General features: G+C 64.1%; 38 protein-coding genes and 2 tRNA genes. 17 read left to right on the forward strand and 23 right to left on the reverse strand.

The features are described 5' to 3' along the window. Positions 1-937 precede the first annotated feature (937 nt). Positions 938-1013, forward strand: a tRNA-Gly gene (locus D3260_RS16140). A gap of 24 nt (positions 1014-1037) precedes the next feature. Here D3260_RS16140 and D3260_RS16145 read toward each other — a convergent pair. The 7 genes from D3260_RS16145 to D3260_RS16175 form a co-directional block, all read right to left on the reverse strand. Next, positions 1038-1583 (reverse strand): hypothetical protein, encoded by a 546-nt coding sequence (locus D3260_RS16145; RefSeq protein WP_147418241.1) that lies wholly within the window; start codon positions 1581-1583, stop codon positions 1038-1040. Then, positions 1580-2557: an ArsA family ATPase gene (locus D3260_RS16150; RefSeq protein ID WP_120099676.1), complete on the reverse strand. Its 978-nt coding sequence runs from the start codon at positions 2555-2557 to the stop codon at positions 1580-1582. Before D3260_RS16150 ends, D3260_RS16145 begins: the two co-directional genes overlap by 4 nt. Then, positions 2557-2829: a cory-CC-star protein gene (locus D3260_RS16155; protein WP_120099646.1), complete on the reverse strand. Its 273-nt coding sequence runs from the start codon at positions 2827-2829 to the stop codon at positions 2557-2559. Before D3260_RS16155 ends, D3260_RS16150 begins: the two co-directional genes overlap by 1 nt. Continuing rightward, positions 2826-3323 (reverse strand): hypothetical protein, encoded by a 498-nt coding sequence (locus tag D3260_RS16160; RefSeq protein WP_120099647.1) that lies wholly within the window; start codon positions 3321-3323, stop codon positions 2826-2828. The genes D3260_RS16155 and D3260_RS16160 overlap by 4 nt, the downstream gene beginning before the upstream one ends. Then, a complete protein-coding gene (locus D3260_RS16165; protein WP_120099648.1) occupies positions 3323-5020 on the reverse strand; it encodes a carbon starvation protein A in 1698 nt (565 codons plus the stop codon). Before D3260_RS16165 ends, D3260_RS16160 begins: the two co-directional genes overlap by 1 nt. Positions 5021-5293: 273 nt before the next feature. After that, complete coding sequence (gene moeB, locus D3260_RS16170) at positions 5294-6406, reverse strand: molybdopterin-synthase adenylyltransferase MoeB (RefSeq protein WP_120099649.1); 1113 nt, start codon at positions 6404-6406, stop codon at positions 5294-5296. Continuing rightward, a complete protein-coding gene (locus D3260_RS16175; protein ID WP_120099650.1) occupies positions 6403-7785 on the reverse strand; it encodes a DNA recombination protein RmuC in 1383 nt (460 codons plus the stop codon). The genes moeB and D3260_RS16175 overlap by 4 nt, the downstream gene beginning before the upstream one ends. A gap of 96 nt (positions 7786-7881) precedes the next feature. Here D3260_RS16175 and D3260_RS16180 point away from each other — a divergent pair, with 96 nt between their 5' ends. The 3 genes from D3260_RS16180 to D3260_RS16190 all read left to right on the forward strand — a co-directional run bounded on the left by D3260_RS16180 (position 7882) and on the right by D3260_RS16190 (position 12573). After that, a complete protein-coding gene (locus D3260_RS16180) occupies positions 7882-9774 on the forward strand; it encodes an ATP-binding cassette domain-containing protein (protein ID WP_199671557.1) in 1893 nt (630 codons plus the stop codon). 210 nt (positions 9775-9984) lie between these two features. Further along, positions 9985-11865, forward strand: coding sequence for a GGDEF domain-containing protein (locus tag D3260_RS16185; protein ID WP_199671558.1), 1881 nt, complete (start codon positions 9985-9987; stop codon positions 11863-11865). 123 nt (positions 11866-11988) lie between these two features. Beyond that, the gene (locus D3260_RS16190) at positions 11989-12573 is read left to right on the forward strand and encodes an isochorismatase family cysteine hydrolase (protein WP_120099652.1); all 585 of its coding nucleotides are present in this window, start codon (positions 11989-11991) and stop codon (positions 12571-12573) included. A 158-nt stretch (positions 12574-12731) separates the two neighbouring features. On the opposite strand, the gene D3260_RS16195 is transcribed toward D3260_RS16190, so the two are convergent. Continuing rightward, a complete protein-coding gene (locus D3260_RS16195; RefSeq protein ID WP_120099653.1) occupies positions 12732-13358 on the reverse strand; it encodes a YceI family protein in 627 nt (208 codons plus the stop codon). 140 nt (positions 13359-13498) lie between these two features. On the opposite strand from D3260_RS16195, the gene nei reads away from it, so the two are divergent. Continuing rightward, positions 13499-14347, forward strand: a complete 849-nt coding sequence (gene nei, locus D3260_RS16200; protein WP_120099654.1) for an endonuclease VIII — start codon at positions 13499-13501, stop codon at positions 14345-14347. Between the two features lie 181 nt (positions 14348-14528). Here the strand turns inward: nei and adhP are convergent, their stop codons facing one another. Continuing rightward, positions 14529-15542, reverse strand: coding sequence for an alcohol dehydrogenase AdhP (gene adhP / locus D3260_RS16205; RefSeq protein WP_120099678.1), 1014 nt, complete (start codon positions 15540-15542; stop codon positions 14529-14531). A gap of 59 nt (positions 15543-15601) precedes the next feature. Next, entirely contained in the window at positions 15602-17122 is a 1521-nt protein-coding gene (locus D3260_RS16210) for an aldehyde dehydrogenase family protein (protein ID WP_120099655.1), read from the reverse strand. A 154-nt stretch (positions 17123-17276) separates the two neighbouring features. Here D3260_RS16210 and D3260_RS16215 point away from each other — a divergent pair, with 154 nt between their 5' ends. Further along, on the forward strand, positions 17277-18191 hold the full coding sequence (locus D3260_RS16215; protein WP_120099656.1) for an AraC family transcriptional regulator: 915 nt from the start codon (positions 17277-17279) through the stop codon (positions 18189-18191). Between the two features lie 18 nt (positions 18192-18209). Here D3260_RS16215 and D3260_RS16220 read toward each other — a convergent pair whose 3' ends face one another. Continuing rightward, positions 18210-18788, reverse strand: coding sequence for an exopolysaccharide biosynthesis protein (locus D3260_RS16220; protein ID WP_158583579.1), 579 nt, complete (start codon positions 18786-18788; stop codon positions 18210-18212). A 123-nt stretch (positions 18789-18911) separates the two neighbouring features. Here D3260_RS16220 and D3260_RS16225 point away from each other — a divergent pair, with 123 nt between their 5' ends. Beyond that, positions 18912-19895, forward strand: coding sequence for an aldo/keto reductase (locus tag D3260_RS16225; protein WP_120099658.1), 984 nt, complete (start codon positions 18912-18914; stop codon positions 19893-19895). A 379-nt stretch (positions 19896-20274) separates the two neighbouring features. On the opposite strand, the gene D3260_RS16230 is transcribed toward D3260_RS16225, so the two are convergent. Both D3260_RS16230 and D3260_RS16235 read right to left on the reverse strand, forming a co-directional pair. After that, on the reverse strand, positions 20275-21606 hold the full coding sequence (locus D3260_RS16230; protein WP_233544115.1) for a lytic murein transglycosylase: 1332 nt from the start codon (positions 21604-21606) through the stop codon (positions 20275-20277). A gap of 34 nt (positions 21607-21640) precedes the next feature. Continuing rightward, positions 21641-22867, reverse strand: a complete 1227-nt coding sequence (locus tag D3260_RS16235) for an NAD(P)/FAD-dependent oxidoreductase (protein WP_233544116.1) — start codon at positions 22865-22867, stop codon at positions 21641-21643. Positions 22868-23172: 305 nt separating this feature from the next. On the opposite strand from D3260_RS16235, the gene D3260_RS16240 reads away from it, so the two are divergent. From D3260_RS16240 to D3260_RS16255, 4 genes are all read left to right on the forward strand, one after another. After that, positions 23173-25323, forward strand: a complete 2151-nt coding sequence (locus D3260_RS16240; protein ID WP_120099660.1) for a TRAP transporter large permease subunit — start codon at positions 23173-23175, stop codon at positions 25321-25323. A gap of 164 nt (positions 25324-25487) precedes the next feature. Beyond that, a complete protein-coding gene (locus tag D3260_RS16245) occupies positions 25488-26948 on the forward strand; it encodes a sodium:alanine symporter family protein (protein WP_120099661.1) in 1461 nt (486 codons plus the stop codon). Positions 26949-27061: 113 nt separating this feature from the next. Then, on the forward strand, positions 27062-27616 hold the full coding sequence (locus D3260_RS16250) for a lipocalin family protein (protein WP_120099662.1): 555 nt from the start codon (positions 27062-27064) through the stop codon (positions 27614-27616). Between the two features lie 213 nt (positions 27617-27829). Beyond that, complete coding sequence (locus D3260_RS16255; protein WP_120099663.1) at positions 27830-29620, forward strand: ABC transporter ATP-binding protein/permease; 1791 nt, start codon at positions 27830-27832, stop codon at positions 29618-29620. 180 nt (positions 29621-29800) lie between these two features. On the opposite strand, the gene D3260_RS16260 is transcribed toward D3260_RS16255, so the two are convergent. The 4 genes from D3260_RS16260 to proV all read right to left on the reverse strand — a co-directional run bounded on the left by D3260_RS16260 (position 29801) and on the right by proV (position 34231). After that, positions 29801-31003 (reverse strand): MFS transporter, encoded by a 1203-nt coding sequence (locus D3260_RS16260; RefSeq protein ID WP_199671560.1) that lies wholly within the window; start codon positions 31001-31003, stop codon positions 29801-29803. Between the two features lie 125 nt (positions 31004-31128). Beyond that, entirely contained in the window at positions 31129-32016 is an 888-nt protein-coding gene (locus D3260_RS16265; RefSeq protein WP_199671561.1) for a glycine betaine ABC transporter substrate-binding protein, read from the reverse strand. Positions 32017-32069: 53 nt separating this feature from the next. Continuing rightward, positions 32070-32963, reverse strand: coding sequence for an ABC transporter permease (locus D3260_RS16270; RefSeq protein WP_370456330.1), 894 nt, complete (start codon positions 32961-32963; stop codon positions 32070-32072). Positions 32964-33016: 53 nt separating this feature from the next. Then, positions 33017-34231 carry a glycine betaine/L-proline ABC transporter ATP-binding protein ProV gene (gene proV, locus D3260_RS16275; RefSeq protein WP_199671563.1) on the reverse strand — a complete coding sequence of 405 codons (1215 nt, stop codon included), beginning with the start codon at positions 34229-34231 and terminating at the stop codon, positions 33017-33019. A gap of 221 nt (positions 34232-34452) precedes the next feature. Between proV and D3260_RS16280 the strand changes: the two genes are divergently transcribed. Next, on the forward strand, positions 34453-35292 hold the full coding sequence (locus D3260_RS16280) for a hypothetical protein (protein WP_120099665.1): 840 nt from the start codon (positions 34453-34455) through the stop codon (positions 35290-35292). A 272-nt stretch (positions 35293-35564) separates the two neighbouring features. On the opposite strand, the gene D3260_RS16285 is transcribed toward D3260_RS16280, so the two are convergent. The 5 genes from D3260_RS16285 to D3260_RS16305 all read right to left on the reverse strand — a co-directional run bounded on the left by D3260_RS16285 (position 35565) and on the right by D3260_RS16305 (position 39782). Next, a tRNA-Phe gene (locus D3260_RS16285) sits at positions 35565-35640 on the reverse strand. Between the two features lie 67 nt (positions 35641-35707). Next, the gene (locus tag D3260_RS16290; RefSeq protein ID WP_120099666.1) at positions 35708-35980 is read right to left on the reverse strand and encodes an oxidative damage protection protein; all 273 of its coding nucleotides are present in this window, start codon (positions 35978-35980) and stop codon (positions 35708-35710) included. Beyond that, positions 35977-37047, reverse strand: a complete 1071-nt coding sequence (gene mutY / locus D3260_RS16295; RefSeq protein ID WP_120099667.1) for an A/G-specific adenine glycosylase — start codon at positions 37045-37047, stop codon at positions 35977-35979. Before mutY ends, D3260_RS16290 begins: the two co-directional genes overlap by 4 nt. Continuing rightward, entirely contained in the window at positions 37037-37663 is a 627-nt protein-coding gene (locus tag D3260_RS16300) for a hypothetical protein (RefSeq protein WP_120099668.1), read from the reverse strand. The genes mutY and D3260_RS16300 overlap by 11 nt, the downstream gene beginning before the upstream one ends. Continuing rightward, entirely contained in the window at positions 37644-39782 is a 2139-nt protein-coding gene (locus D3260_RS16305; RefSeq protein ID WP_158583580.1) for an AsmA family protein, read from the reverse strand. The genes D3260_RS16300 and D3260_RS16305 overlap by 20 nt, the downstream gene beginning before the upstream one ends. A 124-nt stretch (positions 39783-39906) precedes the next feature. On the opposite strand from D3260_RS16305, the gene thiS reads away from it, so the two are divergent. The 4 genes from thiS (at position 39907) to D3260_RS16325 (ending at position 43732) form a co-directional block, all read left to right on the forward strand. Continuing rightward, positions 39907-40905: a sulfur carrier protein ThiS gene (thiS, locus tag D3260_RS16310; RefSeq protein WP_120099670.1), complete on the forward strand. Its 999-nt coding sequence runs from the start codon at positions 39907-39909 to the stop codon at positions 40903-40905. A 21-nt stretch (positions 40906-40926) separates the two neighbouring features. Next, positions 40927-41625: a tRNA (guanosine(46)-N7)-methyltransferase TrmB gene (trmB, locus tag D3260_RS16315; RefSeq protein WP_120099671.1), complete on the forward strand. Its 699-nt coding sequence runs from the start codon at positions 40927-40929 to the stop codon at positions 41623-41625. A gap of 163 nt (positions 41626-41788) precedes the next feature. Next, on the forward strand, positions 41789-42406 hold the full coding sequence (locus tag D3260_RS16320; RefSeq protein WP_120099672.1) for a TRAP transporter small permease: 618 nt from the start codon (positions 41789-41791) through the stop codon (positions 42404-42406). 42 nt (positions 42407-42448) lie between these two features. After that, entirely contained in the window at positions 42449-43732 is a 1284-nt protein-coding gene (locus D3260_RS16325) for a TRAP transporter large permease (protein WP_120099673.1), read from the forward strand. A 598-nt stretch (positions 43733-44330) separates the two neighbouring features. Here the strand turns inward: D3260_RS16325 and dctP are convergent. Beyond that, positions 44331-45392, reverse strand: coding sequence for a TRAP transporter substrate-binding protein DctP (gene dctP, locus D3260_RS16330; RefSeq protein ID WP_120099674.1), 1062 nt, complete (start codon positions 45390-45392; stop codon positions 44331-44333). 168 nt (positions 45393-45560) lie between these two features. Between dctP and D3260_RS16335 the strand changes: the two genes are divergently transcribed. After that, the gene (locus tag D3260_RS16335; RefSeq protein WP_120099675.1) at positions 45561-46607 is read left to right on the forward strand and encodes an NADP(H)-dependent aldo-keto reductase; all 1047 of its coding nucleotides are present in this window, start codon (positions 45561-45563) and stop codon (positions 46605-46607) included. The last annotated feature ends 255 nt before the right edge of the window (positions 46608-46862 follow it).

The following is a 46862-nucleotide window of genomic DNA, read 5'->3' on the forward strand; positions in this document are numbered from 1 at the left end:
ACCCACCCCGAAACAAAGCAAAAACACCACAAACCGCTTGGCTCGTTGTGCTCGCCCCGTTGCGAGAGATGCGCATCATATACATCACACATCTGCCGTCAACGGGTTTTTTACAGCCGCGTTGCAGCCGAGTCGTTTCGCCTGTCATGACGGGCTTTGGGGACACGACAATCCCACGCTGTCGTGTCCCGGCTGCGCCCGCTCGCGCACCGCCCTCGCCGTCGTTTTATCGATCGGCCTTCCAGAAGCCGGTTCCTGCCGAGGGATCTCTTCGACCATTCCGAACGAGACCAGCCCCTAAACGAGTCCTGTCGGCTGGTTGATCTGATACACGACGGTGCTGGCTACTAGAGCGTGTTGAGGTTTCGTGCGAGTCCGCGCCAAGTGTGCCCTGAAATTGACGATGGGCGGCAAGACGAGGCGTCGCAGGCATAGCGTGTCATTCTGCGCCAGCGGGCTAGAACGCTGTATTGCCGTCGTGTTCTTTATTTTGGGGCGCTTGTCCCTTCGGGTTGGGCCGCCCATGAAAAATCGACGATGGGCGCCCGGCGGCGTTGCGAGCCTTGCCGGACACACTGCGGTCTCTCGACGAAAAGGCGCTCGAACGAAACCTCAACACGCCCTAGCGAAAACAGACGGGGCGCCTTTCGGGCATCGCACCATCCTTATCTCAACCATTTTCGGTTACGCCGGCTTCCCACAATCCAGCCCTGGACCGATCGACCCAACGCAGCGCCGCCACCACAACCAGCCATGCCGGTGGGCTTTATGGCGGCTCGTTGCCAAACGCTGCGTGTTCGTTACCCCGGAATAACCTGATCAGCCGTCATCGACTCACACGGCTCCCTCCCCTGTCCTATACATCCCACGATAAGACCCACTTGCTTTACCCCGTGAATTCTTCGAGAATCGCAACGGAGAGGACGCTAGATTTCGTGCGGCAGTAGCTCAGTTGGTAGAGCGCGACCCTCCCACGGTCGAGGTCGCGAGTTCGAATCTCGTCTGCCGCTCCACCCTCTCCCCCGCTTCTTGATCGCTTACCGCGGCTGCAACAGCCCTTTGCGGTCAAGCGCGCTCACGGTGGCCCGTGCGACGGCTTCGGCTTTTGCCGGCAACGCTTCTGTCGATCGGCCCGCGGTATCGATGGCCATACGCGCGATGACACGCTGTGTTCTCGTATCGACAAGACTGACCCGATACCCCGGACAACCGTTGGCCAACATCTGACGCGATGTGGTGTCGGGATCGGCCAGTTCGATGACGAGCGCAGCCTGAGCACCGCTGTGCGCCATGGCACGCTGTCGGCTGGCGGCGTCCTGCGGCCGTGTCGGCGAGGCCGCGGTGAGCATCGGCGTGCACGCATGGCCAGTGGATACAAGCTGCTGGCACATGGCTTTTTCGAAACGGCCTTCAACGGCCAGATCCTTGAACGCAGCATAGGCGAGAAATCCGTCGTACTTGGTCTGGTTCGTCGTGACGGACGGGTCGATGAAGGTCTGTGTATCGACGGGCCCGGCACAGCCGGCCAGTGCCAGCCCCATCAGGCCGGCAAGGTGCCACCCCAGACGCCGATACATACTCATGTGCCGCGCGTTATCGCGACACGTGCCTGGCTGACGCGTTCGGCCAGAGCCTCGAGCTGTTCTCGGCCCACGATATCGCGCGCGCTCTGCGCGACCTCGATCAACGGATAGTCCACGAACCGCTGGCGTATTTCGCATAGATATTCATATTGTTGGGCAACACGCTCGGCCACGAAGACACTGTCGGTATCGTTGGGCCAGAGCCGATTGACGATGATATCGCCGATCGGGATCTCGGCCTGCCGCAGTTGTTCGATCACACGTGCGGTTTCTTCGATGGGCAGACGCTCGGCGAGCATGACCGGATGGAATCGTGTCTCGGTGGCGAGCCGCCGACGCGCGTCGCTGAACCGCTCGGCGCGCTGGCGAAGGCGGGTCAGCACACGGTCCTCGCGATCCGGCTCGGAGACCCCGGCCATCGACCGCCACATGCCCTGCAGTTTGTTCACGCGGGCACGTTGCCCGGCCAGTCCTTCAACCCATGCCCCCAACATCGATGGCAGGGTAAGAAGTCGCAGCGTGTGGCCGCTCGGCGCGGTATCGAAAACAATACGGTCGTAATCATCCGGGCACCACCGCATGATTTCCGTGAAACGATCGAACAGGGCCGATTCGGCCGTACCGGGCGCCTGCACCGCGAGTTCGAGATGACGCTCCAACGCCGGCAGCACGGCTTTGGACACTGACTCGCGGGCGTCTTCACGAATCGAAGCGACGTAAGCACGCGCATCCGCCATCGGATCCAGCTCCATCGCCCACAAGGATGTGCCGGCCCGGGTCGGCTGATCACCCAGCGGTGTTTCGAGCAGGTCCGAGACGGAATGCGCCGGGTCCGTGGAGACAAGCAGCGTACGCTGACCGGCCGCCGCCAGCGCGAGTGCATGCGCACTGGCCAGCGTGGTCTTGCCGACGCCGCCCTTGCCGCCGAACAGATCGAAACAGACCGGGGGTGGCGCAGCCGTCGTCGCTGACATCAGCAGCACACTCCTGCCTCGGGAAACGTCTCCATACCCATGCGCTGGTGCCAGCGATGAAAGGATTCGATCAGATCGGGATAGAGTTCGAGCGCGTAATAGTCGGCCGGTCCGGGAATGCCGAGCGCTTCCAGAAACAATAGCGCAACCAGAACATCCTCGGCATCACGTGCCTGACGGGCAATGCCCGCTCGCCAGGGTGCGACGAATAACTCGTCGTGGAAGGCATTGATGCGCCGCCACAGCGTGCGGTCATCACCGGTATCGGTCATCGGTCGTGTTCTCCCGGTATGGCATCACGGTCGCGCAGGTCCAGCCGGAGTCCGATCTCATCGACCACGGCCCGTGCCGAAGGCAGCTGGCCCACATGCAGGACTTCGCCATCGAGTATGGCCCCGGCCGCCGAACCGGCACGCACAAACTGACGCAGACGCCAGCCCAGGCCCTGTCCGGCCCCGGCCGAGCATCGCCACACGGCCGGATAGAGCCAGAGGGTATTCCGCGGGTCGACGATATCGATCGCCAGCGCCGGATGCGCGATCCGCAGACGACGGTAGATTTCACCGACGTGTTCCATCCATGCACGGCTGTGGCTGAAATCCGCGGCACGGCCGAGCATGGTATGGCGCTCGCCGAGCCGGCCGCAGCACCCCGAGCCGCTGTGCTGGGCATCCTGCTCGCGTACCAGGATCAGGCGATGCCCCCGACCGTCACGAGTCCGCGGCGACATGCCCGCCGGCAAGATGCTGTCGATCGCGGCGGTCATCACGTCGCCCCGGCACTGCCGCGACGCTGCCGGTTGAGTGCCGTGACCGCTTCGACGATCAGCCACGCTGTCAGTATCGCAATGGCGCCGTCCATGACCAGCAACATCCAGCTGCCTTCGCGCAGGAATTCGAGCAGGTTGAGCACCAGCGCCCAACTGGTCATGAACAACAGAAAGACCAGCGGCACGATCGCGGCGATCGGGCTGCGATTGCGCGCGAGCACCCAGACACTGACGACCGACAAGGCCAGGCCGGCGGTGAGCTGGTTGGTGGTACCGAACAACGTCCAGAGCTGACCGAAAGCAAAGCCCTTGCCGCCGGCACCCTCGCCGCCCGGCACCAACGCCAGCGCCAAAGGCACGAGCACGGCTAGCGTGGTCAGCAGGGTCGTACGGCCGACCAGCGCCCGAAACCCGGCGAGCTCGGCGATTTCCTCGAGGATATAGCGCTGCAGCCGCACGCCGGTGTCCATGGTTGTGCCGGCAAAGGTGACCACCACGACAACCGCGAAAGAAGCGCCCAGTTGCGCCTGGATGCCCAGATTCGACAGGAAATGGCCCACACCGGTCACGAAATTGCCGAGCGCGCCGCCGGAGGCCGCGCCGAAACTGGCATAGGCCGTCTGCCAGTCCGCGGCCGAGCCGAGCCCGGCCGTACAGGCCAGAATAGCGGCAAGCGCCAGTGACCCCTCGCCCATCGCGCCGCCGTAGCCGATATAGCGGGCATCGGTCTCCTTGTCGATCTGCTTCGACGTGGTGCCGGAGGCCACCAGACTGTGAAAGCCGGAAATGGCACCGCAGGCGATGGTGATGAACAGATACGGGAACCACTGCTTGGTATCCGCGGCCACCGGATTGACCGCGGGTGCCGTGATCTGGTCCCAGCCGACGATCACGCCAGCGAAGATCACCACCAGCGCGACGAGTAATTGTTGCCCATTGATGTAGTCGCGCGGCTGCAACAGCAGCCAGACCGGCAGCCGCGAGGCCACCCAGGTATAGGCGAAGATCAGAATCACCCAGGTCGTGCGTACCGACAAGCCGACCATCTCGGCCAGGCCATCGATCCGGATCGGAAACATCTGCCCGACCGGAATCGCGACGTATAGCAGCACCAGGCCGATGATCGAGGGGATCAGTACCGCGCCGCGCATGCGATAGACCCACTGGCCGATGCACATCGCGATCGGAATCACGATCACGGCCGGGATCACCGATCCGGGATGAGCCTGGAACAGGATCGCCATCACCACGCCGAACACCGCGTTCACCAGCGTCAGCAGAAAGAAGATGATCAGCAGAAAGAGTGTGGAGGCCCGCGCCGAGATCACCTTGCCGGACAGGGTCCCGATGTTCTGGCCGCGATTGCGGGCCGAGGTGACGATAGCGCCGAAATCGTGCACGCCGGCACCGAAGACGGTGCCGAGAATCACCCAGGCGATCGCCGGCAACCATCCCCAATAGACCGCGATCGCCGGGCCGACGATGGGGGCGGCACCCGCCACCGCGGTGAAATGATGGCCGAGCAGGATGTGCTTGTTCGTCGGCACGAAATCCACGCCGTCAGCAAGCTCGTGCGCGGGCGTCCTGAAGTTGGGGTCCAGCGCATAGACCCGCTCGGCCAGATACTTCGAATAGAAGCGATAGCCGAGATAGAACGCTCCCAGCGTGATGACGATGAGATAAAAGGCCGGCATTGAAAGCTCCCAGATGCCGCAGCAAAGGCCTGTGCGGCAGGCTGATCAGGGTAGCAATCACATGTCTGGGTTCTACACTGGACGATTGTAGAACGACGGCCGACCCGTCGGCGCGCGTTCACCGGTTCACACGGCGGCCATTACGATCCGGATCGACCCGCCCCACTCCCGCACCGTGAGCAGGTCACCTCCTTCAGCTTCGGTGCGCTGTCCGCGACCGGGCCGATCGCCAAGCCCTGCCGGGAACATCGGGATGACGCCCGGCGCGCCTCCTCAGGCGTGTACGCCGCAGATCACGCACGCTGGATTGGCCGGTATCTGCATCGTATGCCAGCGCTGGCGCGCCAGATCGATCGACAACAGCCGGGCCGACAGCGTCTCCGACATGCCCACCAAGAGCTTGATCGCTTCGAGTGCCTGGAGCGTGCCCACGATGCCGGGCACCGCGCCAATGACGCCGGCCTCGGCACAGGTCGGCGCGGCCCCGGCCGGCGGCGCTTCGGCGAACAGGCAGCGATAACAGGGGGCGCCCCCGGCCGGAAACACCCCGACCTGTGCCGCGAATCGTTCGACCGCGCCGTAGACGAGTGCCACATCAGCGGCGACACAGGCATCGTTGACCGCATAACGGACATCGAAGTTGTCCGAGCCGTCGATGACCAGATCCTGGCCGGACACCAGTTCGGCTGCGTTGTCGACCGAGACCCGGGCTTCGACCGGCACGACTTCAATGGCCGGATTCAGTGCGACCAGCGTCGCATGGGCCGATCGGACCTTCGATTGGCCGACCGTGGCATCCCGGTGCAGGATCTGGCGATGCAGATTGGAGCGATCCACCGTGTCGTGATCCACGACGGTGATCCGCCCCACGCCGGCCGCGGCGAGATAGAGTGCGGCCGGACTGCCCAGCCCGCCGGCCCCGATGATCAGCACACGCGCCTCGCGCAGGCGTGCCTGACCGGCCGCGCCGATCTCGGGCAGCGTGACCTGGCGCGCGTAGCGGGCCCGATCGGCGGCGTCCAGCGAGACCGGCGTCTCGAATGCCAGGCCGGCATCCTTCCAGCCATCGAATCCGCCGGCCACGGAGTGGACATCGGTATAACCGATCGCTCGCAGTTGTTCGGCCGCCAACAACGAACGCGCCCCGGAGGCACAGAGCAGGAGAATCGGCTCGTCAGCGGTCGCGCCTTCCGACTCCAACCGCATCTCGAGGAAGCCACGGCCGAGCGGTCGGGCACCGACCGGTGTGCCCTGGCTGATCTCGTCCGCCTCACGGATATCGATCAGCCAGGCCCCGGCCTCGGCGCGCGTTGCGGCCTCGGTCGGAGAGACGGGCGGCAGAGTCTCGCGTAGCTGCGCGAGACGATCGGCGATGCGTTGCTTCATGGGGTTTCTTCGTTGCGGTCGGTCGCGCGCGGCGTGTCTTCGGCAGCCCGACCGATGCGTTGCTCACCGAGTTCGGCACGATCACGCCAGTCGTCGGGCAGACTCTTGGACGCGTTCGCGCCCATCTCGCGCAGCATCTCGGCCTGGCGCACCAGATTGCCGCGCCCGTCGGTGAGCTTGTTGCGTGCTTCGGCCATCGAATTGTTGACCGTTTCCAGGTTGCGCGACACCTTGTCGAGATCGGCCACGAAGCCCGCGAACTTGTCGTACAGCACGCCGGCCCGCGCCGCGATGGCCTCGGCGTTCTTTTCCTGCTTGTCCAGGCGCCACAAGTTCTCCACCGCGCGCAGCATCGGCATGAGCGTGGTCGGCGAGACCAGCGCGATATTGGCCTCCAGCGCCTCCCGCTGGAGGCCGAAGTCTCCGCGCAACGCCTCGACATAGGCGGCCTCGGACGGGATGAACATGAAGACATAATCCAGCGTGCGGATCGCCTCGATGCCCTGGTAGTTCTTGGCCGAAAGTTGTTTGAGATGACGCCGCACGGACGCGATGTGATCGGCGAGTGCGGCTTGTCGACTCGCCTCGTCCGAGGCCTCCTGGACCCGCAGATAAGCGGTCAGCGAGACCTTCGAATCGATCACCAGCGAACGCTCGCCCGGCAGATGCACCACCGCATCCGGCAGCTGGCGGCGGCCGTCCTCGGTAGTGGCCGCGAACTGAGTGACGTACTGCGTGTCCTTTTCAAGCCCCGAGCGTTCCAGCACGGTCTCCAGAATCATCTCACCCCAGTTGCCCTGGGCCTTGGACTCGCCGCGCAGCGCATTGGCCAGATTGGTCGCATCCTCGGCGATCGAGCGATTGGACGCCTCGAGCATCCGGATCTGCTGGGCGAGCGCCGAGCGCTGCCGATTCTCGGTGTCATAGGCCTCGCGCACCTGTTTTTCGAACCGCCCGATATGTTCACGCAACGGGTCGATCAACGGCGCCAGACTGGCCTTGGTCGAGGCATCGAAGGCCTTGGTCTTCTCGTCGAGAACCTCCTGCGACAGGGCCCTGAACTGATCACTCAACTGCGCGCGTGCGTCGGTGAGCGTGGCCAGCTTGTCGGCGGCATGGCGCTGTTCGGCGTCAAGCCGCTCGCTCAGCCTGGCCTGTTCGCTGCGCGCCCGGGCCAGTTCGGCGTGTGCACGCTCCAGTGATTCCCGGTGTTCGTCGCGATCGGCCTCGATCCAGTCCATACGGGCATGCAGCGCTGCCCGTCGTGCGCGCGCGACCAGTCCGGCGATCAACGCCCCGACGGCGGCGCCGGCAAGCAGCCCGACAAGCCCCAGACCCAGTGATTGCGGCGCAAGCCATGCCTGCGAAGGAAAAGCCATCGATAGGTATCCGATGCCGACCAGTCGACTTCACATTCTAACGCGCCGTGCCGCGTACAATGGCCGATTGTCCGTCATCCACGGCCACCACTGCCCATGCTGCTGAAACTCCGGGAACTCAAACTCGCCTATGGCGTCGAGGTGCTGCTCGACGACGCCGAACTGATGATCGAGGCCGGCGAACGCGTCGCGCTCGTCGGGCGCAACGGCACCGGCAAATCGACCCTGATGAAGATCGTGGCCGGCGAAGTCGCCCCCGATCACGTCAAGCGCGAGGCCAAGCCCGGCCTGCGTATCGCCCGGCTCGAGCAGGAAGTGCCGGCCGATGCCCATGGCACTGTCTATGAAGTCGCGGCCGCCGGCCTCGGCGAGGCCGGCCAGGCCGTCGCCCGTTTCCACGACCTGACCGCTCGCCTGTCTGCCGGCGAGGACGTCATGGATGCCTTTTCCGCAGCCCAGGCCGAGGTCGAGGCCGTGGACGGCTGGACACTGGCCCAGCGTGTCGAAGCCACGCTCAGCCGGCTCAAGCTCGACCCGGAGGCCGATTTCCTGGCCCTGTCGGGCGGCCAGAAACGACGCGTACTGCTGGCCCGGGCTCTCGTTTCCGAACCGGACCTGTTATTGCTCGACGAGCCGACCAACCATCTCGATATCGGCGCGATCGCCCAGCTCGAGGAGATGTTGCTGGCCTGGTCCGGCGCCCTGCTGTTCATCACCCATGACCGTGCGTTCCTGCGACATCTGGCCACCCGGATTCTGGACCTGGATCGCGGCCGGCTCACCTCGTGGCCCGGCGACTACGACAAGTATCTCGAAGGCAAGGACAAGGCCCTGGCCGATGAGGAGAAGGCCAATGCGCTGTTCGACAAACGCCTGGCCCAGGAGGAAGCGTGGATTCGCCAGGGCATCAAGGCCCGGAGTACCAGAAACGAGGGGCGCGTGCGCGCGTTGAAGGCCATGCGCAACGAACGCGCCGAGCGGCGCGAACGTACCGGCACGGCCAACATCGTGACGCAGGACGCCGCCCGCTCCGGCAAGAACGTGATCGTGGCCGAAAAACTGGCCTATGCCTGGGGCGAGACCCCGACCGTGCGCGAGTTGACCACCACCATCCAGCGCGGCGACAAGGTCGGCATCATCGGCCCCAACGGCGCCGGCAAGACGACACTCATCCGCCTGCTGCTCGGCCAGCTCGAGCCCGACGCCGGGACGATCCAGCTCGGGACCAATCTCGATATCGCCCACTTCGACCAGCATCGGGCCGCCCTGGACGACTCGATCAGCGTGCTCGACAACGTGGCCGGCGGGCGTTCGTCCATCACCATCAACGGTGCCGAGCGCCACATCATGAGTTATCTGGGCGATTTCCTGTTCTCGCCCAAGCGCGCGCGCAGCCCGACACATGTGCTCTCCGGGGGGGAACGTAACCGGCTGTTGCTGGCCAAGCTGTTCACGCGCCCGGCCAACCTGCTGGTCATGGACGAGCCGACCAACGACCTCGACGTCGAGACACTCGAATTGCTCGAGGAACGTCTGATCGACTTCGGCGGCACGCTGTTGCTGGTCTCGCACGACCGTGCCTTTCTCGACAATGTCGTGACCAGTTCACTGGTCATGACGGGCGACGGCCACGTGGCCGAATACGTCGGCGGCTACTCCGACTATCTGCGACAACGCCCGGCCGATCCCCGACCGGCTCCCGCCCCGAACAAGGCGCCCCGTGCCGACACGACGCCCCGGGCCCAACCGGCGCCCCAGCCGAACTCGACGCTATCGACCGCCGAACGCAAGGAGCTACGCGACCTGCCCGGCCGGATCGACCGGCTCGAAGCCGAGGTGGACAAGTGCGAGGCCGCCCTGGGCGCCCCCGGTTTCTACGACCAGGACGCTGCCAAGATAAAGAAGGCCACCGCGGCACACGCCAAGGCGGAGGCCGAGCTCGAAGCCGCGCTGGAACGCTGGGAAATCCTGGAAGCCGGCAAGAGCTGAGCCGCAGGCGCCAAGCTCAACGTGCCGGCCTCGATGCAGGCTTGAGTCCGGCACCGATGATATCGCCGCGCCCAGCTGGTCTGCGAAGGCGGTACACGCCTGCCCTCGTTCGTGTCACAAACGCGTCACACCGGGCGTTCAAGCTGGCGTTTCGATAAAGCCGCGTTCATATCGCAAGAACGCGACGGCTCATCAAACGGGGGAAAGGGCGTGCGCGAGCTGGAAAGAAAACACCTGCCCGCCTCATCATATCGCCCGGAATCATCCACGCCTGCCGTCACTCTTGCCGACTGGAAGCAGGCGCTCGACACGATCGACTACGCGTTTCAGCCGATCGTCACCACGCAAACCGGGCGGATATACGGCTACGAAGCGTTGTTGCGGAACTGGGCCGAAGCCGGATTCCATTCGATCCAGGACGTCTTCGACACGGCCTGGCGGTGCGGATGCCTTCATCAGATCGATACGCTGCTGCGCCGGCAGGCAATCAACAAATTCGCCGACCTGCCGCATGCGGGCCAACTCAAGTTGTTCTACAACTTCGACAGCCGGACAACCGATACCCCGGATTACCAGCCCGGTCGCACGCTGCGACTTTTGGCCGAAGCGGGACTGGCCCAGGACACGATCTGTCTGGAGGTTTCGGAGCGCCAGGACATGACACTGGCCCATCACGGGGTCGATATTCTCTCTCGATATCGGGACCAGGGCTTCATGGTCGCGCTCGACGACTACGGCAACGGATTTTCCCAACTGCGCGCGCTATACGATTGCCAACCGGACATCATCAAGATCGACCGGTTCTTCATCGATGGCATATCACAGGATCGCCGCAAGGAACTCTTCGTCGGCCAGACCATCAGTTTCGCCCATCTCATCGGGGCCAGGGTGGTCGCCGAAGGCATTGAAACGCCCGAAGAATTTTCGGCGTGTCGGCGACTCGGCTGCGACATGGTCCAGGGCTATTTCGTTGGCCGTCCCTCGGTGGCGTTGCCCGATCACAGCGACACAACCGTCGCCCATATCGCCCGGCTCATCTCCAGTCACCATCGCAGTCGTGATCCGGATCGCGAACTCGTACGGTCCTTCATGCTGGAGACGCCGCCGATTCCCAATACCGTCGCTGCCAAGGACTTTTTGGCCTTCATCAAGCAGAACAACGATATCTCGCTCTATCCCGTCGTCAATCATCGCGACGAACCCATCGGCGTGATTCGGGATGCCGACTTGAAGGCTTTCGTTTACGCCCCCTTCGGCCGCGAGCTGTTGCAGAATCCGCACAACCCGGACTACCTCGCGCGGTTTCTGCGTCGTTGTCCGTCTGCGGATATCGATACCAGCCTGTCCGAACTGCTGGAAACCTTCGTTATCTCCGACAGTCTCGACGGCCTGATCCTGACCGAGCACGGCCATTATCTCGGCATCCTTGACCAACAGGCTCTGCTACGCGCGATCAGTGAACGCAATACGCTCAACGCCCGGGATGAGAATCCGCTGACCCGCCTGCCCGGCAATGCCGCGATCTATAGCCATACCGACCACGCACTGGCCCAACCGCTCGATCGACGGATCGCCGTCTATTTCGACTTCGACCATTTCAAGCCATTCAACGACCACTACGGTTTTCGCCAAGGTGATCGTGCCATCCTGTTGTTCAAGGACATCCTGGGCAAGGCCCTGAGTCGCCAGACCTGGTTCGTCGGCCATATCGGTGGCGACGACTTCTTCGCCTATGCGGCGTCGATCGACTATGCAGATGCAGTGACCGCCGTCAGAAAAGCGCAGGCCGACTTCGACGCTCAGATCAAAAGCTTCTACGACGCCGAAACACGGGCCCGCGGGTATATCCAGGCCACGAAACGCGACGGCCACAACTGTCGATTCGGATTGATGACCGTGAGTGCCGCGATCGTTCGCATCCCCTGCCGGCGTACCGATATCACCCTCGATGAGATATCGCATCGCGCCGCGCATCTGAAGGCGCTCGCCAAGAACGATCCGCGACGCTTTGCCGCCGGCGATTACTGCGATAAGAAAAACGCGCCGCCGGCGACGCGGGCGCAGACCGACACCGCCCAGGCGGCGTATTGACTGGCCACACACGTCCCCGTCGAATCGTCGCGATCAGGTCGCCCGCGCGCGTCCTGCGGGGTGGCACCCGCATATTCCGTCAGAAGATAGACTGGGGCCATCACTCGCCTCGGTCGCATTCGCATGACCACTGCTCTCATCGCTCTCGATTTCATCAACGATATCGTCCATCCGGACAGTCCAATGGCCGATGCCGCACCGCATATTGCCGAGCGAAACGTGATCGGCAACGCCAATAGCGCACTGGCACACGCACGCGCCAACGACTGGCTCGTGGTACTCGTCAAGGTGGGGTTCGGACCGGGCTATACCGAATGCCCGGCCCACTCGCCGCTGTTCGGCGCCGCCAAACACAACGGGGTGCTGCAGCTTGGCAGCTGGGGCACCGAATTCCATGAACAGCTGGATGCCACGCCAGCCAACGCCGAGCGCGAATACGTGCTGGAGAAGCCGCGCGTCAACGCGTTCTATGCCACGCCGCTGGAAGCCGTGTTGCGTGCCAATGCGATCGACACGCTGTTCCTGTGCGGCGTGTCCACGACCTGGGCTGTCCAGGCAGCCGCCCGCGACGGGCACGATCGGGACTATCGCATCCGGGTGATCGAAGATGCCTGCGCCGCCGCCGAAGCCGACGACCATGCGGCCTCGATCGCACAGCTGTCGCGGATCGCCGATATCGTCTCGGCCGCCGAACTCGCGTCAGCCTGAGACACCCTGTCAGGTCATAGCCACCGCGCTCGGCCCGCTTGGGCCGGGCGCGTCTTGCTACCCGGTACGACGTTGCCACACGCCATCAATGATCTCGGCGTCGTGGGAGAAGTCCCGCGCACTGTCGGCAACAAGCCGGCCGGCCAACGTCGATGGAATCAGCTCTCGTCGACCGGTTTGTTGGCCTCGACTTCCAGCGAGATCTCGATCTGATCGCCGACCAGATCGGGATATGCCTTCATGCCGAAATCGCTGCGCTTGATCTGTGTTTCGGCCGAGAAACCGCAGGTATATTTCGATTTTTCGAGCGGATTGACCCGGCAGGCGATATCGTCGACTTCCAGCGTCACCGGCCGCGTCACGCCGTGCAGGGTCAACTGGCCTTCGACCCGGGCTTCATCGTGATCCTCATCGTCGAAGACGACGCGACTCGATTGGAAGCGCATCTTCGGATACTGGCTCGTATTGAAGAACCCCTCCTGATCACGCAGATGTTCATCACGTGCCTTGTTGCCGGTATCCACGCTCGCCGGGTCGAGCGAGACCTGGATACGGCTGTCGCTGGGCGACTGGCCGACCTCGATCGTGCCGCCGGTGACATCCAGCCGGCCGTGCATGGTGGAAAGCCCCATGTGGTCGACCGAGAAATGCGCATAGGTATGGCTCGGGTCGATCTTATAGGTGCCCGGCTTGAGGCCCGGCGCGCTGTCTGCCAGCGCCGGCATGGCCAGGAATGCGGCGCCGAAAGTCGTGGCGGTCATCAGAATCTGGCGGCGTGAAATCATGGGCGGCTCCCTCGTTCCAATAGGAATTCAAGCATGGCGAAAACCGCGAACGCCGACAACCAATCGGTCGGACGCAGACACTCATCCGCACCCGGCCAGGCTGCGTAGACTCGCCCACTTGGCCCATTCATACGCCCGTCATGCCTGAAGGACCGGAAATAAGACGCATGGTCGACGACATCGATCGAGCCGTCGGCAATCGGGATGCAGAGTCGGTTTTCTTTGCCTTCGACCGGTTCAAGAGATTCGAATCGGCACTGGCCGGCCGACACATCACGCGTGTCGCCGCGCGTGGCAAGGCCGTGCTCATCCACTTCGCCGGCCGCGGCGACGACGGCCCCTGGTGTGTCTATTCGCACAACCAGCTCTATGGCAAGTGGTACATCAACGCCCCGGATACCGCACCGCAGACCAATCGGCAGCTGCGTTTCGCGGTATTCACCCACCATCGAACGGCTCGGCTCTACAGCGCCTCGGATATCCGTCTCGTGCGACCGGATGCACTGGACAGCGTCGACTATATCGCCCGGCTGGGCCCCGACCCGCTGAACGAAAACCTGAACTCAGCCGACATCGCGCATCGGATCAACGCATCCGATTTCGCACGCCGCAATCTCGGCGGTCTGCTACTTGATCAGCGATTCATCGCCGGTATCGGCAATTATCTACGCTCGGAAATACTTTTTTCGGCCGGCATCGCGCCCGGCAAGCGACCGACCGATCTCGACGCCACCCAGCGCCGGGCACTGGCCGAGGCGGTGGTCACGCTGATCTGGCGCGCTTATCAAACCAAAGGCGTGACCAATCCTTTCGAACGCGCGCAACGGCTCAAGGCCGAAGGCAAGCGTTTCGGCGCGCGTCGTCACATGGTGTTCGGCCGGGCCGGCCAACCTTGCTATGTCTGCGATAACGAAATCGTCAAGACAACCGTGGCCAGCCGGCGCCTGTATTACTGTCCGGTGTGTCAACAATCCGACGACGGCGGCTAGGGCCTGTTAACGCTTCGCGCGCAACCCGACGGGACGGCGGTCATTTTTTCGCAATCCGGCGTTGTCGTTCGCTACGGCAGAATGACGGCCGTACGCGCCCAATGCCTTGTCTTGCAAAAAAATGATCGCCGGCGCGGCCACGCGGCTCGCGACCGAGCGGCCGCATGAAATCACGACACCCCTATCTCATGTCCAGCACGACGCGTCCTTCGATCTGGCCCTGTCGCATGCGTTCGAAGATGGCGTTGATGTTCTCCAGCTTATCGCCGCTCACCGTGGCCTTGACCGCCCCATGGCCGGCGAAATCCAGTGCTTCCTGAAGGTCCAGCCGCGTGCCGACAATGGAGCCGCGGACCGTGATGCCGCCGAGTACCATGTCGAAGATCGACAGGTCGAACTTGCCGGGCGGCAGACCGTTGAGCGCGACCGTCCCCCCGCGACGCACCACATCGAGCGCCTGGCTAAACGCGATTTCGGAGACCGCCGTGACCAGCGCGCCGTGGGCACCACCAATCGACTCGCGCACCACGGCGCCCGGATCCTGGGTGCGGGCGTTGATGGTGAGCTCGGCGCCCAGACGCTCGGCCAGGCGCAGCTTGTCTTCCGCCACGTCGATGGCCACGACGCGCATGCCCATTGCCCGAGCATACTGCACAGCCAGATGACCGAGTCCACCGATACCGGAGATCGATACCCACTGGCCCGGCTTGACCTCGCTCATCTTCAGGCCCTTGTAGACGGTCACGCCGGCACACAGGATCGGGGCGATTTCGAGGAAGTCGGTCTGGTCGGGCAGCCGTCCCACATAGTCGGCGTCGGCCAGAACATAGTCGGCGTAGCCGCCATCCACGCTGTAACCGGCATTCTCCTGGGTTTCACACAGCGTCTCCCAGCCCCCGAGACAGTGCTCGCAATGCCCGCAGGCGCTGAACAGCCACGGTACGCCGATGCGATCACCTTCCTTGACGTGGGTCACCCCGGCACCGACGGCATCGACAAAGCCCACCCCCTCGTGGCCGGGAATGAACGGCGGATTCGGCTTGACCGGCCAGTCGCCTTCGACCGCATGCAGATCGGTATGACAGACCCCGGACGCCTGGACCCGCATCAAGACCTGACCGGGACCGACTTCGGGTACCGGCACTTCACGGATATCGAGCGGTTCCTTGAAGCCCGGCACGACGGCTGCTTTCATCATTCTCATGGTATTTCTCCTCCTTGGGATGTCGACCGCTGGATCCGGCGACGAGATGCTCAGAACAGCCCGGCCGGATTCAGGTCGTAGGACACGAGCTGACATTTCGTCTGCTGGTAGTGACCCAGCACCTGCTGATGGGTCTCGCGTCCGATGCCGGAACGCTTGTAGCCACCGAAGGCGGCATGCGCCGGATACTGGTGATAGCAATTCACCCAGATACGCCCGGCCTGGACAGCGCGGCTGACGCGGTGAACGCGATTCATGTCACCAGTCCACAGCCCAGCGCCGAGGCCGAATTCGGTGTGGTTGGCGATGGACACGGCCTCGTCGTCGTCGGCAAAGGTCGTGATCGCTTGGGTCGGCCCGAAAATCTCCTCCTGAAAGATGCGCATGTCGTTCCGGCCCTTGAACATGGTGGGCTGAATATAGAAACCGCCGGCCAGTTCTTCCGGCATATCGGCCCGACCGCCCCCGATCAGGAGTTCGGCTCCCTCATCGCGGCCGACGTCCATGTACGCCATGATCTTGTCGAACTGTTCGCGCGAAACCTGGGCTCCGAGCTGGGTATCGGTATCCAGCGGGTTGCCCTGACGCAGGCTGCGAGCCCGATCGACGGCCCGTTCGATCAGGGGCTCGTAGATGTCCTCGTGAATCAGGGCCCGTGATGGGCAGGTACAGACCTCGCCCTGATTGAGAAAGGTCATCATCAGACCCTCCACGCATTTGTCGACGAAGGCCTCGCCCTGATCCATGACATCGGCGAAGAAGATATTCGGCGACTTGCCGCCCAGCTCCAGCGTGACCGGCACAATGCGCTTGGCGGCATGAGCCATGATCTGGCTGCCGATGGGCGTGGATCCGGTGAAAGCCAGCTTGGCGATGCCGGGATGCTCGGCCAGCGCCGCGCCTGCCTCGCCGCCGAGGCCGTGGACGACATTCAGAACGCCGGGCGGCAGCATATCGCCGATCAACTCCAGCAGCTTGCAGATCGAGGCCGGGGTCTGTTCGGCCGGCTTCAATACCGTGCAGTTGCCAGCCGCCAATGCCGGCGCGATCTTCCAGCCGGCCATCAGTAAAGGAAAGTTCCAGGGAATGATCTGACCGACGACGCCGAACGGCTCGTGGGTGTGATAGGCCACGGTATTGTCGTCGATCTCGGAGATCGAGCCTTCCTGTGAGCGGATACAACCGGCGAAGTAACGGAAGTGATCGACCAGCAGCGGCAGATCGGCGGCCAGCGTCTCGCGAACCGGCTTACCGTTGTCCCAGGTTTCAGCCACGGCCAGGGGTTCCAGGTTCGCCTCGATTCGATCGGCGATCCGGAGCAATAGCCGCGATCGCTCGGTGGCCGACGTGGCCGCCCAGCTCGGCGCGGCCCGGGTGGCCGCGATCACCGCGCGATCAATATCCGCGGCACCAGAGCGTGGCACGTCGCAGAACACCGCGCCGGTGACCGGCGTGACGTTGCTCAGATAGGCGCCATCGGACGGCGCACACCAATCGCCGTCGATGAAGTTGCCATAGCGTTCATTGAAGGAGACCAGAGCTTCCGGCCGTCCGGGATTAGCATAAAGCATGATGGACCTCGCTCAGCGATTCGTGATTTACCAAAAAAAGCAGGTGGTAACGACGTCGGGTTCACGCTAGCGCCGACCGGACCGCTCGACTTGTCCGGCAATCGCAACCGCTTGCCTGGCATTCTCAAATCGCGCGAAAGAGAAGAAGAATCGGATGCTGAGCTCTATTGCACTCAAAAACCGCCAGAACCCACGGAAACTCATCGAAAACCGCGTTTCCGTAGCCGGAGAGAACGCGGAACTCTCCATCTACGACACGTATTGCGCGGCGGAAAAGGTCGCGCTGTCCTCGAGTCACGTGCTGTATTGCGGGATGGTCACCGGGCGCAAGATCATGCACGGCGCCACACCCGAGGCCTGCGAATTCCGCCCTCGCGAATCGTTCATCATGGCGCCGGACCAGACGGTCTATATCGATTTCCCCGATGCCCGACCGAATGCACCGACGACCTGCATGACCGTGGAGATCCGACGACAACTGGTGGATAGTGTCTGCGAGCGGCTCAACACGGACCGTCCGGGCGAGGCGGATACGCCGGCCTGGGAATACACACCGCGCGCCCTGCATGTGCCTCACGGACGCGAGACCCAGGCTCTACTCGACCGACTGATTCGACTGTTCTGCGACGATCACGCGGATCGCGACGCGCTCATCGATCTCGCTCTGAACGAGCTTGTGGTGCGCATGCTGCGGACACAGAGCCGACAGCTGCTCATCGAGACCAGTCAGACGAACGATATACCGGCCCGAAACGGCCTCGAAGCCGCGCTGCGGTGGATCAGGGACCATCCGGCAACACGCCTGGACAGCGCCGCTCTGGCTCGCGAGGCCTGTATGAGCAAGGCTCGTCTATATCGACAGTTCAAGCGCGAGATCGGATGCACGCCCGGCGAATATCAGCAGCGAATAAGACTGCAGCTTGCCCGGACCCGCTTGTGTGACGGCTCGGATTCAGTCACCCGCATCTGTTTCGATCTCGGTTACAAGAGCCTCAGCCATTTCACGCACTGCTTCAAGGCCGCCACCGGCATGCCGCCGAGCCGATATCGAAAGGCGTGGCAGCGTTGAGCGCGGCCCGAGGTCGCATCAGGTGAGCAGCGTATAAACCAGCCCGGCGCCGATGCCGGCCGGTAGAAGCCCAAGCAGGACCCATAGCCCATCACGGCCGGCCAGCCCCAGACTGATGAGCGCGATGCCGACGCCCGGCGCCGCGGCCGCGAACGGAATCAGTTCGAGCGGCGGCATGCAGGCAGCGAAAATGACGAACAACACGCCGATCAGGCGTGTCGCGATACCGCCGACGAGCTGCTCCAGACGTGGTTTGACCAGTTTGTCCAGCCGGCGGGTCCAGGGCATGGTGCGTTCGGCAACCCGCACATAGCGACTGCGGCTGATCGCCATACGGCGCAGACGCGCCGGCAGCCACGGGTAGCGTTTGCCAAAGACCAGCTGCAACGAGACCAGGGCGATACATACGCCGCAGACGGTCGGTACGCCCGGCACGGCGCCGGTCGGCAACGTCGCCAGCAACGACAGGATGAGTGTGAGCGGCGCGTAGCCACGCTCCCCGACCGTCTTGAGCACCTCATCGATCGAGATCTGATCACCCTCTCCGGCCTGTTGGAGCGATTCGAGTAGTTCGGTCAGCGTGATGCGATCAGTCAATGCAGGTCTGCCATGCAGCGATGAAACGGGAACAGGCCGCCCTTGCCCGTGGCGGCGACCGGCTTGTCGATCGTGTGCGCGCTCCTTATTGTACGACGCACACATTTCGTCATTCCTCATACCATGGAATACAAACGTCTGGGCTCGACCGGCATGAAGGTCTCGCCCCTGTGTCTCGGCACCATGACTTACGGCACGCCCGAATGGCGTGAATGGGTGCTCGACGAGCAGGCCTCGCGTCCGTTCATCGAAAAAGCACTCGACGCCGGTCTGAATTTCTTCGACACCGCCGACATGTACTCGCTCGGCGTATCGGAAAAAGTCGTCGGCAAGGCCCTGCTCGACTATGCCCACCGCGAGGATTTCGTGCTCGCGAGCAAGGTCTTCAACCCCATGGGCGACGGGCCCAACAATCGCGGCCTGTCACGCAAGCACATCATGCATGCGATCGACTCGTCGCTGACGCGGCTGGGCACCGATCACGTCGATCTCTACCAGATTCATCGATTCGACGATGAGACCCCGGTCGAAGAATTCATGGAGGCACTGCATGACATAGTCAAGGCTGGCAAGGCGCGCTATATCGGCGCCTCGTCCATGTATGCCTGGCAATTCGCCAAGTGTCAGGAGGTTGCACGGGCCAACGGGTGGACCGAATTCGTGACCATGCAGCCGATGTACAACCTCATCTATCGCGAGGAAGAACGCGAGATGCTGCCGCTTTGTGCCGATCAGGGCGTGGGCGTGATTCCGTGGAGTCCGCTCGCCCGCGGCGTGCTGGCCGGCAAGAAACAGGGCGCCGAGGGCGAATCGACGCGTTCCCAGACAGACAACATGACCGAAAAATGGCAGCTCGGCGCATCCGAATCGGACGATGCCGTGGTCGCCGCCTTGCGCGAGGTCGCCGAGGCACGCGGTGTCTCGATGGCTCGTATCGCCCTGGCCTGGGTGGCCGCCCATCCACAGGTCACAGCCCCGATCATCGGTGCCAGCAAGGAACGTCATCTGGACGATGCCATCGCGGCCCTGGATATCGAGTTGACCCGCGAGGAAAAAGAAAAGCTCGAAGCGCCTTATGTGCCGCATCGCATTGCCGGCCATGCCTGATTGACCGACGGCGGCGCCTTGCCGGCACGCTGGTCCCCAAAGGCTAGCCCCTTGTGGGGCCGAACCGAAAAGCCGCTCTTGGGAGCGGCTTTTCCATGTCCGGCGGCTTTGGCGCGTGTCGTCATGAGCGAGACAGCACGCGCGCTGCATAAGCCGGCGCCAATCGGGCCCACTCCAACCCGCGGGCCCATCCTCGGCAGCTATTATTGATCCGGCACCCAAACAGCTGACGACGTCAGCTGTTTTCAACGCCATCGAAAGAAAAGCCGGCACTTGTCCGTCGTTTTATTTTCAATGGCTTCACGGCCGTTGGCCATGGCGCGCGTGCTTTCGCACACGCGCGTTATCAACCCGAAAAATCATCTATTTTTATACCGGGTTAATAAGTGCGCCCTGCCGCCTCTGTCACGGCCTGCAGCAGGTCCTGGGTGGCGAATCCGTCGGCCGGCAGGCCGCGATCGCGCTGGAAACGGCGCAACGCCGAGCGGGTGTTCGGGCCCATGATGCCATCGGGCGTACCGGCGCCGTAGCCCAGCGCGTTGAGCTGACGCTGCAGCGCCCGGGTCTGGCTGTTGGACAAAACGGCTGTATCTCGCGGCCAGGCCGCCTGTACGCCGGGCTCGCCGTCGATGCGATCGGACAGGAGCGCCACGCCGAGCGCGTAGGCGGTGGCGTTGTTGTAGCGCAGGATCACGCGATAGTTGTGGCCGACCATGAAAGCCGGCCCGGCGGCGCCGGCAGGCGCCAGAATGCCGGCATTGGCCAGATCCGGGAGGCTTCGATCGTCGATGGGACGCACACCGGCCGTCGCCCAGGCCGCGCTCGACTGGCGGGTATCGCCGTCGGCCTGCGAATAGTCGAAGTCGGCCGGCAGACGAACCTCTCGACCCCACGACTGGCCCGCACGCCACCCGTTCTTCGCCAGATAATTGGCGGTTGAGGCCATGGTATCCGGGATACTTCCCCAGATATCGCGGCGACCATCACCGTCGGCATCGACCGCATAGGCGACGAAACTTGTCGGAATGAACTGGGTGTTGCCCATCGCCCCGGCCCAGGAGCCCCGCATCCGGTCACGCGGGATATCGCCGTTGGACAGAATCTTCATCGCGGCATAAAGCTGATTCTCGGCAAACGACTGTCGACGGCCGTCATAGCCGAGCGTTGCCAGCGCATCGATGGTTTCGTAATGGCCGAAATTGGCGCCGTAATTGGACTCCATGCCCCAGATGGCGGTGATGATATTGCCCGGGACGCCGTAGCGCCGCTCGGCATCATCGGCTGCGCTGCGATGCGCGGCGAGTTTCGCCCGGCCATTGGTCACGCGGGTCGCAGAAACCGCCGTGTCCAGATAGTCCCAGATCGCGCGATTGAATTCGGGCTGGCGATTGTCGAGCTCGACTACCCGTGGCAGATATTCGGCGTCGTCGAATGCCGCATTCAGCGTTGTTGCATCCACGCCGCGGGCCGCGGCCCGCGCGCGGAAACCAGCCACCCAGTCAGCAAAGCCGGCCGCGTTGCGCGGTGTCGGTGTCGGCGATGCCTTGGCGGCCACGTCATCGCCGTCCTGCCCGTTGGACTCGGCCGGCGGCGCCTCGACCGCCGGGTCAGCAACCGACGCCGATCGGGCAGCGGCATGCGGCGCGGGTGCATGCGTGGCGCACGCAGCCAGGAAGACGACAAGCGGAACAGCAACAACGAACGAACGCACTGAGAGGGTGACCGTTGAAATCAGGACGATGCGCTCAGACTACCTGACCTGCGGCCCATCCGGAGGCCCATGCCCACTGAAAATTGTGTCCACCGAGATGGCCCGTGACATCCACGACCTCGCCCACGAAATAAAGACCGGGCACGTCCCGCGCGGCCATGGTCGCCGAGTCCAGAGCCCGCGTATCGACACCGCCAAGCATGACTTCCGCGGTCTTGTAGCCCTCGGTCCCGTTGGGTTCATAGCGCCAGCAGCCGAGCCGTTCGGCGATCCGGGCGCGTGCGGCCGCATCGAGCTGGCGCATGCGGGGCTCGCCAAGGTCCTCGGGTGCGGTCTGACACAACTGGACGGCCAGACGTTTGGGCAGACGCTCGGCCAGCACACCGGGCAATCGCGCCTGGGGACGTGCTGCGGCACGCTCGGCCAGCCAGGCCTCGATATCAGTGGTCGGCAGCCAGTCGATGGTCACCGACGCGCCCGGCGACCAGTAGGACGAGACCTGCAGCATGGCCGGCCCCGACAGGCCCCGGTGGGTGAACAGCAGGCCGGCATCGAAACTTGATCGGCCACAGCTTGCTTCCACGTCGATCGACAGCCCCGACAGCGGTGCGGTGCCCTGCAACGCACCGGCATCGAGCGTGAAGGGCACCAGGCCGGCACGCGGCGGCCGCACGGGCAATCCGAAGCGTTCGGCGATCTCCATGCCGAAACCGGAGCCGCCCATCCGCGGAATAGACAACCCGCCGGTTGCCACAACCACCGAAGCCGCCTGCCACCGCGCGTTGCCGGCAACGATTGCGAAGCGCCCATCGTCCAGGCGCGAGATCGTCTCGACGGCGATCTCGGTCCGAACGGTGACATCAACCGCCGCGCACTCGTCCAGCAGCAGCCTGACGATCGCCTTGGCGGAATGATCGCAGAACAGCTGCCCGCGCTCCTTCTCGTGCCAGGCCACACCGTGGGCTTCGACGAGGCCCAGGAAATCGGCCGGCGTATAGCGGGCCAGCGCCGACTTGCAGTAGTGCGGATTCGCCGACAGGAAATTGGCCGGCTCGCTGTACAGATTCGTGAAATTGCAGCGCCCGCCGCCGGACATGAGGATTTTCTTGCCGCAACGCCGGGTCTTTTCCAGCACCACGACCCGGCGACCGCGCCCCGCCGCGACCGCAGCACACATCAACCCGGCGGCTCCGCCACCCAGCACGACCACATCGGTGTCGTGGTTCATGGCCTCGGACACGGCGTCAGACGATCGATTCATGCGCGAATTGTCGCATGCGGCCCGTCGCCGCATGCCGGGCTTGGCGGCATACTTTATAAAAGATATATTTTCCAAAAATCGATGTGCCGACCCGGCCCACGCCAGTCGTGACATATCAGGCCGTCGTCCGATGACGAGCGACATCCGGAGGAGATCCTAATCATGATGCGACGACTTTGCCTGCCGCCCTCGCGCCCCGGCACTCGGCCCCGGCACCACGCATCATTCGGGACAGGCTTGAACGCCGGCTGATACCACGCGTTCGTCGCGGCAATCCAGGCAACCGCGGCAAGACGGGAGTCTTCATGGTCGATGCATTCCGCGCGGATCCGCCCGCGATTTGCGATCCGCACGGCGGTGACAAACCGGTCCATTACCCGGCCCTGCGCAACGGGCTGATCACGCTGCCGGTCGCCGTGCTGTTGATGCTGGCCGTCGCCTTCGGCACCAGCGCATTCGTGCACGGCCAGCTGCTCAGTCTGGGGTCCAGCCTCTGGCACGACTACAACACCCTGCGCTACGACATGGACAAGCCGGTCTGCGATCCGCAGCCGGACATCGATGCCGAGGTCAGACGTCGCACGACCGATCGTCCGGCGAAGACGGATAGTCTGTTCGATGCCGGGCCCGCCGATCCGCAGGCCATCCGGCGGTCGCTGGAAAGTCGACGGGACGAGTGCCGACAGACTCTGGCGCTCTACGACTATAACCGGACCGAGACGGCCATGGCCTCGCTCCGGGTCTTTCGTGCCATCGAGCTCGGCGCCGGCCGCATCAACGATATCGGCCAGACATGGCAGCCGCGCATCCTGATTCTACTGATCATCTTCGGCGGCCTGATGGCTTTGCTCGGCAACGAACAGATCGCTCTGCGCCCGCCGGTGAGCCGGCTTGATCATCGCGCTGCCGCGGCCGCACAGCTGGCCGTCCATCTTGCGATGGTCGTCAGCGCGATCGCGTGGATCCGCGTCGATACCGGCGGCGATGCGGCGCTCAACGAGCTCTGGCTGCTCGGCTTCGTTGCCCTGTCACTGGCCAGCGTCTATCGATTGATCCGGGTACCGCGCGATGCACGTGCGAGTTCGCCCTCGCCGCTGCGCGCCGGGCTGGCGATCCCGCTGTACTGCTGGCTGGGACTGATCTCTCTGCTGTATTTCTTCGCGGTCGAGGATTATCTCGCCGGCCCGGTCGTTCAGCTGACGAAGATGATCCGTTTCGCCGATCTGTATACCGGTATCGGGTTGTTCGTATGGGTGGGCATGATGCTCAAGCACACCCGCATCGCCGAACTTCTCTTCGGGCTGTTTCGGTCCTGGGAGATGCGCCCGGAGTTCGTGGTCCTGCTGGTGGTACTGGCCTCGGCATGGCCGACCGCATACACAGGCGCCTCGGGGATCTTCGTGCTCGCGATCGGCGCGGTGATCTATCAGGAGCTACGCATCGCCGGCGTCTATCGCCAGCTGGCCATCGCCTCGACCGCCATGTCCGGCAGCATGGGCGTGGTGCTCAACCCCTGCCTGATGGTGGTGATCATCGCGGCCTTGAACCGCCAGGTGACTACCGACCAGCTCTATGGCTGGGGCCATTACGTATTCGCGCTTTCTGCCCTTGTCTTCTGCGGGTTCATCTATCTCACACGCAAGACGCGCCCCTATCTCGCCACGCCCGACGAGGCGCTGCCGGGCACGTTGCGCGCCCTGGTACCGCTCGTGCCCTATTTCCTGATCTCGATCGCGGTGATCCTGGTCTACGGCCACCTGATCGGGCAGCGCTTCAACGCGTTTTCGGCGCCGGTGATCCTGCCCCTGCTCATGCTCGTCCTGTTGTTCTACGATCGATGGCGTGCCCGGCGTCTGCATCAGGCCCGTCTCGTGGCCGCCGACTGCGGTCAGGATCGGGCGCCGGACTACGAACCGGCCGGATTCGGCAACGCCCTGGGCGCGGCGACGGCCGAGACGGCCACGTTGATCGGCGCGCTACTCCTGCTCATGGTGCTGTCGATCATCTTTGGCGGCGTGATGGAACGCTCCGGCGTCATGGATCTGTTCCCGAACCAGCTCGGCAACATCTGGTTGGCCACGGCGGCGCTCGTCGTGATGCTCGTGATCATCGGCATGATCATGGATCCCTACGGCGCCATCATCCTCGTTAGCGCCACGCTCGCGCCGGTGGCCTACGACAACGGCGTGAACCCGGTCCATTTCTGGATGATGGTGCTCGTGGCCTTCGAGCTCGGCTATCTCAGCCCGCCCGTCGCACTCAATCAGCTGCTGACGCGACAGGTGGTCGGCGAATCGGAAGTGGCCGCGGCCCGTGCGGAAGTCGCCGATGACCCCAGCTTCTGGCGCCGCCATGAAGCCATGCTGCTACCAATCGCGGTCATGAGCACCGCGCTACTGCTGGTTGCTTTCGCGCCGCTGGTCTTCGTGGCGCTGTTTCGTGGCCTGTCGCCGTGATGCCGAGCCCGGCGGGTCTCCGAGACCAACCCGGCCCGGCTCTTGCTTGGCTGGTGTCCTGAGCCACCGGCCGGCACATCGGGCGTATTCGCAAGCGAGCATGTAAGCTGTCGCGATGGCCGCTCTACCGGCCGATAGGGGAAAAAAAGGAGTACGGCGACACGATGCACTGGTTACAGGCGCTCGAGCAGGCTGCGAATGCGGTCATCAACCCGGTCAGCGAATTCATCTGGGATTACATCCTGACCTACCTTCTCCTGGGGGCCGGGCTGTTGTTTACCCTGGCCAGCCGCTTCATCCAGTTCCGGTTACTGGGTCACATGGCCAAGCTGGTGTTCACCGCGCCCGGTTCGAGCAAGGGCGTGAGTTCATTCCAGGCGCTGGCCACCTCGCTGGCCGCGCGCATCGGCACCGGCAATCTGGCCGGCGTGGCCCTGGCACTGTTTGTCGGCGGGCCGGGCGCGATCTTCTGGATGTGGATGACGGCACTGGTCGGTATCGCCACGACCTTCATCGAATGCACCCTCGGTCAGGTCTACAAGGTCCATCACGGCGACGGCGTCTATCGTGGCGGGCCGGCCTATTACATCGAGCGCGCCCTCGGACAGCGCTGGATGAGCATTCTGTTCGCCGTGTTCTTGATCATCGCCTATGGATTCGCCTTCTGCGGCGCCCAGGCCAATACCATCGCCCAGGGCCTGGAAGGCGGTTTCGGCATCCCGAGCTTGGCCACCGCGGCCGGGCTGGTGGTGCTTGCCGGCCTGGTGGTCTACGGCGGCCTGAAATCCATCGCCCGTACCGCCGAGATGATCGTGCCGGTGATGGCCTTCGGCTATTTCCTGGTGGCGGCCTATATCCTGATCGTCAATTACGCGGCCGTGCCGCACATGCTCGGGCTGATCGTTCAGTCCGCCTTCGGCTATGGCCCGGTGGCCGGCGGCGCGGTCGGTTACGCGGTCATGGCGGCACTGCGTAACGGCGTGCAGCGCGGTCTGTTCTCCAACGAAGCCGGCATGGGCTCGACACCGAACGCCGCGGCAACGGCCGACGTGAAGCATCCCGCGGCCCAGGGCCTGGTTCAGTCCTTCGGCGTGGTCATCGACACACTGATCATCTGCAGCTGCACGGCCGTCGTCATCCTGCTCTCGGGGGTCTACGACCAGATTCTCAACGCCCACGCGGCCGGGGCCTCGCTGCAGGGCATCAAGCTCACCCAGGATGCGATGGCCGATCACCTCGGCACGTTCGGGCAGTATTTCATCGCCGTTGCGATCTTCTTCTTCGCCTACAGTTCGATCCTGGCCAATTTCGCCTACACCGAGATCAACGTCGAATACCTGTTCAAGCACCGCAGCCGACTGGCCATCACGCTGCTGCGTCCGTTTCTGTTGGTGATGGTCTTCATCGGATCGGTCGCCAATCTGTCGTTTGTCTGGCACTTTGCCAATCTGGCGATGGGCCTCATGGCCACGACCAACCTGATCGCGATCCTGTTGCTGTTCCCGATCTCGCTTCGGGTACTGCGCGACTACGAACGCCAGCGCAACGGCGGCACTCTGGAACCGGTCTTCAACAAGCGCGTGCTCCGGAATCCGGCGCAGGTCGAACCGGGCATCTGGGACTAAAGCCCCGTGCCGTGAGCCATCGCACGCGGCATGCATCGCCGGGCGGGATCTCGGCGTAGACTGATCAGATAACCAGCTGTCCATACGGGGCGTGCGCCCCGGGGGAAAAGATCATGCGCAAGACCCGCCTTTCCGTGATGGTGGGCGCCGTGATGGCGCTCGCCGGCTGCAGTCTGATGCCGCCCAAGACGTTTCCGACGGCCGATCATGTCGACCTCGACCGATTCATGGGCCCCTGGTACGTCATCGCCCACATTCCGCCGTCCAAGACGAAGAACGCCTACAACGAGATCGAACGCTACACGCGCGGTGATGACAGCGACACGATCAACGTGAAATTCACATACCGGGACGGCGGTTTCGACGGCGAGCAGAAAACGATGACGCCGTGGGCCAGTGTGCTCGAGAACTCGGAAAACGCGGTCTGGGCAATGCATTTCTACTACGTGCTGCGTCTGCAGTACGTCATCTCTTATGTCAGCCCGGACTACGACACCACGATCGTGGCGCGCGACAAGCGCGACTATGTCTGGATCATGGCACGGACGCCGAAAATCAGTGATGCCAAGTATCAATCGCTGGTCGAGCGCGTCGGCGATATGGGCTACGACACCTCGAAGCTGCGCAAGGTGCCCCAGCAGCCGTTATCGGAACGCGATGATCTCTAGACCTTTTCATTGCCACGATGAACACCTGCACGGCCCGGCCGGCGTGGACGCTGTAAAGCAGCCGGCACCAGACGCCGAGGCGCCAGCGGCATCGCGCACGCGCGCGATACCGCTATACGCACATTGGCCGACGCTGTGGCAGCGTCCGACCGCGTGTGCGGTGACCGATCCGCGAACGAGCCGCGCCCGGCCCCGCCCTGCCATATCCTCCCATTGAGGCCCGCGGTCTCTCGCGGTGCACGCGATGAGCGGCGCGCCGAGTGGCGCCGACTCTGGCGGCTGTGGCCTTATCTGCGTGCGCACACTCTCCGTGTCTCGATTGCAGTCGTCTTCCTGATCGCCGCCAAGGGCGCATCGGTGCTGCTGCCGATCGCGCTCGGTCGAATCGTGGACAGTCTGGATCGCTCCGAGCACAGCGCTGCCGTCGTCCTGCCGCTGGGCCTGCTCCTGGCCTATGGTGCGCTGCGTCTCGTCTCGGTCCTGTTCGGCCAGATCCGGGATCTCGTATTCGGCCGAGTCACCGAACATTCCATGCACCGCATCGCGCTGGGCGTATTCACGCATCTGCACGCGCTGGACCTGGACTTCCATCTCTCACGACGCACGGGCGGTCTATCGCGTGATATCGAGCGCGGTCTGGGCGGCATTCGCTTCCTGCTGCGTTTCATGCTGTTCAATATCCTGCCGACCGCTCTGGAGATCGTGTTGGTCGCCGCGATCCTGTTCTATCACTACTCGGTGTGGTTCGCGGTCATCGTCGTGACGAGCGTCGTGGCCTATGTCGGTGTCACGGCCACGCTGACCGAATGGCGCACGACCCACGTGCGCGAATCCAACCGGCTGGACACACGCGCCAACACGAAGGCCGTGGATGCTCTGCTCAACTACGAGACGGTCAAGTATTTCGGCAACGAGGCATTCGAGGCTGCCCATTACGACCGTGCTCTGGCCGGTTGGGCGGATGCCATGGCGCGTGCCCGACGCTCACTCGGATTGCTCAATACACTCCAGGCGCTCGTGATCGCCGCCGCGGTCACGGCAATGATGATCCTGGCCGGCGAACGGGTGGTCGCCGGCACCATGACGCTGGGCGATCTCACGATGGTCAACGCCTACATGCTGCAGATCTTCTTGCCACTCAATGCACTGGGCTTCGTCTATCGACAGCTCAAGAAGGCTCTGGCCGACACGGCCCGCATGTTTGCACTGCTGGAGGTCGAACCCAGTGTGCGGGATCGGCCCGATGCCGTGGCGCTCGATGCCGATCGCCCGGCCATCGCGTTCACCGATGTGATGTTTCGCTACGGCCCGGCGCGCCCGATCCTGCAGGGGGCCAGCCTGGCCATCGGTCCGGGCGAGAAAGTCGCGGTGGTCGGCGCCAGCGGCGCCGGCAAATCCACACTGGCCCGGCTACTGTTCCGGTTCTACGATCCGGATGACGGCGCAATCGTCATCAACGGTCGCGATATCCGCGATTACACGATCGCCAGTCTTCGTGCCGCCATCGGCGTGGTGCCCCAGGACACCGTGCTGTTCAACGACACGATCGGCTACAACATCGCCTACGGCGCCGCGGAAACCGCCACCGCCGCCGACATCGAAACCGCAGCGGAGCTGGCCAGCCTGTCCGATTTCATTGCCCGCCTGCCCGAGGGCTACGACACGCTCGTGGGCGAGCGCGGATTGAAACTGTCGGGGGGCGAGAAACAACGCATCGCCATCGCCCGCGCGATGATCAAGAATCCGGCGATTCTCGTCTTCGATGAGGCAACCTCGTCACTGGACAGCGAGGCCGAAAGCGCGATCAACGGCGCGCTCGCGCATCTGGCCGCCGACCACACCACGCTAGTCATCGCCCATCGCCTGTCGACGGTCGTCGATGCCGATCGCATCGCGGTGATGGAAGACGGCCGGATCATCGAGCAGGGGACGCACACGGCCCTGCTGGCCGCGGACGGTCTCTACGCCCGCATGTGGCAACGCCAGCGCGCCGAGGCCGCCTGATCGGCCCCACCGACTCGTCTTACGGCCTGTCAATGCAATCGCCGCCTTGCCGTCCAGGACGCCGCCATGCGGCGTTGCCTTGATCGTCTCACACCCTCGCGCGGGCTCGGCACGCCTTATCCGGCACAACATGGGCCACGGCCCAGCGGCTTCGTTCGAGCTGACAGCGCTTGAAACGACTCAGTGCGCATCCGCGATGCCGATGCCACGCCGCTGGCGCCACAGCAACAGCATGGCCGAAACCAGGGCCAGCACCGCGACCATTGCCGCGAACAACATGCCGGCACTGGCCAAACCGGCCAGGCGTGCCGTCACACCGAGGCCGACGACAGGAATCGAGATCGCCACATAAGCGACCACGAAGAACGTCGACGCCACTTCCGCGCGCCGCTCGGCCGGGCTCGCGGCACTGATCTCGCCCATCCCGGCGCGGAACGCCGCGCCCTGCCCGGCGCCGGCAACCAGGCCGCCAAGTACCAGCAGCATCAACGATTGCAACGCGATGGCGCCGATCACACCGCCCATGCCGATGATCAAGCCCAGACAGCCGGTCGGCAGACGGGCCGCGCGGGGCAGCCGCCCCTGCAGCATCTGGCCGACCGTGGACGCAACGAAGACCGCAAAGACGACGACGCCGGTCAGCGCATGATTGTCATACCCCAGAACCTGGCCCATGAAGGCCGGTGCGATCGCGGTGAACAGCCCCATGACCGCAAACCCGGCGAAGCCGGCGATGGCCGCCGGCACAAACACGCCGAGCACGGCCGGCGGCACGTTCGGTCGGCGAATCCGCAGCTGTGGTTTCGACGGCCGCTGCGCGGTCTCGGGCGCCAGGGCGACGACAACCCCGGCCAGCGCGATGAGCACGACGTCAACGATGAAGCACAGCTGCAAGGACATGGTGAAATATTCGGCCAGTACACCGGCTAGCAACGGGCCGAAGCCCAGCCCGCTCATATTGGCGCCGGTGGCCACGAGCGTGGCCTGCGGCCGCCATCCCGGTGGCGCCATCTCGACGACCGCCACGGTCGCCGTACCCGTGAATATGCCCGCCGAGAATCCGGACAGCAGGCGACCAAGGATCAACGGCCACAGACTGCCGCCCCAAAGGAAACAGGCCGCACTGGCCGCAGAGAGCACTAACCCCACCGCCAACAGCGGCCGCCGGCCGACCTGATCGGACCAGGCCCCGGTAACCAATAATGCCGCGATCACGCCCACGGCATAGACCGCAAAGATGACGGTGATCATCAGTTCGGAGAACCCGAGCGTCTGCTGATAGATCGGATACAGCGGCGTGGGCAGCGTGGTGCCCATCATGGCAATGAAAAATGTCGCCGCCAGGGCGACGAACATGAACCGTGATGACGGTTTCTGCGGCATGAGTCGTATGGGTCTTGGCGATGCCGTACAGGCTATCAGGCCGGACTGTGGTCGCCGGACGAAAAAAGACCCGGCCATGGCATGACCGGGTCGTCTTTTGCTGAGGCGATAGCGAACCTATGCCATTACTGACTGCCGGCGAACCAGCTGTCGACCTCGTCCGGGTGCTCGTCGATGAACTGCTTGATCGCCTTCTTGTAGCTGGTCTGGCGCGCCTGATACATGGCGGCCTGCAGCTGTTCCAGCGGGATGTGCATATTGCTCAGCACCGAAGCGAGCTGCGGATAATCCTGCTTGAAACCCTGACGCGCGACGACGTCGATGTGCTGCGCGGAGCCGAGCGTACCCTTCGGATCCTTGAGGAATCGCAGGTGCCACTTGCCGAACATCCAGTGCGGAGTCCAGCCGGTCACCACGATCCATTCCTTCTTCTTCTCGGCGCGCGCCAGTGCGGCCGTCATCGCGGCGCCGCTGGCCGAGACCAGGCGATACTGATCGTCAAGACCATAGGCCTTCATGGTCTTTTCGGACAGCTGCATGAGCCCCGCGCCCGGATCAATCCCTTGGATCTTGCCGCCGAGCTTGCTGGCGACTTCCGACTTCTTGAGATCCGAGATCGAGGACAGCTGATCGGCCGGCACGTAGTCCGGAACCACCCAGCCGAGCTGCGCGTTGTCGTAGAGCGTGCCCAGATCCTCGACCTGCCCCTTGAACTTCTTCCAGTAATCGGCGTGCGTATCGGGCAACCAGGCCATCATCATCAGGTCGAGATCGCCGTTGGCCACACCCTGATACTGGACGCCGATGGCCGACATCTTGAGTTTGACGTTGTAGTCGGTGCGCTGCTCGATCAGCGTCTTGGCGAGCTTGGTCACGAACTCGGCATCCGACCAGGCCGTCCAGCCGATCGTGACGGTCTTGTCGGAGGCCGCCTGGGCGCTGCCGAAGCTCGTCATCACGACGCCGGCGCCGACCAGCGCCGCGGATAGAACACTCTTGAGTCGATGTTTCATCGTTTTCGTTACTCCCTCGTTTGCAAATGATCCCGGAACACGACGCCGACGGCTCAGCCGGCGCTGGGACGTTCCGAGTTCGATCCGAACATTTTTGCCAGCCGCGAGAACACGCTCGCGCGTCGCCGGCGCTGCCCGAAACTCTGGGTCAACCGATCGAGAATGATGGCCAGGATCACGACCCCCAGGCCGCCCTGGAACCCCGTGCCGAGCCGAAGCTGCTGAATGCCGGCCAGTACCGGATCCCCCAGGCCGCCAGCGCCGATCATCGAGGCGATGACCACCATCGACAGCGCCAGCATGATGGTCTGGTTGATGCCGGCCATGATCGACGGCAACGCCAGCGGCAGCTCGACTTTCCAGAGCAACTGCAGACCGTTGCAGCCGAACGCCTTGCCGGCCTCGACGTTCTCGCTCGGCACGTAGCGGATGCCGACGTTCATGAGACGTACGACCGGCGGCATCGAGAAGATGACGGTCGCGATCACGCCCGGCACGCGCCCGGTGCCGAAGAAAATCACCGCCGGTATCAGATACACGAACGCCGGCAGCGTCTGCATGAAATCCAGCACCGGCCGCACGATCGCCTGCACCACGTCGGATTTGGCCATCAGCACGCCCAGCGGCAGACCGATCCCGAGCGCCGCGATGGTGGCCGCCAGCACGAGACCGAGCGTATCCATGGTCGCCGGCCAGAGATCCATGCCGAGCACCACATAGAGTGCGATCAGAACGAACAGCGTGAACTGCCAACCCACGCGCCACAGCGCCAGTGCGGCGAGGGCGATGAAAACGACCGGGGCCGGCAGCCAGTTGAAAAACGTCGTCAGATTGTCGGCTACGAAACTGATGACCGACGAGACCACGGAAAAGAACAGGTCGAAATGTGCCTGCATGAAGTTCACGACCAGCGTGAACCAGTCACCGATCGGCAGATCCACGATCAGATGGTCCGACAGACGCTGCCAGAGGCCGTCGTTTGCCACTTGAAACAGAGACATCAGGCAGCCTCCTCTTCCGAACGACTGAGCGTACGCAACAACACGGCGCGCGAAATCGCGCCGAGGTAGCGGCCGTCCGCGTCAACCACAGGCACCGGGTACGGGCTGCTCGCCACCGGCTCCAGCAGTTCGTTGATCGACGTATCGGCCGAGACCTGCGGCACGTCGTCGACGAACGCGGCCTCGAGATCGCCCTCGTCGTCCGCGGCCAGGCCTTCCAGACAGATCCGCAGCGATTCGACGGACACGGTGCCCAGATAACACCGATGACGGTCATGCACGATGGCCGCGTCGCGGCCGTGATCGTCCAGACGCGACAGCGCGGCGCGCACACTCATGCCGGCGCGCTCGATGACCGTGAGCTGATTGCGCTTGGCGACATCGCGCGCCGAGAAGACGTGGCTCACATTGACGTCGCGGAAGAACGATCGGACATAGTCATTGGCCGGCTTGCGCACGATGTCCTCGGGCGTGCCGACCTGGACCACACGGCCCGACTGCATGATCGCAATACGGTCACCGACGCGCATGGCTTCATCGAGATCATGCGTGATGAAGACCACTGTTCGAGCCTGCTCGGACTGCAGGCGCAGGAGTTCATCCTGCATCTCGGTGCGAATCAGCGGGTCGAGCGCGGAAAAGGCTTCGTCCATGAGCAGGATGGACGGATTGACAGCCAGCGCACGCGCCAGCCCCACACGCTGTTTCATGCCACCGGAAAGCTCATCCGGGAAACTCTGGGCATTGGCCTTCAGACCGACGGCGTCCAGTGCCTGCATGGCGCGCTTTTCGCGTTCAGCCTTGCCGACACCCGCCGTGGCCAACCCGAAGGCGGTGTTCTCGAGCACCGTCTGGTGCGGCATCAGCGCGAATGACTGGAACACCATGCTGATATCGCGCCGGCGAATCTTGATGAGCTCCTTGCGGCTCATTCGGATGATGTCTCGGCCGTCGATCTTGACGGCACCGCTGGTCGGTTCGATCAGGCGATTGAGCATCCGCACCATGGTCGACTTGCCGGAGCCCGACAACCCCATGATCACGAATATCTCGCCTTCCTGGATATCGAAACTGGCATCCGATACCCCGACCGTCATGCCCGTTTCCGCGAAGATCCGGTCCTTATCCTCACCCTTGGCGACACGTGCCATCGCACGCTTGGGGTGACTGCCGAAAATCTTGTAGACGTTCTCTACGGATAACTTGGTTTTCAAACGCTCCCCCTGAGCCGATTCAAACCGCATCCTAACGCAATGATCGGACACCGCCAGCCGGTAAACACGACCGACCGGACGGTCGGAGGCCGTGTTGTGCCAGCCTTTCAGGGGCTGTCACGGCCTGGGCAAGGACGCGTTTTTCCGCCGTCAGGCAATGGTTTCGAGTGGTAACTGTATGGCACAGGTGTTACATTCAGCATCCATAAAGGATTGCTGCCATGATCGAAACCAAACTCGTTGAACGATCGGTTTATCCGATCAGGCGACGCGTCCGCCGCGCTGCCTTGCGCCGCCTCGGCCGGTGGCCACGCGGCAACTACGACGTGCGCGTCGTCTACGATGCCGGGACACCGCGCTTCAAGAAGATTGTCTTCAACGGGGTTACCGAAGCACGGCGCGTTGCCGGCGTGCTCGCGTCATTCGGGGAGTCGGCACATGCCCCGCGCCTGCGGGCCCATTCCGGCAACGCGGTCTGGGTCGACTACGTCGATGGCCGACTGTTCCAGCCGGACGCCGCGGATGCCATCGCGCGGGCCGGCGACTGTTTCCTCGCCTTTGCACAACGCCACGCTATCCCGATCTCGCTGGCTGAGTCCGGCTACCGACAGCAGTTGACGGCGTCGCTGGCCTGGCTGCGGTCTGCTTCGGTGATCGATGCGACGCTGGCTCATGCGCTTCAGGCCCGTCTGGCCGCATTCGCCGACGACATGACGGTGCGACACGGTTTCGACTATATCGATCCGATCGTGCCGAATCTGCTGATCCGACATGACACCGGCACGGTCTGCGCGATCGATGTCAAAAATATCGCCCGCGATGGACTGGTCGGGGTCGGTCTGGCCAAGGCCCATGCGCGCTGGCTTGCCGATACCGAACTCGACCGGATCCTCGACCGGTTCACTGAACAAGGCATGCCCGACATCGCCAGCGCCTACGATTTCATCCGGTTCTACGAGCGCATCGCGCGGGTCACCGATCAGGCATCGCGTGAAATCGACAACCGAGGCGGGCTGCGCAAGCGCGCGGACAAGATCGCCAAGCTTGGCTCACTGATCTGAGCCCGCGGGGGCAGCTGGCGCGCACGTGAGCAACCGCCCAGGCATGCATATGCTCGACGACATGCCGCAGGCTCGGCCGCCGATGGCGACATCGGGCCGTTGCCACGTTGTGTGGCCGAGATCGATATCGACGGATCGAGTCGAAAAGACAATCGATCGCACGGCAGCGCGTAGCATCAGGCTTTTCGGAGAGACAGCCGACGTCTTGCCGGACTGTGATCAGGTGCAGCTCAGCCGGTTTGCCCGGAAAGCGCGATACCTGAAGAAGAGAATGGTGGCCGGAGACAGAATCGAACTGCCGACACTGCGATTTTCAGTCGCATGCTCTACCAACTGAGCTATCCGGCCACGCTCTCGCCGTTGCGGCGAGAGGCGTATTAAACCGATACGTGCGCCTCGGGTCAACCGCCCGTGTTCATGATTTCGGCGGAACGTAGTGTGTCTCGGCGATGTCGCCGTCACCGAAGAAATATTTTTCGGTCTGCTCGGCCAGGAATTCGCGCGCCTTGGGGTCGGCCAGATGCAGACCGTACTCGTTGATCAGCCGGGTCTGTTCCTGCATCCACTGCTGCCAGGCCGTCATCGAGACGTTGTCATAGATACGCTGTCCCAGCTCACCCGGCAGCGGCGGACGCGGCAGACCTTCGGCTTCGTAACCCAGCTTCACGCAGTTGACGGTATGGCTCATAGATTCAGATCGTGTTGCGGTGTATCGACCAGACGCGCGATCGGCGCCGGCACGCCGGGCAACGCGTCGCGCGCAAACCATTCGGCGTGGCCGTCCATGATACGAGTCGCGGCAAGCGATCGCACCCGCCAGGCATGAATCGTGAGCAGAAAATGGGTGAATCCGTGCTCGATGGGCGTCATCGGCACATCCGGCACGACATCCAGGCCGAAGCGTTCCCGGCAGGCTGCCTCGATATCGGCGTCCGCCGCGATTTCGGGCAGGCTCCAGAGACCGCCCCAGATTCCCGATGGTGGGCGTTTTTCCAGCAGCAGATGCCCGACCTCGTCCTCGATGACCAGCACCGTGACCGCTCGCTGCGGTCGGGCTTTTTTCTTGCGGCGTGCCGGAATGTCGGCGGTGATCCGTTTGCGACGCGCCTGACACCTGTCTTCCAGCGGACACGCGCTACAAGCCGGCGCCCGGCGCGTGCACAGCGTCGCCCCGAGATCCATAATCGCTTGCGTGTAGTCGGTCACGCGATGCGTGGACGTGTAACGGGCGGCCAGGGCCCAGAGCGGCTGTTCGTAGGCCGCCGTTCCCGGCGTGGCGGTGACGGCGGCCAGGCGTGCAATCACGCGCTTGGCGTTGCCGTCGAGAATCGGCGCCCACACACCGAAGGCCTGTGCCACGACAGCCCCCGCGGTCGAGCGGCCGATGCCGGGTAGCGTCATCAGTGTCTCGACATCGCGCGGAAAGACCCCGTCATGGGTTGCGACGAGCTCGCGGGCCGCGGCATGCAGATTGCGCGCGCGAGCGTAATAGCCCAGACCGGCCCAGTAGCCCATGACCTCGTCGCTGGCGGCCTCGGCCAGCGCGTACACGTCCGGGAAACGCGCCATGAACGCATTGAAATAATCGATGACTGTGGTGACCTGCGTCTGCTGCAGCATGATTTCGGCGACCCAGACCCGATACGGCGTGCGCGGGTGCTGCCACGGCAGATCGTGGCGGCCGTGGACATCGAACCAGGACAGCAGGGGATCGGCGATCGCTGTCGGTGCGTCGGCAGGCGGATCAATCGGCATGGCGGGCGGTATCGGCTCGGGAGTCGGGCGACACAGGATGCGCGGCACGCGCGCTTTCGGCCACCGCCTCGATGGCTTTGCCGGTATCGGCGATCTGATGACGCAGGGCACGCCCGATCGCCCAGTCTCCGACCATCGGCGGCACCCAGAACGCCGGCTCAATGGTGCTGTCGAAACCAATGATCGTCCGGTGCGGGCCATCGGCCCGGAATCGCCAGTGCGCGGCACCGGCCTTGAGATCGCCGGCATCGGGGACGACTTTCATGTCGATAGCCTTGGGCGGCGTCAGACGATAGGTCATGACCTGCTGGATCTGCTTGCAATAGAACAGCACACACATCGACAACGCCGACGAGAGCCGATCGCGGCCGATGCGACGAGTCGAACGGATCAGCTCGGCCCGATCGGCCAGTGCCTCGAACGACGTGGCCGCGCGATAGGCGGCCTGCCGCCCGACCGCGACCGACAACCGTGCGGTGACGTGGTAGCGCGTGCCGTCATGGCTGACATCGACGTGCTCGACGTCCGCTGCGTTCGCCGGTCCGGCCAGCATGAACCCCAGACCGAGCCACAGCAGACAGCGAGCGCGACGCGATTTACGCACCGTTCGGGGCATCGGGCGACGTGTCCCCCGCCGTCCCGGCGTTATCGGGCGCGTCGGGCCGCGTTGATCCGGCCGTGCTCGACGGCGATCGGTGCTCGGCATCGCCCCGGGGCGCCGGCGTGGGCTGACCGATCGCCGGACTCGGCGCGAGCAGGCTACCGTCGAGCGCAACCGGCACACTCTGGCCGGCGAGCGCGGCCAGAGGCGCATCGGCGTCGGCCGGCACGGCGACGAGCAGCTGATAGTCGAAGCGATTCGCCGGAATATTGAACAGGCCGTCGCCCCGTGCCACGAGCCGCGGCGTGACCAGCGACAGATCCTCGTTGGTCGCCACACCGGCCTTGAGCACGAACCGCGCCGCCAGCGACTCGATCGCCGTATGCGGCGCGCTCGCGTTTCCTGTGCTGTTGTTCGCGTTCCCGGCAGCACGGTGCAGTGCATTCGCCAGATCGTACCCGTCGATCTTGCCATCGGTCAGACGCAGCGCGAACGTGCCGGCCAGCGAGCGTTTCAGATCCGCCACACGACGCCCGCGGGCACTCAGATCGATATCGAAATCACCCAGCCCCGAGACCCGTCGATTCATCACGGCGTCGCCGAGCAGTGGCCCGAGGGCGATGTGTCGCAGATCGCCGCGCACACGATATTGCGGTGTCTCGGCGCTGGCATCGATGGCCCCTGTCAGATCGAGACGGCCGCCGTAGGCGCCGGCCACGAGCGAGTCGACGTCGAGCCGGCCGTCGTCGGCCGACAGTTTGACCGAGGCCCGGGCCAGACTCATGTTGGCAGCGGTCAGCGCGCCGATGGACAACCGCCCATCGAGCCGCATGGCACGGAGCAGGCTGAAATCCAGTGCATCGGCATCCGTGTCCGCGGCGGCGGTCCTGGCGTCGCGTTTGACCGGGCCGGTGGCCTGGGCCGCACTGCCGGGCGGCAGGTAATGATCGATGTTGAGCGTATCGAGTGCGAGTGCGAAATGCACCATCGGGTCGCCGAAATCCGCGATACGCAAACTGCCCGTCAGATGGCTGTCGTCCAGCCGCGCGGCGATCTGGCGAAACCGGATCTCGTCGGCGCCGCCTTCGAACTGGGCATCGAAACCGGCTCGCGAGAGTGCGGCCGACCACTGGGTATGGGGCGGTTCGATCTCGAGTTGCTGCATCACCGAGCGCGGCGAAAACGGCGCCACCGTCAGACGCCCGTAATAACGCAAACGGTCGTTCAACCCCTCGCCATCGACGTTGCCGGTAATCGTCAGCCCCGAACTCTGGAGCGTGACTCCGTCGAGCCCGAATCGCCCGGAATTGAAATCGACATCACCCGAAGCCCCGAGATTGGCCTCCTGTTGCCCGCCGGGCACATCCGGCCCGTCAACGAGTAGATTCAGACTCATGTCGGAAAAACGATAGAACCGATCGGCCAGATGCGGTTCGATCCGGGTCACCAGATGAATCCGCGCCACATTGCCGTGCTCGGCGCGACGCAGGCGGCCGCTGGCCTCCAGCCGGAAGGGGCTGCCGTCGGTCATGCGGCCGGTCTGCAGGCGGGCGTCGAAGAGTTGCCAACGCCGATGGCGGCGGGCGTTGTCGTAAGAGATCCGAGCCCCCCGCAACCGGACGGCATCAACAGCCAGTGACGTCACCGGCAGCCCGGGCGTGACGACCGGCGTCTCGCGCGCCGGCGAGGCCGAGGAAGCACCGAGCGCCTGCCCGGGGCCGGCAGCGATCGCATCGATCACGCCCTGCCAGTTGGTGCGGCCATCAGCGTCCCGGGCCAGGCGCAGTCGCAAGCCGTCGATCGTCAGCGTGCCGAATGCCAGCCGGCCGAATACCAGCGCCAGCGGTCGCGGCGAGACCCGCACGGCCCGGGCGTGTGCGAGCGGCGCGTCACCGACCCCCGTGGGATTGTCCACCTGGACGTCGTCGAGACGGATCGAGGGCCATGGCAGCACCGACAGCGTAATCGGCCCGCGGATCTGGACATCCCGCCCGATCGCCTTCGTTGCCAGCGCTTCGATGCGCCCGCGATAGGTCGCCGGATCCACGCTCGCGTACAGCGTACCCAGCGCCGCGCCCAGCAGGATGATCACGCCCAGCAGCAGGCCCAGCGTCCATTTGTGCCATGTCTTCATCGTCCGCCCTCTTCCCAGCAGGACCGCATCCAACGGCCGGGTGACCATGCAGGTCCGCAACAGCCGCGTTATTCTAGCCGCCGCCTCATTCACGCGCCCGCGCGCCCCGATTCACCGCCTCGCTATGCAGATCGAAGTCAACGGCCAGTCCACCGAATGCGCCGACGGTGCCACACTCGACCGACTCCTCGTGGCGCTGGGTTACGGCGAGTCCCGTGTCGCCGTCGAACGCAACGGTGAAATCGTGCCGCGCGCCCAGCTCGGCGAGACCCGGGTCACGGCCGGCGACCGGCTGGAGATCGTGCATGCCATCGGGGGCGGTCAGGCCGAATCGGTCACCGACACGTTCACCGTGGCCGGCCGGCGCTTCACCTCGCGCCTGCTGGTCGGCACCGGCAAGTATGCCGACCTGGCCGAGACAGACGCTGCCATCACGGCCTCCGGCGCCGAGATCGTCACGCTGGCCATCCGTCGCACGCCGGCCCTGACCGATCCGGAGGCCGCCGCCAAACACAATCTGCTGGATGTCGTGCCGCCCGAGCGTTACACGCTACTGCCCAACACCGCGGGCTGCTATTCGGCCGAGGAGGCCGTACGCACCTGTCGCATGGCGCGCGAACTGCTCGACGGCCACAACTTCGTCAAACTCGAGGTCATCGGTGACGAAAAGACGCTGTACCCGGATGTCACCGAAACCCTCCGCGCTGCTCGGGAACTGGTCGACGACGGCTTCGATGTGATGGTCTATACCAGCGACGATCCGATCGTTGCGCGTCGTCTCGAAGAGATCGGCTGCTGTGCGATCATGCCGTTGGCCGGGCCGATCGGCTCGGGGCTCGGTATTCAGAACCGTTACAACGTGGCCGAGATCGTGGCCAATGCGCGTGTGCCGGTGCTGGTCGATGCCGGCGTCGGCACAGCCTCGGACGCGGCGATCGCCATGGAGCTGGGCTGCGACGGCGTACTGCTGAACACCGCGATCGCCAATGCCGAGAAACCCGTGCTCATGGCCCAGGCGATGCGCCACGCCGTCATCGCGGGTCGCCAGGCCTATCTCGCCGGCCGTATGCCACGGCGCCGCTATGCGCAGGCGTCGTCGCCGACCACCGATCTGCCCTTCTGACTGTCGCCGGCCCTGTTCTCAATGACCGACTCGATCGACCATCCCCGGCGCATCCGCAGCTTCGTCAAGCGCGAGGGTCGGCTCACGCCGAGCCAGGAACGCAATCTCGCCGCGCTCTGGCCGCGCTACGGGCGCGAGCGCCCCGCGGCTCCGATCGACTGGCCGCACGAATTCGGGCGCGATGCCCATCGCACCCTGGAGATCGGCTTCGGCGCCGGCGAAGTCCTCGCGGATCTGGCGATCCGTCGCCCGGAGGCGGATTTCATCGGCATCGAGGTATATCGCAACGGCGTCGGCCGCCTGCTCGGGGCGCTCGACGAAGCCGAGGCCGACAACGTGCGAGTCTTTCGTGACGATGCCGTGGAAGTGCTGGCCGGCGCGTTCGCCGACGCGTCGCTCGACGAGGTCCTGCTTTATTTTCCCGACCCCTGGCCGAAGAAGAAGCATCACAAGCGTCGGATCGTCCAGCCGGGCTTCGCCGACGAGATCGCGCGTGTGCTCCGGCCCGGCGGCATCTGGCGTCTGGCGACCGACTGGATCAATTACGCCGAACACATGCGCGACGTGCTCGATGCCCATGCGGCCTTCGAGAACATCGGCGACACGAACGGCTATGTCACGGCCCCACCGCGTCGCGACACACGCTTCGAGAATCGCGGGCTGAACAAGGGCCATTTGGTTCACGACATGGCTTACCAGAAGCGATCGACGCCGCCATAAGCCCTGAATCGGCTGACTGGCACTCTTCTTGCTCTGATACATCCATCGTCTATCTGACCAACGATCAGTGGTCGCGCCGACGGATTCGCGATAGCGTCGCGTAAAGGTTTCGACGCGGTCCGGCGCCGGATCGGCGCCGCGCGTCCGATCGAAAAGGATCGCCATGGCAGCAAGGGCCGAGGGCGGGCGCCCTCTCAACGCGTGTCTGCGCGTACTCGATTTCATCGACCGTGCACTGGGATGGTGCGAGCGCATCATCGTGGCCGGGAGCGTGCTGTTGATGGCCGCTCTCATGTCCGGACACGTGGTCGGCAATCTGCTGTTCGGTACCGGTATTCCGGGCACCTATGAAATCACCGAGATGCTGATCGTGGTGATGACGTTCGTCGGCGTCGGTTATGCCGCCCGCTGTGCGCGCCACATCAGCATGTCGGCGATCTACGACCAGCTGTCGGGCAGACCACGCAAGGCGTTGCTGATCCTCATCAGTGTCGGCACCGGCGCCCTGATGTTCTATTTCGCCTACAAGGCGGCCCAGTACGATATCCAGATCCATGACCGCGGCCGGGTGAGTTCGTCCGTGCATGTGCCCTTGTGGCTCGTCTATCTCGCCCTGCCGATCGGCTTCACGCTGGCCGGCGTGCAATATCTGCTGACCGTGGTACGCAACCTGGTCAGCCCGGGCGTATGGCGCTCGTTCCGCGAGGAAGAGGAATATGCCAGCGTGCCCGTGGACGATTCGGGCGCCACGCATGCCGACGACACACCGCGCGGCGTGTAGTCCCGTGCCCGATACAACACCAATCGATACGAGGAAGCGCCGATGACGATGTGGCTCGGCCTGATCATGCTCGTGCTGCTGATGCTCGGGTTTCCGATGATGCTGCCGCTCGCGGTGGGCACGTTGTTCATGATGTTCACCGGCATGACATTCTTCGGGCCGGACCAGATGGTGTCCTGGATGATCACGGGCGTCGGCAGCTGGGTGCTCGCCGCGGTGCCGATGTTCATCTTCGCCGCGGATATCCTGACCAAGGGCCATACCGCCAATCGTCTGCTCGATCTCGTCGACTCGTTCACGCGGCATATCCGGGGCGGCCTGCCGATCACCACGGCTGCGTCCTGCGCACTGTTCGGTGCCGTATCCGGCTCGACACAGGCCACCGTGGTGGCCATGGGCGGGCCGATGCGCCCGCGCCTGCTGGCCAAGGGCTATTCCGACAGTTTCACGCTCGCGTTGATCATCAACGCCTCGGACATCGCGCTGCTGATCCCGCCGTCGATCGGTTTCATCGTCTACGGCGTCGTGATGAAGACCTCGATCGGCGATCTGTTCTTGGCCGGCATCCTGCCGGGCCTGCTGATCCTCGCCCTGTTCGCGGGCTACTGCTATATCGGGGCCCGGATCCGCGGGATCGCCCCGGAACCGCGAGCCAGCTGGGGCGAACGCCTCCGGGCGCTGCGCAAGACAATCCTGCCGCTCGGGTTCCCGATCCTTGTCGTCGGCGGCATCTACGGCGGCTATTTCAGCGCCGTCGAGGCCTCGGCGGTGGCCGTGGCCTATGCTTTCGTGCTCGAAGTGATCATCTATCGCCAGGTCTCGATCCGTGATCTGGGCAGTCTCGCGCTATCGACCGGCATGATCACCGCCGTGGTATTCATCCTCGTGGCCGTCGGCGCTGCGTTTTCCCAGACGCTCGGCACTGCCGGCGTGCCCGAAGCACTGCTCGGGCCGGCCATCGATGCGATCGGGCAGAACCAGTTCCTGGCCCTGCTACTGATCGCTGCGGCATTTTTCGTCGGCTGCATGTTCGTCGATCCGATCGTGGTGATCCTGATTCTCGTGCCGATCTTCAAGCCGCTGGTCGAATCGGCGAATCTGGCCCCGGTTCACGTCGGCGTGATCGTCACGCTGCAGGCCGCGATCGGCTCGGCGACGCCGCCGTTCGGCTGCGATATCTTCACCGCCATCGCGGTCTTTCGCCGCCCTTACATGGATGTCGTGCGCGGCACGCCACCGTTCATCGCGATCCTGCTACTGGCCACCCTGATCCTGATCCTGTTCCCGCAGATCTCGCTGCTGCTGCCCTCGCTCGGCGGCAACTGATCAGCCCACCGCGCGCGGCCCGATCATTGTCGTCGGGCCGCGTCACGCCCGATCGTCGGATGACGGGATACCGGCACTCGGCTTGCGCGGAGCCGTCCGATCTTGCACGTCGCGCCGTCACCGGAACAATCGCCACCGTCATATATCGGTCACGGCGAATACAAGACCGCTCCGAATCGGCTATCAAAGCCGTGCCCGCATGCCCGCCAACCCGATCCCAGGATCAGGATCTTGCGGTTGTCATCCCGCCTGCACCGGGCCAGTTGATGTGTCGTGCGGGTCCGCGCCAAGTGCTGTTTTTCGGCAAGACGAGGCATAGCACGCTGGATTGCCGCAAAACAGCACTTGTCCCGAAGGGTCAGGCCGCCTATGGCCATTCGATGAAGAAGCCTCCCGCGTTGCCAGTGTGGATCGTGGCACGCCACGATGCCGCGACTCGCGCCTTGCCGTACGCACTGCGGGCTCTCGACGAAGGCGCGCGCACGGCCGAGTGCGGGCAGCCCATCGGGCGACAACCCCGGATACCGCCCAATAAAAAGCCGGGCCATCGAGGCCCGGCTTCGCTTCGCTGACGACCGTCTGGCGGTCGGCGGCGGGATCAGCTGGCGCTGTCAGCGCTCTGGCTGTCGCTGCTCGATCCGTTCGAGCCGCTGCTCTGGCTGAACTGCTTCAGCAGGATGTCCAGCGACTGCTTGCCGAGCTCACCGGTATCGTTGACGTAGACCTGACGAACCGGCTTGGCCAGCTTGCGGAACTGGTCACGCTGCTGGTCGTCGAGATGAATGATATTGATGTCCGACTTGTCCTTGATGGTCTGAAGGCGCTTGTCGTTGAACTGCTTCTGGACGTCGTAGCCCTTCTTGACCATCTGCTGGGTCACGCTCTTGACCATCTTCTTCTGGTCGGCCGACAGTCCCTGCCACCAGTCCTTGTTGCCCATCAGCGTGGCCACGAACTGCGACTGATCGGCGAAGATCATGTCCTTCTGCACCTCGTAGAAGCCCATTTCCTCATGCGCGAAGACAGGCTGGATGTTGCCCTCGGCCTGGCCCTGCTGGAGCGCGCTGTAGAGCTCGCCGTAGGCGATGCTGATCGGGTTGGCGCCGTAGGCCTTGTAGGTGGCACGCAGCAGGCTGTTGTCCATCACACGGATCTGCAGGCCCTTCATGTCGGCCGGCGTGTGAATCGGCTTGTTGGCGGTCCAGACCTGATAGCCCTCGGTCAGCTCGGCGAGCGGCACGAGCCCGCGCTTCTTGAACGCCTGCTGCCAGGGCTGGCTTTCGAGGAATTCCGGCGAGTTGAGGACCTTGACCGTCTGCCATTGATCGGACGGCATCACGAAGTTCAGCGAAAGCAGCTGCGATTCCGGCACCGTGCCGCCCAGCGCGCCCGAGCCGAAGCCAATCTGGATCGCCCCGCTCTGAATCGCATCGTAGAGCGCCGAATAGGTGGAGCCCCACTTGCCGTAGGGCAGCAGCTGCACCTTGATATCACCGTTGCTCTTCTGCTCGATGAGCTTCTTGAAGTCTTCGGCGTACTGATACTGGACGCTGCCCTTGATCTCCTCGAGGCCGAAGCGCCACGTCGCGGCACTGGCCATGGTGCTCGCACTCATCAGACCCAATGCGACCGCACCCAGCAGGACATTTCGCAATTTCATTGCGACCCCCGTTATAGAAATGAACTCTCAGGTAAGAACAATGCAAGGATCGTGTCAAATGCGAGGCAGCCGGCATACGCACGATAGTCGAACCACGGCCACCGTGGTTTACACTGCGCCGCGTTTTTCGACAGGGCCGGCAACCCCGGCCGATGACAGAGACGCTTCATGGAATATCGCAAGCTCGGCCAGACCGATATCGACGTCAGTGCCCTGTGCCTCGGCACCATGACCTTCGGCGAACAGAACAGCGAAGCCGAAGCCCACGCGCAACTCGACTATGCCGTCTCGCGCGGCATCAACTTCATCGATGCCGCAGAGATGTACCCGGTTCCGCCCCAGGCCGAGACGCAGGGCCGGACCGAGGCCTATATCGGCAGCTGGCTTGCGGCGCGCGGCAAGCGTGACGACGTGGTCCTCGCGACCAAGGTCACAGGCCGTGCCCGGACACCGATGACCTATCTGCGCGACGGCGAGACCCCACGTCTGACGCCAGCCCAGATCCGCAGCGCGCTGGAGGCGAGTCTTTCACGTCTGCGCACGGATCATGTGGACCTGTATCAGCTGCACTGGCCGGATCGCTTCACCAATTTCTTCGGCCAGCTCGGCTACACGCACGATGCACACGAGTCGCCCGTGGCCATCGAGGACACGCTCGGCGAACTCGGCCGCTTGGTCGACGAGGGCAAGATTCGCCACGTCGGCCTGTCCAACGAAACGCCCTGGGGCGTGATGCGGTTTCTTGCTGCCGCCGAGACCGCCGGCCTGCCGCGCGTGGCCTCGATCCAGAACCCCTATTCGTTGCTCAATCGCAGCTTCGAGATCGGCCTGTCGGAAGTCGCTATCCGCGAGCAGGTCGGCCTGCTGGCCTATTCCCCGCTGGCCTTCGGCATGCTGTCCGGCAAATACGAAAACGGCGCGCGGCCCGCGGGCGCACGTCTGACGCGCTGGGACCGTTTTGCCCGCTACAACGGCGAGCGTGGTCGCGATGCCACCGCGGCCTATGTCGCGCTGGCCCGCGAGCACGGGCTGGATCCAGCGCAAATGGCCCTGGCCTTCGTCACCTCGCGAGACTTCGTGACTTCGAACATCGTCGGCGCCACGACGATGGATCAGCTCCGGACGAATATAGACAGTGCCGATCTCGTCCTGTCCGAAGCGCTGCGGACCGAGCTGGAAACGATTCACGCCGCGAACCCGAACCCCTGCCCCTGAAGACCTATGGCCGACCCGGCCGATCACGGCATGCATTGATCCGATATCGCCGGATATAAAAAAGCCGACGGCCCAACCGTCGGCTTTTTCCGGCATGGCCGATGGGACTCCGCAATCCGGGCCTGTCGCAATGCCGTTCACTTTACGATTCGCACGGAATAATCCGGCCTTCGATTGAGCGGTTCATCGCCTTTTCGCGACAAATAGTCTTTCGTACGCCGCTTGATTCGCCTTGGATTGGTTCGGCCTCTGGGG

It is taken from the genome of Salinisphaera sp. Q1T1-3 (genome assembly GCF_003602005.1).
Classification (GTDB): Bacteria; Pseudomonadota; Gammaproteobacteria; order Nevskiales; family Salinisphaeraceae; genus Salinisphaera.

Bases quoted from the DNA above. Each gene is read 5' to 3' on its own strand.
- D3260_RS16225 (WP_120099658.1), top strand. From the start codon at position 18,912: ATGGAATACAAACGTCTGGGCTCGACCGGCATGAAGGTCTCGCCCCTG.
- D3260_RS16165 (WP_120099648.1), bottom strand. From the start codon at position 5,020: ATGCCGGCCTTTTATCTCATCGTCATCACGCTGGGAGCGTTCTATCTC.
- thiS (WP_120099670.1), top strand. From the start codon at position 39,907: ATGCAGATCGAAGTCAACGGCCAGTCCACCGAATGCGCCGACGGTGCC.
- mutY (WP_120099667.1), bottom strand. From the start codon at position 37,047: ATGCCGATTGATCCGCCTGCCGACGCACCGACAGCGATCGCCGATCCC.
- D3260_RS16190 (WP_120099652.1), top strand. From the start codon at position 11,989: ATGACCACTGCTCTCATCGCTCTCGATTTCATCAACGATATCGTCCAT.
- D3260_RS16180 (WP_199671557.1), top strand. From the start codon at position 7,882: ATGCTGCTGAAACTCCGGGAACTCAAACTCGCCTATGGCGTCGAGGTG.
- D3260_RS16215 (WP_120099656.1), top strand. From the start codon at position 17,277: ATGCTGAGCTCTATTGCACTCAAAAACCGCCAGAACCCACGGAAACTC.
- D3260_RS16155 (WP_120099646.1), bottom strand. From the start codon at position 2,829: ATGACCGATACCGGTGATGACCGCACGCTGTGGCGGCGCATCAATGCC.
- D3260_RS16210 (WP_120099655.1), bottom strand. From the start codon at position 17,122: ATGCTTTATGCTAATCCCGGACGGCCGGAAGCTCTGGTCTCCTTCAAT.
- adhP (WP_120099678.1), bottom strand. From the start codon at position 15,542: ATGAAAGCAGCCGTCGTGCCGGGCTTCAAGGAACCGCTCGATATCCGT.
- nei (WP_120099654.1), top strand. From the start codon at position 13,499: ATGCCTGAAGGACCGGAAATAAGACGCATGGTCGACGACATCGATCGA.
- D3260_RS16320 (WP_120099672.1), top strand. From the start codon at position 41,789: ATGGCAGCAAGGGCCGAGGGCGGGCGCCCTCTCAACGCGTGTCTGCGC.
- D3260_RS16175 (WP_120099650.1), bottom strand. From the start codon at position 7,785: ATGGCTTTTCCTTCGCAGGCATGGCTTGCGCCGCAATCACTGGGTCTG.
- D3260_RS16305 (WP_158583580.1), bottom strand. From the start codon at position 39,782: ATGAAGACATGGCACAAATGGACGCTGGGCCTGCTGCTGGGCGTGATC.
- D3260_RS16325 (WP_120099673.1), top strand. From the start codon at position 42,449: ATGACGATGTGGCTCGGCCTGATCATGCTCGTGCTGCTGATGCTCGGG.
- D3260_RS16195 (WP_120099653.1), bottom strand. From the start codon at position 13,358: ATGATTTCACGCCGCCAGATTCTGATGACCGCCACGACTTTCGGCGCC.
- D3260_RS16265 (WP_199671561.1), bottom strand. From the start codon at position 32,016: ATGAAACATCGACTCAAGAGTGTTCTATCCGCGGCGCTGGTCGGCGCC.
- D3260_RS16160 (WP_120099647.1), bottom strand. From the start codon at position 3,323: ATGACCGCCGCGATCGACAGCATCTTGCCGGCGGGCATGTCGCCGCGG.
- D3260_RS16335 (WP_120099675.1), top strand. From the start codon at position 45,561: ATGGAATATCGCAAGCTCGGCCAGACCGATATCGACGTCAGTGCCCTG.
- moeB (WP_120099649.1), bottom strand. From the start codon at position 6,406: ATGAAGCAACGCATCGCCGATCGTCTCGCGCAGCTACGCGAGACTCTG.
- D3260_RS16280 (WP_120099665.1), top strand. From the start codon at position 34,453: ATGATCGAAACCAAACTCGTTGAACGATCGGTTTATCCGATCAGGCGA.
- D3260_RS16300 (WP_120099668.1), bottom strand. From the start codon at position 37,663: ATGCCCCGAACGGTGCGTAAATCGCGTCGCGCTCGCTGTCTGCTGTGG.
- dctP (WP_120099674.1), bottom strand. From the start codon at position 45,392: ATGAAATTGCGAAATGTCCTGCTGGGTGCGGTCGCATTGGGTCTGATG.
- D3260_RS16250 (WP_120099662.1), top strand. From the start codon at position 27,062: ATGCGCAAGACCCGCCTTTCCGTGATGGTGGGCGCCGTGATGGCGCTC.
- D3260_RS16235 (WP_233544116.1), bottom strand. From the start codon at position 22,867: ATGAATCGATCGTCTGACGCCGTGTCCGAGGCCATGAACCACGACACC.
- trmB (WP_120099671.1), top strand. From the start codon at position 40,927: ATGACCGACTCGATCGACCATCCCCGGCGCATCCGCAGCTTCGTCAAG.
- D3260_RS16145 (WP_147418241.1), bottom strand. From the start codon at position 1,583: ATGAGTATGTATCGGCGTCTGGGGTGGCACCTTGCCGGCCTGATGGGG.
- D3260_RS16290 (WP_120099666.1), bottom strand. From the start codon at position 35,980: ATGAGCCATACCGTCAACTGCGTGAAGCTGGGTTACGAAGCCGAAGGT.
- D3260_RS16150 (WP_120099676.1), bottom strand. From the start codon at position 2,557: ATGTCAGCGACGACGGCTGCGCCACCCCCGGTCTGTTTCGATCTGTTC.
- D3260_RS16245 (WP_120099661.1), top strand. From the start codon at position 25,488: ATGCACTGGTTACAGGCGCTCGAGCAGGCTGCGAATGCGGTCATCAAC.
- D3260_RS16240 (WP_120099660.1), top strand. From the start codon at position 23,173: ATGGTCGATGCATTCCGCGCGGATCCGCCCGCGATTTGCGATCCGCAC.
- D3260_RS16260 (WP_199671560.1), bottom strand. From the start codon at position 31,003: ATGCCGCAGAAACCGTCATCACGGTTCATGTTCGTCGCCCTGGCGGCG.